Annotated in this window: 56 protein-coding genes (2 of these 56 only partly in view); 21 read left to right on the top strand and 35 right to left on the bottom strand. The window is 55.0% G+C overall.

The window, feature by feature from the left end; translation table 11 throughout:
* Together ACZ5EH_RS21235 and ACZ5EH_RS21230 are read right to left on the bottom strand one after the other, a co-directional pair.
* Positions 1 to 325, bottom strand: the beginning of a protein-coding gene (locus ACZ5EH_RS21235) for an HD domain-containing protein (RefSeq protein WP_464275855.1). 470 nt of this gene lie to the left of the window's left edge; the window shows 325 of its 795 coding nt (coding positions 1-325); its start codon is at positions 323 to 325; the stop codon falls past the left edge of the window.
* A gap of 41 nt (positions 326 to 366) precedes the next feature.
* Entirely contained in the window at positions 367 to 708 is a 342-nt protein-coding gene (locus tag ACZ5EH_RS21230; RefSeq protein WP_464275854.1) for a hypothetical protein, read from the bottom strand.
* A 312-nt stretch (positions 709 to 1,020) separates the two neighbouring features.
* Here ACZ5EH_RS21230 and ACZ5EH_RS21225 point away from each other — a divergent pair, with 312 nt between their 5' ends.
* From ACZ5EH_RS21225 to ACZ5EH_RS21180, 10 genes are all read left to right on the top strand, one after another.
* The gene (locus tag ACZ5EH_RS21225; protein ID WP_464275853.1) at positions 1,021 to 1,428 is read left to right on the top strand and encodes a response regulator; all 408 of its coding nucleotides are present in this window, start codon (positions 1,021 to 1,023) and stop codon (positions 1,426 to 1,428) included.
* 235 nt (positions 1,429 to 1,663) lie between these two features.
* Complete coding sequence (gene gcvH, locus ACZ5EH_RS21220; RefSeq protein ID WP_464275852.1) at positions 1,664 to 2,044, top strand: glycine cleavage system protein GcvH; 381 nt, start codon at positions 1,664 to 1,666, stop codon at positions 2,042 to 2,044.
* A gap of 156 nt (positions 2,045 to 2,200) precedes the next feature.
* Positions 2,201 to 3,538, top strand: a complete 1,338-nt coding sequence (gcvPA, locus tag ACZ5EH_RS21215) for an aminomethyl-transferring glycine dehydrogenase subunit GcvPA (RefSeq protein ID WP_464275851.1) — start codon at positions 2,201 to 2,203, stop codon at positions 3,536 to 3,538.
* Between the two features lie 2 nt (positions 3,539 to 3,540).
* A complete protein-coding gene (gene gcvPB, locus ACZ5EH_RS21210; protein WP_464278341.1) occupies positions 3,541 to 4,986 on the top strand; it encodes an aminomethyl-transferring glycine dehydrogenase subunit GcvPB in 1,446 nt (481 codons plus the stop codon).
* A complete protein-coding gene (locus ACZ5EH_RS21205; RefSeq protein ID WP_464275850.1) occupies positions 4,976 to 6,358 on the top strand; it encodes a dihydrolipoyl dehydrogenase family protein in 1,383 nt (460 codons plus the stop codon). The genes gcvPB and ACZ5EH_RS21205 overlap by 11 nt, the downstream gene beginning before the upstream one ends.
* Before the next feature lie 287 nt (positions 6,359 to 6,645).
* Positions 6,646 to 7,671: an OmpA family protein gene (locus ACZ5EH_RS21200; protein WP_464275849.1), complete on the top strand. Its 1,026-nt coding sequence runs from the start codon at positions 6,646 to 6,648 to the stop codon at positions 7,669 to 7,671.
* An 83-nt stretch (positions 7,672 to 7,754) separates the two neighbouring features.
* Positions 7,755 to 9,110: a hypothetical protein gene (locus ACZ5EH_RS21195; protein ID WP_464275848.1), complete on the top strand. Its 1,356-nt coding sequence runs from the start codon at positions 7,755 to 7,757 to the stop codon at positions 9,108 to 9,110.
* 51 nt (positions 9,111 to 9,161) lie between these two features.
* On the top strand, positions 9,162 to 9,911 hold the full coding sequence (locus ACZ5EH_RS21190; RefSeq protein ID WP_464275847.1) for an FAD/NAD-binding family oxidoreductase: 750 nt from the start codon (positions 9,162 to 9,164) through the stop codon (positions 9,909 to 9,911).
* Between the two features lie 98 nt (positions 9,912 to 10,009).
* Entirely contained in the window at positions 10,010 to 10,417 is a 408-nt protein-coding gene (locus tag ACZ5EH_RS21185; RefSeq protein WP_464275846.1) for an Hsp20/alpha crystallin family protein, read from the top strand.
* A 30-nt stretch (positions 10,418 to 10,447) separates the two neighbouring features.
* Complete coding sequence (locus tag ACZ5EH_RS21180) at positions 10,448 to 10,816, top strand: Hsp20/alpha crystallin family protein (RefSeq protein WP_464275845.1); 369 nt, start codon at positions 10,448 to 10,450, stop codon at positions 10,814 to 10,816.
* A gap of 188 nt (positions 10,817 to 11,004) precedes the next feature.
* Here the strand turns inward: ACZ5EH_RS21180 and ACZ5EH_RS21175 are convergent, their stop codons facing one another.
* The 3 genes from ACZ5EH_RS21175 to ACZ5EH_RS21165 all read right to left on the bottom strand — a co-directional run bounded on the left by ACZ5EH_RS21175 (position 11,005) and on the right by ACZ5EH_RS21165 (position 12,988).
* Entirely contained in the window at positions 11,005 to 11,796 is a 792-nt protein-coding gene (locus ACZ5EH_RS21175) for a hypothetical protein (RefSeq protein ID WP_464275844.1), read from the bottom strand.
* Between the two features lie 60 nt (positions 11,797 to 11,856).
* Positions 11,857 to 12,294, bottom strand: a complete 438-nt coding sequence (locus ACZ5EH_RS21170) for a hypothetical protein (RefSeq protein WP_464275843.1) — start codon at positions 12,292 to 12,294, stop codon at positions 11,857 to 11,859.
* 166 nt (positions 12,295 to 12,460) lie between these two features.
* Entirely contained in the window at positions 12,461 to 12,988 is a 528-nt protein-coding gene (locus ACZ5EH_RS21165) for a glycine zipper family protein (protein ID WP_464275842.1), read from the bottom strand.
* Positions 12,989 to 13,210: 222 nt separating this feature from the next.
* Between ACZ5EH_RS21165 and ACZ5EH_RS21160 the strand changes: the two genes are divergently transcribed.
* From ACZ5EH_RS21160 to ACZ5EH_RS21150, 3 genes are all read left to right on the top strand, one after another.
* Positions 13,211 to 14,251, top strand: coding sequence for a methyltransferase (locus ACZ5EH_RS21160; protein ID WP_464275841.1), 1,041 nt, complete (start codon positions 13,211 to 13,213; stop codon positions 14,249 to 14,251).
* Positions 14,252 to 14,254: 3 nt separating this feature from the next.
* The gene (locus tag ACZ5EH_RS21155) at positions 14,255 to 15,364 is read left to right on the top strand and encodes a two-component system sensor histidine kinase NtrB (protein WP_464275840.1); all 1,110 of its coding nucleotides are present in this window, start codon (positions 14,255 to 14,257) and stop codon (positions 15,362 to 15,364) included.
* Between the two features lie 116 nt (positions 15,365 to 15,480).
* Positions 15,481 to 17,172, top strand: a complete 1,692-nt coding sequence (locus ACZ5EH_RS21150; RefSeq protein ID WP_464275839.1) for an aspartate:alanine exchanger family transporter — start codon at positions 15,481 to 15,483, stop codon at positions 17,170 to 17,172.
* A 143-nt stretch (positions 17,173 to 17,315) separates the two neighbouring features.
* Here the strand turns inward: ACZ5EH_RS21150 and ACZ5EH_RS21145 are convergent, their stop codons facing one another.
* Positions 17,316 to 17,798 carry a rhodanese-like domain-containing protein gene (locus ACZ5EH_RS21145; RefSeq protein WP_464278340.1) on the bottom strand — a complete coding sequence of 161 codons (483 nt, stop codon included), beginning with the start codon at positions 17,796 to 17,798 and terminating at the stop codon, positions 17,316 to 17,318.
* Between the two features lie 41 nt (positions 17,799 to 17,839).
* Positions 17,840 to 18,397 carry a DoxX family protein gene (locus ACZ5EH_RS21140; RefSeq protein WP_464275838.1) on the bottom strand — a complete coding sequence of 186 codons (558 nt, stop codon included), beginning with the start codon at positions 18,395 to 18,397 and terminating at the stop codon, positions 17,840 to 17,842.
* Positions 18,398 to 18,620: 223 nt separating this feature from the next.
* On the opposite strand from ACZ5EH_RS21140, the gene ACZ5EH_RS21135 reads away from it, so the two are divergent.
* From ACZ5EH_RS21135 to ACZ5EH_RS21115, 5 genes are all read left to right on the top strand, one after another.
* Positions 18,621 to 19,307 (top strand): RNA polymerase sigma factor, encoded by a 687-nt coding sequence (locus ACZ5EH_RS21135; protein WP_464275837.1) that lies wholly within the window; start codon positions 18,621 to 18,623, stop codon positions 19,305 to 19,307.
* Positions 19,304 to 19,888: a hypothetical protein gene (locus tag ACZ5EH_RS21130; RefSeq protein ID WP_464275836.1), complete on the top strand. Its 585-nt coding sequence runs from the start codon at positions 19,304 to 19,306 to the stop codon at positions 19,886 to 19,888. The genes ACZ5EH_RS21135 and ACZ5EH_RS21130 overlap by 4 nt, the downstream gene beginning before the upstream one ends.
* A 41-nt stretch (positions 19,889 to 19,929) precedes the next feature.
* The gene (locus ACZ5EH_RS21125) at positions 19,930 to 20,427 is read left to right on the top strand and encodes a hypothetical protein (protein WP_464275835.1); all 498 of its coding nucleotides are present in this window, start codon (positions 19,930 to 19,932) and stop codon (positions 20,425 to 20,427) included.
* A 318-nt stretch (positions 20,428 to 20,745) separates the two neighbouring features.
* Positions 20,746 to 21,333, top strand: a complete 588-nt coding sequence (locus tag ACZ5EH_RS21120; protein WP_464275834.1) for a phosphatase PAP2 family protein — start codon at positions 20,746 to 20,748, stop codon at positions 21,331 to 21,333.
* 47 nt (positions 21,334 to 21,380) lie between these two features.
* On the top strand, positions 21,381 to 23,021 hold the full coding sequence (locus tag ACZ5EH_RS21115; RefSeq protein WP_464275833.1) for an ArnT family glycosyltransferase: 1,641 nt from the start codon (positions 21,381 to 21,383) through the stop codon (positions 23,019 to 23,021).
* A 78-nt stretch (positions 23,022 to 23,099) separates the two neighbouring features.
* On the opposite strand, the gene ACZ5EH_RS21110 is transcribed toward ACZ5EH_RS21115, so the two are convergent.
* The 7 genes from ACZ5EH_RS21110 to ACZ5EH_RS21080 form a co-directional block, all read right to left on the bottom strand.
* Entirely contained in the window at positions 23,100 to 24,278 is a 1,179-nt protein-coding gene (locus ACZ5EH_RS21110) for an NAD(P)H-dependent flavin oxidoreductase (RefSeq protein WP_464275832.1), read from the bottom strand.
* Between the two features lie 467 nt (positions 24,279 to 24,745).
* Positions 24,746 to 26,110, bottom strand: coding sequence for a cell envelope integrity protein CreD (gene creD / locus ACZ5EH_RS21105; protein ID WP_464275831.1), 1,365 nt, complete (start codon positions 26,108 to 26,110; stop codon positions 24,746 to 24,748).
* A gap of 249 nt (positions 26,111 to 26,359) precedes the next feature.
* Complete coding sequence (gene groL / locus ACZ5EH_RS21100; protein ID WP_464275830.1) at positions 26,360 to 28,006, bottom strand: chaperonin GroEL; 1,647 nt, start codon at positions 28,004 to 28,006, stop codon at positions 26,360 to 26,362.
* Between the two features lie 109 nt (positions 28,007 to 28,115).
* Positions 28,116 to 28,406 (bottom strand): co-chaperone GroES, encoded by a 291-nt coding sequence (gene groES, locus ACZ5EH_RS21095; RefSeq protein WP_464275829.1) that lies wholly within the window; start codon positions 28,404 to 28,406, stop codon positions 28,116 to 28,118.
* A gap of 388 nt (positions 28,407 to 28,794) precedes the next feature.
* Positions 28,795 to 30,009 carry a cofactor-independent phosphoglycerate mutase gene (locus ACZ5EH_RS21090; RefSeq protein WP_464275828.1) on the bottom strand — a complete coding sequence of 405 codons (1,215 nt, stop codon included), beginning with the start codon at positions 30,007 to 30,009 and terminating at the stop codon, positions 28,795 to 28,797.
* On the bottom strand, positions 30,009 to 31,307 hold the full coding sequence (locus ACZ5EH_RS21085; protein WP_464275827.1) for a homoserine dehydrogenase: 1,299 nt from the start codon (positions 31,305 to 31,307) through the stop codon (positions 30,009 to 30,011). Before ACZ5EH_RS21085 ends, ACZ5EH_RS21090 begins: the two co-directional genes overlap by 1 nt.
* The gene (locus tag ACZ5EH_RS21080; RefSeq protein ID WP_464275826.1) at positions 31,297 to 32,490 is read right to left on the bottom strand and encodes an aminotransferase class I/II-fold pyridoxal phosphate-dependent enzyme; all 1,194 of its coding nucleotides are present in this window, start codon (positions 32,488 to 32,490) and stop codon (positions 31,297 to 31,299) included. The genes ACZ5EH_RS21085 and ACZ5EH_RS21080 overlap by 11 nt, the downstream gene beginning before the upstream one ends.
* Positions 32,491 to 32,870: 380 nt before the next feature.
* Here ACZ5EH_RS21080 and ACZ5EH_RS21075 point away from each other — a divergent pair, with 380 nt between their 5' ends.
* Positions 32,871 to 33,548: a hypothetical protein gene (locus ACZ5EH_RS21075; protein ID WP_464275825.1), complete on the top strand. Its 678-nt coding sequence runs from the start codon at positions 32,871 to 32,873 to the stop codon at positions 33,546 to 33,548.
* 13 nt (positions 33,549 to 33,561) lie between these two features.
* Here the strand turns inward: ACZ5EH_RS21075 and ACZ5EH_RS21070 are convergent, their stop codons facing one another.
* The 6 genes from ACZ5EH_RS21070 to ACZ5EH_RS21045 form a co-directional block, all read right to left on the bottom strand.
* Positions 33,562 to 34,446: an amino acid ABC transporter permease gene (locus tag ACZ5EH_RS21070; protein ID WP_464275824.1), complete on the bottom strand. Its 885-nt coding sequence runs from the start codon at positions 34,444 to 34,446 to the stop codon at positions 33,562 to 33,564.
* Positions 34,447 to 34,528: 82 nt separating this feature from the next.
* Positions 34,529 to 35,374, bottom strand: coding sequence for a transporter substrate-binding domain-containing protein (locus ACZ5EH_RS21065; protein WP_464275823.1), 846 nt, complete (start codon positions 35,372 to 35,374; stop codon positions 34,529 to 34,531).
* A gap of 127 nt (positions 35,375 to 35,501) precedes the next feature.
* The gene (locus ACZ5EH_RS21060) at positions 35,502 to 36,275 is read right to left on the bottom strand and encodes an amino acid ABC transporter ATP-binding protein (protein ID WP_464275822.1); all 774 of its coding nucleotides are present in this window, start codon (positions 36,273 to 36,275) and stop codon (positions 35,502 to 35,504) included.
* A gap of 17 nt (positions 36,276 to 36,292) precedes the next feature.
* Complete coding sequence (locus tag ACZ5EH_RS21055; RefSeq protein ID WP_464275821.1) at positions 36,293 to 37,090, bottom strand: amino acid ABC transporter permease; 798 nt, start codon at positions 37,088 to 37,090, stop codon at positions 36,293 to 36,295.
* A 118-nt stretch (positions 37,091 to 37,208) separates the two neighbouring features.
* The gene (locus ACZ5EH_RS21050) at positions 37,209 to 38,408 is read right to left on the bottom strand and encodes a BaiN/RdsA family NAD(P)/FAD-dependent oxidoreductase (RefSeq protein ID WP_464275820.1); all 1,200 of its coding nucleotides are present in this window, start codon (positions 38,406 to 38,408) and stop codon (positions 37,209 to 37,211) included.
* Positions 38,409 to 38,447: 39 nt separating this feature from the next.
* Entirely contained in the window at positions 38,448 to 39,476 is a 1,029-nt protein-coding gene (locus ACZ5EH_RS21045) for a GlxA family transcriptional regulator (RefSeq protein WP_464275819.1), read from the bottom strand.
* 45 nt (positions 39,477 to 39,521) lie between these two features.
* Between ACZ5EH_RS21045 and ACZ5EH_RS21040 the strand changes: the two genes are divergently transcribed.
* Entirely contained in the window at positions 39,522 to 40,097 is a 576-nt protein-coding gene (locus ACZ5EH_RS21040; protein WP_464275818.1) for a cysteine hydrolase family protein, read from the top strand.
* A 75-nt stretch (positions 40,098 to 40,172) separates the two neighbouring features.
* Here ACZ5EH_RS21040 and ACZ5EH_RS21035 read toward each other — a convergent pair whose 3' ends face one another.
* The 7 genes from ACZ5EH_RS21035 to ACZ5EH_RS21005 all read right to left on the bottom strand — a co-directional run bounded on the left by ACZ5EH_RS21035 (position 40,173) and on the right by ACZ5EH_RS21005 (position 47,011).
* Positions 40,173 to 40,982 (bottom strand): amidohydrolase family protein, encoded by an 810-nt coding sequence (locus tag ACZ5EH_RS21035; RefSeq protein WP_464275817.1) that lies wholly within the window; start codon positions 40,980 to 40,982, stop codon positions 40,173 to 40,175.
* 95 nt (positions 40,983 to 41,077) lie between these two features.
* Entirely contained in the window at positions 41,078 to 42,361 is a 1,284-nt protein-coding gene (locus tag ACZ5EH_RS21030) for a PP2C family protein-serine/threonine phosphatase (RefSeq protein WP_464275816.1), read from the bottom strand.
* A 79-nt stretch (positions 42,362 to 42,440) separates the two neighbouring features.
* Entirely contained in the window at positions 42,441 to 42,941 is a 501-nt protein-coding gene (locus ACZ5EH_RS21025) for a DinB family protein (RefSeq protein ID WP_464275815.1), read from the bottom strand.
* Positions 42,942 to 43,052: 111 nt separating this feature from the next.
* Positions 43,053 to 44,156: an HprK-related kinase B gene (locus ACZ5EH_RS21020; protein ID WP_464275814.1), complete on the bottom strand. Its 1,104-nt coding sequence runs from the start codon at positions 44,154 to 44,156 to the stop codon at positions 43,053 to 43,055.
* A complete protein-coding gene (locus ACZ5EH_RS21015) occupies positions 44,153 to 45,037 on the bottom strand; it encodes a GAK system ATP-grasp enzyme (RefSeq protein WP_464275813.1) in 885 nt (294 codons plus the stop codon). The genes ACZ5EH_RS21020 and ACZ5EH_RS21015 overlap by 4 nt, the downstream gene beginning before the upstream one ends.
* A gap of 35 nt (positions 45,038 to 45,072) precedes the next feature.
* A complete protein-coding gene (locus tag ACZ5EH_RS21010; protein ID WP_464275812.1) occupies positions 45,073 to 46,737 on the bottom strand; it encodes a phosphate signaling complex PhoU family protein in 1,665 nt (554 codons plus the stop codon).
* A 10-nt stretch (positions 46,738 to 46,747) separates the two neighbouring features.
* Entirely contained in the window at positions 46,748 to 47,011 is a 264-nt protein-coding gene (locus ACZ5EH_RS21005) for an amphi-Trp domain-containing protein (RefSeq protein WP_464275811.1), read from the bottom strand.
* A 501-nt stretch (positions 47,012 to 47,512) separates the two neighbouring features.
* On the opposite strand from ACZ5EH_RS21005, the gene ACZ5EH_RS21000 reads away from it, so the two are divergent.
* Positions 47,513 to 49,027: an MFS transporter gene (locus ACZ5EH_RS21000; RefSeq protein ID WP_464275810.1), complete on the top strand. Its 1,515-nt coding sequence runs from the start codon at positions 47,513 to 47,515 to the stop codon at positions 49,025 to 49,027.
* Between the two features lie 79 nt (positions 49,028 to 49,106).
* On the opposite strand, the gene ACZ5EH_RS20995 is transcribed toward ACZ5EH_RS21000, so the two are convergent.
* The 8 genes from ACZ5EH_RS20995 to ACZ5EH_RS20960 all read right to left on the bottom strand — a co-directional run.
* Positions 49,107 to 49,739 (bottom strand): 2-oxoacid:acceptor oxidoreductase family protein, encoded by a 633-nt coding sequence (locus ACZ5EH_RS20995; protein WP_464275809.1) that lies wholly within the window; start codon positions 49,737 to 49,739, stop codon positions 49,107 to 49,109.
* Entirely contained in the window at positions 49,736 to 50,569 is an 834-nt protein-coding gene (locus ACZ5EH_RS20990) for a 2-oxoacid:ferredoxin oxidoreductase subunit beta (protein WP_464275808.1), read from the bottom strand. Before ACZ5EH_RS20990 ends, ACZ5EH_RS20995 begins: the two co-directional genes overlap by 4 nt.
* Before the next feature lie 13 nt (positions 50,570 to 50,582).
* The gene (locus ACZ5EH_RS20985; RefSeq protein ID WP_464275807.1) at positions 50,583 to 51,737 is read right to left on the bottom strand and encodes a 2-oxoacid:acceptor oxidoreductase subunit alpha; all 1,155 of its coding nucleotides are present in this window, start codon (positions 51,735 to 51,737) and stop codon (positions 50,583 to 50,585) included.
* Positions 51,734 to 52,003, bottom strand: a complete 270-nt coding sequence (locus ACZ5EH_RS20980) for a 4Fe-4S dicluster domain-containing protein (protein WP_464275806.1) — start codon at positions 52,001 to 52,003, stop codon at positions 51,734 to 51,736. Before ACZ5EH_RS20980 ends, ACZ5EH_RS20985 begins: the two co-directional genes overlap by 4 nt.
* A gap of 272 nt (positions 52,004 to 52,275) precedes the next feature.
* Positions 52,276 to 52,623 (bottom strand): cytoplasmic protein, encoded by a 348-nt coding sequence (locus tag ACZ5EH_RS20975; protein WP_464275805.1) that lies wholly within the window; start codon positions 52,621 to 52,623, stop codon positions 52,276 to 52,278.
* Between the two features lie 71 nt (positions 52,624 to 52,694).
* Positions 52,695 to 53,546 carry a thiamine pyrophosphate-dependent enzyme gene (locus ACZ5EH_RS20970; RefSeq protein ID WP_464275804.1) on the bottom strand — a complete coding sequence of 284 codons (852 nt, stop codon included), beginning with the start codon at positions 53,544 to 53,546 and terminating at the stop codon, positions 52,695 to 52,697.
* A gap of 60 nt (positions 53,547 to 53,606) precedes the next feature.
* A complete protein-coding gene (locus tag ACZ5EH_RS20965; protein WP_464275803.1) occupies positions 53,607 to 55,295 on the bottom strand; it encodes a 2-oxoacid:acceptor oxidoreductase subunit alpha in 1,689 nt (562 codons plus the stop codon).
* Positions 55,296 to 55,420: 125 nt separating this feature from the next.
* A protein-coding gene (locus ACZ5EH_RS20960) for a ferritin (RefSeq protein ID WP_464275802.1) crosses the window boundary here: on the bottom strand, positions 55,421 to 55,625 show its 3' end. It continues 314 nt past the right edge of the window; only the last 205 of its 519 coding nucleotides appear in the window; its start codon lies off the right edge, out of view; its stop codon occupies positions 55,421 to 55,423.

The raw sequence follows: 55,625 nt of genomic DNA, 5'->3' as shown, positions 1-55,625 counted from the left end.
GCAGCATCTGTTGTCCCTCTGGGTGGGTGGCAAGGGTTTGGGAGCCCAGGATGCCGTGGTTGGTGGAGTCGGCGTCGCGAAACGTGCCATAGCGTTGGTATTGGGGAAAACGCCCCACATCGTGAAAAAGCGCACCCAATAGGGGCAGCCGTGATTCCTGCGGATCCAAAATGTCAGCATCCCCCTGCAGGCTTGCAACAATATGGGCTGCATTGTCCAGAACCTTCAACGTATGCTCGCGTTTAAGCTTTAGCATGGGGTGCAGGCCTTTGCTTGTGGCGAAGCACGCTGCAAAGGCCTCAAAATTTTTGACGGCTGCATCCATGTTTGTACTGCTGGTTTCGCAACAAAGGGGGGCCGTGTTTGTCATTTTTTGCCCGCTTCGCCGTCCCCACCGTCTTGCGCAGCACCGGCCGTTTTTTCATCTTTTTTGCCCAGGGCGTTTTCGCGCGCTTCGCGTTCTTTGGCTTCCTGGATGGTTTCCCAGCCTTCACCCCTGAATTTTCCGCCAGGGCCGAATAGTTTTCGCAAGAAAAGAGAGATGGCGACTAAAATGAGCAGTAGAAATGCTGCCCTGGCAATGGATGGCCAGATGCCGCCCTCATATCCATACCCGGTAAAAGGCCAGCCGGACCAGCCATCCAGTTTGGCGTCGAAAGAGAGCCAAAGGTGCTGGCTAACAACCTGCCATATATGTGAAACAGACATGCAAGAACTCCTTGATCTTCTGAATGCCGGGCAGTTGTATGCAAAATGCCCATTGGAAGGCAACATGGTCTGGTGGCCACGTACCGCTTTCCACCTTGCTCTGGCAAGGGGGGAGGATGCAGCTTTGCAACGTGTTTCTTGATATGATACCGGATGAATAGTTTTACAGCGTAACCATGCAATGAGATATACAATGCCCCTTTTTGTTAAAAGGCAGAGGTACACGTTGACGTTTGTGCTGAGAGAAGGCTATGATTACAAGCGTTCCCGGTAATCTGTATTAAACTAGCAGTTCCAGAGGGGTCAGGGTAGATGAGATTCCTGATTGTAGATGACGACTTTGATAGTCGGAAATTGTTGCAAAAAATACTGCGCCCTTATGGTGAATGTGAAGTCGCCGTTGACGGCGAGGAAGGCGTGGAGGCCTTCAGGGCTGCATTGAAAGAAGGGGACCCCTTCGATCTGGTAAGTCTTGACATCCTCATGCCCAATCTCGATGGGCAACAGGCCTTGCGTGAGATTCGGGAAATAGAAAAGGAACTGGGTGTAACCCAGGACAGGCTGGCCAAGGTCATTATGATCACCGGCCTGGATGATTCCCAGGAAGTGCATGACGCATTTTTTCTGGGCGACGCTACTTCATTCATCGTCAAGCCCATCCGTAAGGCCATCCTTCTGGAAGAAGTCCGCTCCCTGGGGCTGGACCTCGAAAAAGCCTGAGGATTTCGGCATCCAATCCACTGGCGCGACAGCATCAGGTCGTGTCGGTTTCCTTTTTGACAAGGCCGCCCTGAGGCCGTATTGCTTTGTAGTGCCGGAGTCGTTGCTGTCTTGTCCCGGCATGTGCAACTATCTGTTTATTATGATCTAAAATTCTGCCCCTGACTGCATCCATGAGCGGGTGCCCAGGTCAGGGAAAAATGCTAACGACATCTGTTGCAAAGGAGAGCAGAGAATGATCCCCGATGAACTTTTGTATTCCAAAAGCCATGAATGGGTGCGCCTTGAAGACGGCAAAGCCGTTATCGGCATCACTCATTTCGCCCAGGAGCAGTTGGGTGACCTTACTTTCGTCGAATTACCCGCTGCAGGCGATGCGCTGACTCCGGGCCAGGAGATGGGCACCGTGGAGTCGGTTAAGGCTGCAAGTGAAATATATTCCCCTGTAAAAGGCTCCGTGGAGTCCGTGAATATGGCGCTTGAAGACAATCCGGGCCTGGTCAACGAAGATCCGTATGGCGAAGGCTGGATGATTGTTGTGACTCTCGATGGTCAGCCTGAAGGTTTGCTCACGGCCGCCCAGTACAAGGAAGTCGTGGAAGCCGAAGCCCACTAAGATGAAAATTGTCTGTAAAGGGGGAAGGCTTGAGCTTAAGTTTCCCTCTTTACAGTAATTCCTTTTGTCGCATTCATAGAAGAACATTACCGCCCCTGTCTTATGGGACAGGAATGGCCTGTTCTGCAGCGGGGGCGGCCAGCAAGGAGCAGATACATGCCCTTTGTGCCGCATACTCCGGAGCAGGTGCAGGAGATGCTCGCCCTCATCGGCGTGCAAAGCCTGGAAGAACTCTTTCAGGATATCCCTGCACATATGAGGCCCAAAAGTTTCGACCTTCCTTCCGGCAAATCAGAGCTGGAGGTGCTGCGTCATATCGAACGTCTGGCCGGAAAAAACAAAGTAGACCTGGTCAGTTTTCTTGGCGCCGGCTTTTATGATCACCATATCCCCGCTGCTGTGGACGCGCTGATGTCCCGGGGGGAATTCTACACCGCCTACACGCCGTATCAGCCCGAAGCTTCCCAGGGAACGCTGCAGGCCGTGTTTGAATACCAGACGGCTGTGTGCCGCCTGCTGGAAATGGAATGCGCCAATGCTTCCGTTTATGACGGTGGATCCGCGCTTTTCGAGGCCATGATGATGGCCTTGCGCAAGACCAGGCGCTCCAAGCTCGTCATTGACGAAGCCCTGAGCCCGATCTACCGCATCATGCTCAGTTCCTACACCTCGAATCTGCAGCTTGAACTGGTCACCGTGCCGCAAAAGGACGGTGTCTCCGACATGGACGCGTTGATGGCTGCCGTGGACGAGACCTGCGCCGCTGTTGTGGTGCAGAATCCAAACTTTTTCGGCGTGGTCGCCGATTTTTCAGAGCTGTTTGCCCACGCAAGGGCAAAAGGCGCCATTTCGGTGGCAAGTGTGTACCCGGTGCTGCAGGCGGTCATCAAAACTCCTGGCGAGATGGGCGCGGACATTGCCGTGGCGGAAGGGCAGAGCCTTGGTTTGCCTCTGAGCTTCGGCGGCCCTTACCTGGGCATAATGGCCTGCACCAAAAAACTGGTGCGCCAGATGCCGGGGCGTATCGCCGGCCGTACAACGGAACTGGGCGAAAAGGGGCGCACCGGGTATGTGCTGACCCTGCAGGCCCGTGAACAGCACATCCGCCGCTCCAAAGCAACCTCGAACATCTGCTCCAACCAGGCCCTGTGCGCCTTGCGCGCACTGGTGCATCTCTGTCTGCTGGGGCCGGAAGGACTGGAGCGCGCAGCCGGCAGCGGCATAGAGCGCGCCCACTACGCTGCCGAACGGTTGCAGGAACTCCCAGGGGTTACGCTGTTGAACACGGCGCCTTTTGGCAACGAATTCGCCATAAAACTGCCTGTGAACGCCTACGAGGTGGTGGACCGGCTTACGCCACGCGGCTATGTGCCGGGATTTCCCGTGGGCGGGTATTATAAGGGCATGGAAAACGTACTGCTCATGGCCTTCACTGAGAAGCACTCCTTCGAAGACGTGGGCGTTTTGGCCGAACTGATAGGAGGCATCCTGTGAGCGTGAAAACAGTATTCCAGAAATCGGTGCGCGGTAGAGTCGGCGCTTTGCCGGACGCGCCTAAAAAGACTCCCGATACATTTTTGCCTGCCGGACTGCTGCGTGAAAAACGGGCCGGCTTGCCAGAACTCTCAGAACTCGACGTGGTGCGCCACTTCACTGAACTCTCGCGGCTCAATTTTGGGGTGGATGGCAATTTCTACCCCTTGGGATCCTGCACCATGAAATACAACCCAAAGTTCATGGAGCGCGCGGCCGGCATGCCCGGGTTTCAGGACCTGCACCCGCTCATGGCTCAGCTCAAGGGCGCGGGCCACTACACGCAGGGTGCTCTGGAAGTGATGTACGACATGGAGCAGCTCCTCTCCGAGATTACCGGCATGAGCGCATTTACACTGCACCCTATGGCCGGCGCACATGGCGAGCTTACGGGGGTAATGCTGATTGCCGCCTATCATAAGGATAAGGGCAACAAGAAGACGAAGATCATCTGTCCAGACTCGGCCCACGGCACCAACCCCGCTTCGGCGGCTCTGGGCGGCTTCGAGGTCGTCAATGTCTGCTCCAAGGACGGTATGATCGATCCCGACTGTCTGGCCGAAGTGCTTGACGACGAGGTCGCCGCGCTGATGATGACCTGCCCCAATACCCTTGGGTTGTTCGAGCAGGACCTGGAGCGCATCGTGAACATGCTGCATGAAAAGGATGCACTGCTGTATTACGATGGCGCAAACCTTAACGCCATTATGGGCAAGATGCGCGTGGGCGACGTCGGGTTCGACGTGGTGCACCTGAACCTGCACAAGACCTTTGGCACCCCCCACGGTGGGGGCGGTCCGGGCGCCGGGCCTGTTGGCGTGAGCAAACGTCTTGAACCCTATCTGCCCATTTCGCGCGTGGTCAAACTTCGGGACGGGCAGTTCTTCCTGGATTACGACTACCCGAAATCCATCGGCTACATGGCGCCTTTCTACGGTAACTTCGGGGTGGTGCTGAAAGCCTACTCCTATATTCTCAGGTTGGGGCGCGAGGGGCTTTCCCGCGTTTCTGAAATGGCCGTGCTCAACGCAAACTACATACGCAAGCGCCTGGAAGACCACTTGGAAATCCCGCACAACCGTATTTGCATGCACGAGTTTGTGGCCTCTGCAGTGCAGCAGGCAGAAAAAGGGGTGCGCGCCCTGGATATTGCCAAGGCCATTCTGGACAAAGGACATCATGCTCCCACGGTATACTTCCCGCTTATCGTCAAGGAATGTTTGATGATCGAGCCCACAGAAACCGAGAGCAGAGAAACCCTGGACACGTTTGTGGAGGACCTGATCGCTATTCTGGAACAGGCGGCAAAGGATCCCGAGGCGTTGCTGGAGGCCCCTGTGGCGACACCCATCGGCCGTCTGGATGAAACAAAAGCCGCACGGGATATGGTGCTGACCGATGACTTTTGACGCTCTGATCATTGGAGGAGGCCCGGGCGGACATGCCGCTGCCCTGGAGGCCGCCAGGCTTGGAATGAAAGTGGCACTGGTGGAGGAAACCCAGCTCGGAGGCACCTGTCTTAACCGCGGGTGCATCCCCACTAAGCTCTTTTTGGGCGCAACTGCGGCCATACCCGAGCTAGAGGCCCAGACCCGGCTCAAACTCTTTCCTGCGGAATCCTGGGAAAGGGTGCCACAGGCCTTTGACATGCCGGGATTGCAGGAACGCAAGCGCAGGCTGTTGCAGGGAACCAGGCAGGCGATAGCCAAGCAACTTGGTGCAGCCGGCGTGGAATACAAGGAAGGGCGCGCCCGTCTTGTGAAAGCAGACAAGGTGGAGGTCCAGACAGAAGCTGGCGCGGAAACGCTTGACTCAAGGGGCGTCATTCTGGCCACCGGTTCGCAGCCAGCCTTTTTTCCAGGCATGGAGCCGGACGAAGAGGTGGTGCTCTCCTCCAATGCCCTGCTTGATCTGGAGCAAGCGCCCGAAAGTATCATTATAATAGGCGCGGGCGCCATCGGTCTTGAATGCGGCGATTTTCTGAGCAGGCTCGGTACCAAGGTCGCCCTCGTGGAAGCTGTGGACCGGGTTGCCCCTGCCGAGGATGCAGAGGCCAGCCAGGTGCTCGGGCGTATTTTGAAGCGCTCAGGGTGGGCGCTGCATCTGGGGCGCAAGGTTGCTTCTGTGCAGAATGAAAACTGCCGCGCTGTTTTGCGTTTTGAGGATGGTGACACCCTGGAGGCCGAAAAGGCGCTGGTGGCAGTAGGGCGTAAAGCTGTCACGGCCGGTCTTGATCTGGAAGAGGCCCTGGGGCCGGTGCTGGACCCCAGAGGCTGGGTGCGTACCGATGAAAATCTGCAGGCGGCGCCAGGTGTTCTGGCTGTGGGAGATTGCAACGGCAAAATGCTGCTGGCCCACGCCGCTGCGCATCAGGGGCGCTTTGCAGCGCGTTTTCTGGCCGGTAAAGAAAAGACACCATACTGTCCGGGCCCCATGCCTTCGTGCATATATGGCGCGCATGAGGTTATGCGCACCGGCCCCTCTTTGGAGATGCTCAAAGCAGCGGGGGCAGTGGAACAGTCAAAATCCATGCTCGCGGCCAACCCTATCGCCCAGGCGGCAGGCGCTACCCAGGGTTTTGTAAAGGCGTACTGGCAAGAAGGGCGCGTGGCTTCCATTGTTGCTGTTGGGCACAAGGTCTCGGGTATGAGCACTGCTGCTTCCATGCTAGTTTCTGGGACATGGGACGAAGAGCGCATCCGAGGGTTCGTGTTCGCCCACCCCGCGCTTGATGAAGCGCTTGCGGAATGCCTTTTGGCCAAGCGTTCAGCGGTGGCATGATTTTTCTGCGGAGGAAAGTTAAAAAAGAGTTCACTTTTTTTTAATTTTGTGTAAGGTGAAAAAACCGTCGTGAGAGACTCCAGGCTCTGGAGGAATCTGGATTTTTTTGTCGACGGAACCCGATTGTTGAAGAATTTTCGTTTTACTTTTCTTCACAGCAGGGTTAATATGCCGTTCAAGTGTATTGCATTGGGCAAAAGTGGAAAAGGCATTTGGTCGGATTTCCGGCCGAGGCCGGGGAATTTCCGGTAACTAAAATGTGGAGGTGTATTGGTATGAGAATTGGGATGAAAACTTTTGGCAAGCTGGCCCTTTTGGCTCTGCTGGCGCTGCTGGTAGCGGCTCCTGCTCAAGCCAAAAAAATGAAAATGATCCCCAAAGTGGACAACATCATTTTCTTCCAGGACTACTCTGGTTCCATGGCCATGGGTCATGCAACCTACGCCTCGAAGAAAATCGCCATGTCCAAAAACCTGCTGTACGCGCTGAACGAAAAGCTGCCCGCACTGAGCTACAATGTTGGCGTGTACACCTTTGCTCCTTTCTCCGCGCTGGCTGCTGTTGCTCCTTACGACCAGGCCGCTGTTGAAGCCGGTATCGATCAGATCCGCACCAACTACGGCATCTTCCAGCGCAAGACCCCCATGGGCTACGGCATCATGGATCTGCGTCCTGTTCTGGACACCCTGAGCGGCAAGACCGCCATTGTTCTGCTTTCCGACGGTCGCCACAATGAAGGCATCGATCCCGTTGAGCAGGCCAAGGCCATCTACGCCAGCTACCCCAACGTTTGCTTCCAGGTCATCTCCTTTGCTGATGACGCTTACGGCCAGTCCGTTCTGGATGCCATCGCTTCTCTGAGCGATTGCTCCTGCCCCATGTACGACGGTACCCGTATGCTTGAAAACGGCACCACCATCGACGACTTCATCAAGTGCTTTGCTTACGACCTGGTCGCTGCTTGTGAAGCCGAAATGGTTATGTTCCGCACCATCCACTTTGACCTCGCCAAGTGGAACATCCGCGACGACATGATGCCTCTGCTGGAAGAAGCTGTGCAGATCATCAACGACAACGAGTGCTGCTACCTCATCGAAGGTCACACTTGCTCCTTGGGCTCCATTCCTTACAACCAGCGTCTGTCTGAAAAGCGCGCTCAGTCCGTCTACGACTGGCTGATCGGCCACGGTGCCAACAGCGCTTGTAAGCTGCAGACCATCGGTTACGGCGAACTCCGTCCCAAGCATGACAACTCCACTGAAGAAGGCCGCAAGCTGAACCGCCGCGTTGAAATCCGCGTGGTTGGTGACTAAGCTGCAACTTCTGCAAGACTAGTTTGAAAATTCCCGGCGATGCACCTTGCATCGCCGGGTTTTTTTGCTTTATAAAGGCCCACATGAATAAGACCCCAATCATCTATCTGCTGGCCCTTGTCCTGCTCCTGTCGTCTATCGGAGCATGTTCTTCTTCCGAAGAAGAAAAGGCATCAGATGCCGGATCTGAAGAAACTGTGCAAAGCCAGGAGCAGGCCACTGCACCCGGAGCCGCAGGAGATGCGTCAGTAGCAGATACGCCGTCTGCTGATTCTGCGCCTACTGCTCCGGTTGCTGAAGACGCCTCGGAATCTGCTGCTGCGCCGCCGCAAGAGATTGCTCCTGCCATCCCCGATGTTGCCGGCATTGAGACTGTCGTCAACATAGTGCAGGGCATGACGGTGCCCACGGTGGAAGTCATTGCGGAGATTGAAGTCGCGCCCGTGACTCCTCCCGAAGAAAAGAGCGATGCTACGGCTCCAGAAGCACCTGCTGCTGCGCCGGAAGCAAGTACTGCGGCTGAAGCACCGGTTGTTGCCCCAGAAGAGGCGCCGGCGGCTGCAGTGCCCCCGCCACCAGCTGCAAAGATGACAGCCGGCGAGGTTGCTCTTACGGTCTACGATGTTCCCGAAACTGCAAAATCTCGCAACTACCCGCCTACACCTCAGGTTTCCAATGAAAAGGAAGCTGATGTCACAGCTTCCTTTGGGGTAAGTGTTTCTCAAGAAAAAAAGGCTGAAGCGCCTGCCGAGAACATAGAGTTGGGTGTTCTTGCGCCTGCTCCGGAAGCTCAGGCTCCCCAGGCTCCCGAAGCCGCGGCCCCTGAGGCTGCGCCTGCGCAACAAGCTGAAAAACAGGAGCCAGAGCAACCTGCCCACGACATGAGCGTAGGTTTTGGTGCTCCTGAAGCCCCCAAGCAGGAATCCAAGGCCGCCGAAGCTCCTGCTGCTCCCAAACAGACTGCAGTCGCGACGCCGAAACCTGCGCCAAAACCTGTAGCTGTTCCCAAGCCAAAACCCGCAAAGAAAAAGCCTGAGCCGGTTGTCATAGGCAGCATACCCATACAGCCTTTGGAGGGGAGCACACCTACGCGTCCTGATGCTCCTCAGGTTGCAAAGCAGTTTGAGGATTTTGCGAAATACTGGGTCAAGAAGCTCAATGCAACCTATGTCCATGGTCCGGACAATATTGAGGTTGTTAATGAAGGCGGCACATTTATCGCCCGCTATACTGAGCTGGATCCTAAGTCTGTCTCCCTGCTGATCAAGGAAAAATCCTATGATCACACTCCCTTCGTGGGATTGATGAAGTACAAGGAACTTTCGTATCAGTCTGCAGGCGCAACGCCTGAAGAAGCGCTTAATGGGAAGTTCAAGGTTGCAAAACGTCTCGGTATCACAGAGATATTTCGTTACTCAGAAGGGAAATGGATCGAATAGCAGATGGGTGACGCCTTTATGAACGTCTAGCAGGTCTGGTTGCCGGGAGATATGATGGCGGATGATGAGGAAAAAAAGAATTGGCGGGTAGTCAAAACAATCCCTGAAAGCAAAGATGTCACCTCGGTCATTATTGAACCCCCTGAGGGCGAAGCGGCGCATCATAAGGCAGGGCAGTTTGCTTCCATTCGAATAATGACCCAGGACGGTTGGAGTGAGCCGCACCCGTTTACCATTTCCTGTGACGCCACTAATCCCAACTATCGTTTTACTATTAAAAACGTAGGTGATTTCACCGCCAGTGTTCAGGGGCTTAAGCCAGGCACGCCTGTGCAGTGCTCCAAGCCTTTGGGCGCTTTTTGTGAAGATATAGAGAACCACGAGCATATCGTCATGATTGCCGGTGGTGTGGGGATTACTCCTTTTCTCAGCGTGTTGCGTACTTTCAGATCCAAAAAAGCAGATAATCAGATCAAGCTTTTTTGGGCGAACAAGACTTTGGACGATGCCTTTGCCGTTCAGGAAATCTCCCAAATGACAAAGGATCTGAATCTTCAGGTGATACACGTTCTTTCCCGGCAGAAAGAACTGCCCGGCCCAGCAGACGATGGCAATGTGCATATTCGGCTGGGCCATCTTTCCAAAGAAATGCTGCAAGAGTTCGACATAAGCCCGACCGCTTCCTACTATGTGTGCGGCCCTCCTGCAATGCAGCAAGCCATACTTGGTATGCTGCAAAGCTGCGGGATTGATCCTGGGGACGTGCAACGGGAGGCATTCAGCTTTAACCAGAATCCTTGAACGCTGCATTTTCCCTTCACTTCCATACTGCAAATCGCTTGACGATTGCATCTCCATGCTTATTTTCCTGACAAAACAATCAGGAGGAGGATACAAGCATGGTCATAGATTTCAGTCCTTTTTTCAATTTACCCCGCAACCTGGAAAGCCTGCTCGAGGAGTCTCTTTCCTCCTCGGTCCGCCGTGGAGGCAGAAACTCCTACCCCCCCTTGAATATCAGTTCCGACGAAGAGAATCTGTACGTACGTTGTGAAATCCCTGGTGTGGCCATAGAAGACCTGGAAATCACCCTCGCTGAGTCCAGCCTCTCCATAAAAGGTGAGCGCAAGGCTTTAGAAGGAAAATATTATCGTCAGGAGCGCCCCATGGGTGCTTTCAACAGACTCGTCAACATCAACTCTCCTGTGGATCGCGATAAGGTGAAGGCTGATCTCAAGGATGGTCTGCTTACGGTGACCTTGCCTCGAGCTGCCGAGACCAAACCACGTAAAATAACCATTGGATAATCACCAAAGGTAAAAATAAAGGAGAGAGACATGTCTGAACAAGCAAGCCAAAACATGCCCCAATACCGCCCATGGGCCGATATTGTAGAGCTTGAGGACGGTACCCATATTTTTCTGGATATGCCTGGTGTGAGCAAGGACACTCTGATTGTTGATGTCGAGGACAAGGAGCTGGAAATATCTGCCTCCACGGGCTACCCTGCAGACCCTTTTTCCGGCACCAAGGAGCGCGCAAACCACGTGGAATTTGGCGGAGGCCGCTATCATCAGCGTTTTACACTTGCAGACGATGTGGACAGAGAGCGCATCTCAGCAACCCTGACCGATGGAGTGCTGGACGTGCATTTGCCCCGTTCTGAAAAGATGCAGCCACGCCGCATTGAAATCAACGCCGGCTGATTTCGACTACGTTTCCGTTACAAGAAAAGCACTCATGGGCCACCGTGAGTGCTTTTTTTATTTGGCGAAAGTGTATTACGCCGCCAGCGTGTTTGTTTTGATGGGGAGCTTACCAGATGCGCTGGGAAACAACACATGAGCGTAGTCCCATAAAAAGCGCGATCGGGGCTAGTAAACGAATTGCAGGACTACTCTGTAGTTTTTGTGCCTTGTATGGTAGCGGCAGTTGCCTTTTCCTTTAAGCTGGAAGCAAGGCTTGCCAAGAGTTGGGCAGCAGTATTCTGCACGCCAGGGTAGCTTTCCGGCTCCAGATGGGTGCGCATCCACTGCAGGGCAAAATCACAGTCCTCCTGCGAAATTGCCCCCTCCAGATTGGATTGGGCAGCAATCCCATCTTTGACCTGACATTGGGCCGCAGTAGCCACCCATTCCGCAGCGGCTAGCATGAAATCCTGCTGTTTCTCCTCAGGAATCTGTTCTTCGGCTTGCTGCTGCACAAGTTCCATAAAGCGTTTGGCAAGGAGCATGTACCCCAGCTTCAACATGCCAGGAGAAACCGCGTAGACCATATTAGGGGGCAAGTCTGGCGGAGAATACCGCGCAATGACCTCTTTGAGGTGTAGCGCTATCTTCCCTTTTTCCGCATCAGGTCCAGGCTGGTAGGCAGCCGCCAGCAGCATTGCGGCGTCCTGCATAACAGCCGCGGGACTGGTCAAGTTTTTTGGAGGAGGCAGCGCCCCTTGTTTGGAAGAAGCCTGTGGCGCAGCCTGTTGTTTTTGTGGGAGTGCCGGAACTTCAGGAGCGGCGTTGGTTTCGGGTTCGGCTATCTCAGGTAACGCTGGGGCGTTTTCTTCCAAGTGGAGAGGTTCCTTGGGCGTTTTGCTGACAGGACCAAATAACCAGGACGCAAGCAGCCAGCCACAGCCAAGAAGGGCTATGGCTCCTGCCACAAATCCAATATTGCGATTGATGCCGCGCATTATGCGGCTCCTTCGGGGAGGCTGCTTCCCATATGCTTTTGTTTTTGCATCAAGCAGGCGTTACATGGAATCCTGCTCGGGGGCAATCGGAGATTCAATCAACCCCATGCGATGCAGCGTCAGGAACAGGGCGCTATCATCAAAAGGCTTGCGCAGGAACACTGCAGGCTGCAATCCTTCGAGAATCCTGACTGTTTCCGAGGCGCGGAATGCGGCGAGAATAAGCAGGCGGGCCGCTCCATGCGCCGGGATTCGGGCCTGTTTTTCAAGTGTGCGCATGGCGCATATTGTGGGCATCATGTTTTGTGTGCGCCCGTTCTTGGTGGGGTAAAGGTCGCAAACAATAAGGTCAAAGGGCGCTTTTTTGGAGAGCGCCCCACTGAATTTGTCGAGGGCTTCGTTGGACGAGGTCGCGGCTACGCAGGGGCCAAAGGGTTCGAGCATGGCTGAAACCAGTTCTCGAATCGGAAAATCTTCACCTATGATCATTGATCGCACCTGTTCCCCCTCCTCATGGGAAAAATAACATGCAATATATTTTGGAAGCAAGGCAAGTTAATTCCCTCTAAGAAATAGTATTCTATTGTTCATTGACACTGGGGTATAAAAGAAGGGGAGGCGGAACGCCTCCCCGTATCATTGGATGCGTTAAGAAAATCGCTGCTTAATAAGGGTAATAATTCCGGTGGCCACTCCAGTTTGATCTTCTGGGTGACCTGTGGTGATAGTCCCGATTATACTTGACGCACTGTCTGTTGCCGCGGTGTCCGGATCTATAACAGTCTTGTCTGTAATGATGCTTTGGCTGTTTGTAGACGACGGGTTGCTGGTAAACGACAGGTTGTTGATAAACCACAGGCTGCCGATAGGTTTGTTGCTGGTAGACTGGTTGATTGTAGTAGCCGGTTTGCTGTTGGTTGGCGTATATTGCCTGTTCCGCCACCGTACCTGCCATGGCGCCTATGATTCCGCCGATCACGGCGTTTTGAACGCGATCATCCCTGTCCCCTACATTATATCCGACGGCTGCCCCTGCTGCCGTCAAACCAAGGGTGGGCAAGGCGTAGCTCTGACTGTACGGCCCCCAGGCAGAACCCGGACCTGCCACGCACCCGCCAAGTGAAAGTGCCAGCAGAAGAATAATGGCAAAAACCGGTGTTTTTCGCCGTATGGATGAAGAGTTGTTTATCATGGTTCCACTCCTTGCTTGCGCGGTATGGCGCCCCCCATTGGTGTCTCACGGGCGCAAGTGACAAATGCCTTTGTTATGGCAGACGATCGTCTTTGATCTGAGGTTGACAGAAAAATCAGGCTTCTCCACGATTCTTTTTTCTGGTTGGAAAAGCATCGGTGATTCCGGGCACCTGAATACATAAAAAAGTATGCTCTTGCACAGCATCAGAGGGGATGCTTCATGTCGAAACCAGCATCGCACCAGCTCAAAAGCGCGGAAGAATTGGATGCGCTTGCCGCTTCTTTCAGGCAAAGCCGGATTTTGCTCAGCGCTGTGGAGCTGGATTTTTTCAGCATTCTGGAGCAGGGCAGGATGACGGCCCCTGCTGTTGCAGAGCGCGCAGGCGCGGACCCGAGAGGGGTGGATAGACTTTTGCGTGCCTGCTGCGCAATTGGCCTGCTGCAGATGAAGATGGGTGCGCGTCGGGATGAGGATGTTTTTTTCAATACAGAGGCCGGGGCAAAGCATCTGGTGCGGGGAAAAGAAGAATTTCTCGGAGCTTTGGACCACCAGAACACCTTGTTTCATTCATGGGCGCGGCTTACTGATTCAGTGTACGCGGGGGGCACGGTGTTGCAAGAGCCGGATATGGCCGAACGAGATGCACACTGGTTCGAGCCTTTTATGGCTGCCATGTACGCCAGGGGGCGACATGCGGCGGACGCCCTGATCGCCAGACTGGACTTGGAGCATGTGGATACCGTACTGGATGTGGGCGGCGGACCAGGAGTACATGCGATGGCGTTTGCGCGGGCAAAGTCGGGGGTGCGCGCGACGGTTTTCGACCTGCCCCAGGTCGTACCTATCACTAGGCGCTATATAGAAAAGGATGGCATGGGGCACGCAGTGGACACCATCCCCGGAAATTTTCGCATGGAGCATCTGTCCACGCCGGGGAGCAGGCAGTATGACCTGGTCTTCCTCTCCTCCATTGTGCACATGCTGCCGCCGCAAGAATGCCGCGCCCTGCTGCAGAAAGCGTATGAGGCCACCGCCAACGGTGGCAGGACAGTGGTGCTTGATTTTATTATAGATGAAGCGCGACTTGCACCTCCTTCTGCCGTGATGTTTGCCTTGACCATGCTGGTGAGCACCGCCCGTGGCGATTGCTATACGGAGGAAGAGGTGGCCTGTTGGATGCGAGAGGCCGGGTTTCACGCCGTCCACCGCGTAAACGCAATTGCGGGAACGGCGTTTATTATCGGATGCAAGCAGGAGTGATGCATGCTGACACTCATTCAATCTTCATATTTCAGGGATCTGCTGGAAAGTTTTTCCTATGGTGTGGTGATTTTCAACGCCAAGGGCGAGGCCTATGCAGTGAATGCAATTGCAACACAGCTCCTGGAGCGCTCCGCAGAGGAGTGCGCCGGAAAAAGCGCGGCCGAACTGTTTCAGAGATTGGAAAAATCCCAGTCCATTCAGGAGATGTTGCTCGCTTGCAAGGACAATCCGAGCTGCCCGCGTGCTGTGGAGACAGTGCTCGTCACAGCGGAAGGTGATAAATTTCACCTCTCCGTGGCATCATCCCTGCTCATCGAGAACAAGAAAATATTTGGCATACTCGTCTCCCTGCATGACAATACCCATATTTATAAACTTCATGAGCGTGAAAAACTCATCATGGAGCATAATCACCGTTTGCAACGCGAGCGCGCTGAAAGTGTTCTGCACCTTTCACGTGCCATGGCGCACCAGATACGCAATCCCGTCATGAGCATCGGCGGATTTGCCAAGCTTTTGCAAAGGCGGGTGAAAAACGACGAGCTCGAAGAATTTGCAAGCGCCATCCTTGAAGGCTCACAACGGCTGGAAGATATGGTTCGCGCGTTTACAAGTTTTACGGGAATCAAACCAGGAATTGTAGAACCCATTGAAATTGATATGCTCTTGCGTTCTGCTCATGAGAGCGGGCAGGTTCTTGCCGCAGAGCTGGAAAAAGGCGTGACGTGGCATATTGAGAGTAAAAAGGGCAGCGTCATGGCAGACCCGGCGCTCGTGGCGCAAGCATTTGAAATATTGCTGCGCAACAGCCTTGAGGCAATGGAAGCAGGGGGCGAAATCGCCATCGCCGCCATGACGTGCGTTGCCCCCAATGAGGACGCGTGCTGCTTTGAAATACTCGATGCGGGGGGAGGCATTTCGGAAGAAGTGATGGCGTATGTTTTCGACCCGTTCTTTTCCACCAAGGCGGATGGCACGGGCATGGGCTTGTGTACGGCGCGGCGCATTGCTCAGGAGCTTGGCGGAGCCCTCATACTGCAAAACCGTAACGTTTTGGAGCCGCATGCCGTAAAGGGTGTTCGCGCTGTGCTGCAATTACCGCTGGCATAAGTATCTGGTGATGTTCTGACATACGTGGTACCTGCCCCTGGTGATACCGCCTGGGCGTGCGTTTATTAAGCTGTTTCAGTGTACTAGTGCTTTTGGCGGATACTAAAGGGGAGAGAATGGAAATCGATCTGTTCGCACTGTTGTGGAACAATCATACTCTGGTTTTTTTTCTGGTTCTAGGGCTAGGCTATCTGGCCGGGAACATCCGGGTGGGGCAGTTTCAACTGGGGCCCACATCCGGTGTGCTGCTTGCGGGTCTTTTCTTCGGGCATTTCGGGTTCAGTATGAACCCCGCCATTCAGGAAATCGGTTTTATCCTTTTTATCTATTCCGTGGGATTTCAAGCCGGGCCGCGTTTTTTCAACGTCTTTCTCGAGGACGGCATGAAGTACGCGCTTCTCTCCATTGTCGTTGCCCTTACCGCCATTACCCTGGCCGAGTTCTTATCCGGACAGCTTGGCTTCAATCCTGGTCTTGCCGGTGGTTTGCTGGCCGGCGCCCTGACCAGTACGCCAACCCTGGCCGCGGCGCAGGATGTCGTCACCAACGGCCTGGTCGCAAAGGCCCAAGGAGGGGTGGATGCCCTGACGGCAACTCAGATGTTGGAAGATTTGAGCGAAGGCTACGCCATCACCTATTTGTTCGGCACCATGGGGCTCATCGCCTTCATCAGGCTGATGCCCCGACTGCTCCGATTTGATCTTGCATCTGAATCCAAAGCTCTTGCCAAAAAAAAGCGCCTTGATGACGAACCGCACGAGCATAGTGATGACGCATGCAGCAAGCCAATGATTCGGGCTTTTGAAGTGATGGCGGGGGAGATGACTGACCGCCCCTTGAAGGATATCCACCTGAGCCGGCAAACCGGCTGTGTCATCCAGGAAGTGAAGCGAGACGGGGACCTGTTCAAGCCGGACGGTGATACTGTCCTCTCACCAGGAGACAGGGTCAGCGTTGTCGGGCCATTGGATAAGTTGGAAACCTTGAGCGAGCGCCTGGGGCAGGGCATTTTTGACGGTGATCTGCTGAAGGCGCCCATTGATAGCGCAACTGTCATAATTAGTGGCAATGTTGCGCCCGGCAAACGGATCAGCGAATTGCACACTGTGGCGCGATACGGGTGCTTTGTTTCCAGGATCATTCGGGCGCAGATAGAATTGCCCCTGGACATGGATATACTGTTGGAAAAGGGGGATGTGGTCACTCTTTCCGGCGGCAGGGAAAGACTCAAGGAACTGGTGGATATCCTGGGGCACCAGGAGCGCACCATCGTCAAGACAGACCTGGTTACTTTTGCCTTTGGTATTGTCGCCGGTCTTTTCATTGGCGGCTTCACCGTAAAAATCGGCACTGTTTCCTTTGGGCTGGGGAATGCCGGTGGATTGCTGATTTCCGGCATAGTTATTGGTTTTTTGCGCTCCCTGCACCCGACATTTGGCAGAGTACCGCCTGCTGCACGCTGGATTCTCATGGAACTGGGATTGATGTTTTTCATGGCGGGTGTCGGACTCAAGGCGGGGAAAGGCATTGTGGAGGCCTTACTCTCGGTGGGAGCGCCTCTTTTCCTGTCCGGAGTGGTCATAACCCTGGTGCCTGTGTTTGTGGGGTTTGCTTTTGGACGCTGGGTGCTGCGGCTGAATCCTGCCTTGCTCATGGGTGCGCTGACTGGCGCCATGACCAGTACACCAGCGCTTAATGTTGTGACCCAGGACGCCAAAAGTCATTTACCCGCATTGGGATATGCAGGCACCTACACCTTTGCCAATGTCTTTCTGGCCTTGGGCGGAACGCTCATGATGATTTTTTGAAAGCGATCAGAGCGCAGTCAGTTGGGCGTTTTAGTTTGATGCTTTCCGGTGTGGCAAAGATTCAATCAGGGGCTTTTGGGAGGGGCAGGTAAAAAAGAAGGCGCCGCCCGTTAAGAGAGCGGCGCCGTATATGGCAGCATGAACTATTCGGATTCTTCAGGATAGCCGGCGCCCTTCCAGGCAAAGATGCCGCCGGGGTAGCGGTAAACATTGGTGTAGCCCATTTTCTTGGCCCAGGCAGCGCCATTGTGACTACGGGTGCACTTCACAAAACCACAGTAAACAACGATCAGCTTGTCCTTGTCTTCGCCAAGCATGGCTTCGTAGTCTTCCTGGCTCTTGCCTGCGGTTTCTTCGCTATTCCAGGTTTCCATATCAGGAATGGGAAACAGGAATTGTTTTGCGCCGGGGACGTGGGCTTTTTTGTAACTGTCTTCATAGGGCATGGTGTCGATGATCAGCATGTCTTTGCCTTCGTCCTTCCACTTTTTGAGCTCTTCAGTGGTGACGACATCGTATCCGCCGCGCTGCACTTCACGAACCAGCTTGACAGCTCCGGTTTCCTTTTCCACTTCCTGCTTGAATTTGTCGTCTCCCTGATTACAACCCGCCAGCAACAGTCCCATGACTGCAATAGCCAGGAAAAGTCTGACTGCCTGGTTGTACCTTACCTTGTGCATCGTGCGCCTCCGTTTTCTGCTTGCGAGCGCTTTTTACCGCGGGGAAAAAAACCGAACGGCATGAGCGTCGCGAGTTTTGGTTTATGCCGCCATCGCCACCAATAACAATAGATACAGAGGACAAGCAGACCGGCGTCGCGAAGCAATGCCTGCCCCAAACCATGATAGGCCTCGGCCTCTGGATCTTCAGGACCATAACAACCGCAATCGATATCCAAACCGAGCCGCATGCCGTGCCAAAGCACAAGCATGAATACGACGGTCAGTCCCGTGAGCACCGCGAGCCCCCCTCTTGTGTCAAAGAGAAGAGCAATGGCTGCAAGCACTTCAAGGAGGGGGAGCGCTACGGCAAGCGGGTACAGAGACCAGACGGGAACAAGCCCGTAGCCGCTAATGACCTGTGCAAACGCAGAGGGATCAAACAACTTTATCCCGCCTGCGTATAAAAATACCGCAGCCAATATAAAGCGGGCAATACGATAACACCACCTTGAATCCAGCAAGGCAATGTTTCGCTGTCCATTGGGTTGGTTCGGCTGCAGCATGATTGCCCTCACTGCCAAAGTTGCCCGTGGAGAAAACACTGGTTCCATTGCTCTTATCAGGTGCTAATGGGGCAAACAAATTGAAATTGTAAATACGGAATCGATAAATGGATAGATAAACGTAGGGGAATGTCCTGCTTTGCATAGCAAATCCCGGTGGGATATGTTGGGCAAAAGTTTTAAGGAAAGTTGTCAACCCCCTGCGGGAGATGTCCGTCTACATATGCAAAAGCCGGAGCTCTCCCGGAACAAGCCGTTTTTCCTGGAAGGGGTGGCACGTAAACCGGAGCAAGGCATGCTGCCGAATGGAACACCTCCGCCAGAAGCGGTGACACAACTGGTTTTGCAAGCACAAGCCGGAGAGAGAAGGGCTTTTGAGGAACTCGTGCAGCTGCACCATGAGCGCATCTTCCGTATGGCCTGGTACAGGCTGCGCTCCAAGGCGGATGCAGAAGACGTGGTGCAGGACGTGTTTCTCAAGGCTTTTCGAAAACTTTCAGGACTGGAAAAACCGGAGCGCTTTGGCAGTTGGCTGTCGAGTATTGCTTTCAACGCCATCCGGGATGAAGGACGCAAACGTAAGTTGAGGACGTTGTTCTTTTTGGAGCGCAAAGAAGACGAACCCTCCCCTGGAGAGGAGGGAGGCAAGGGCGAAAAAGACGCCCACGGCACCATGGAGCAGGTGCTGACAAATGATTTCTGGCGGCATGTAGAACGCTTGAGCGAGGTGCTGGGCGCAAGAGAAAAGGAAATTTTCATGCTTCGTTTTTTGGATGGGCTCGAAATCAAAGAGATAGCAGAGACCATAGGCAGAAGCGAAGGCACCGTGAAGACAAGTTTGCACAGAGCTGTGATGAAGTTCAGAAAAGATGGTACATTACGGGACTTTTTGCATGAGAGGGCATTATGAACGCACGCGAGCATATAAGTGAAACCCGGCAGGCGGAACTGGCGGCAGGGCTGGCAGTTCCCACAGCGCAGGAACTGGCGCACCTGGAAGCCTGCCAGACTTGCGCCCGGGAAGTGCAAAGCTTGAAAGAAGACCTGCGCGCTTTTGGCCGCATGGCTCAGGAAAGAGCGCCAGCTTCTTCGGCTACAGTACACCTGCCCGCAGCTTCGCCCGGACGCTTATCTTCCCCTCTCCGGCGACGCGCCAGGCAGGACCCCGTTATCCGGCGGCAGCGCATGTTTGCCGGTTTTGCGCTGGCGGCGGCCGCCGCCGCCTTCATGCTGACCCTGCTTGGGCGGCCTTACGATACCGAACCGCTGCACATGGCCCATAACAAGCCCGTCACCCAACAGCATCTGCAAGCAGGCCTGGACCAGGACGCCCATTTTATTGCTCAGGTGAAGCAACTGGAGCAGAACCCACTGCCGTCCATGGTGACTGACCTCATCGGGGATGTTGATAATAGCTTGGATGATGAGGAGTTCATATTGTTCATGGATTCCGAAGAAGGTGACGTCTACATGAAAGCCGTGACATCCTGATAACCACGGCGCCATACGTTTATAATTATACGGAGACTAAAATGATCTGGAAGAACATTATTTCGCGTGTAGTGATGATGCTTGTATTACTGGCGACCCTTTTCTTGACTGGGGTGGCCCACGCCGCGGGCGGCGGCGATGATGATCCTTTTGGGCGTTGGTGGCAAAAGCCCAGCATTGCCAACAAAATGGACCTGGACGACAATTTGATAGCAAAATTGGATGCTCTTTACCTTGAGCGGAAAAGTCGGCTTATCGACCTTAAAGCCGCCCTGGAAAAGGAAAAACTGAAACTCAAGACAATGCTGGATACGCAGAACCCCACACGCAAAGAAGCCATGGCGCAATTTGAGCTTATAAATGGCCTGCGGAACCAACTTGGCCATGAGCGGTTCACCTATTTTCTGGACGTGCGTGACATGATAGGGCCGGAACGGTTCAAGGTTCTGGCCGAGTGGTACAAAAAACGCCATGATGCCATGCGTGAGGCCTTTCGGAAAAAGGCAAAAGAGTTGGATAGCGATGAAAACTCGCAATAACGGGAAGTAAAGAGGCGGATTGTACTGCGCTTTGCCCTCAATAAAGGGAGATTGTCCGAAGCGACTACGAGAGCCTTGCGCCGCCAGTACAGATGACGTACATCAAAAGCCGCGTGCCTTCAAAACAGGTATGTGGCTTTTTTGTCATATATCTAAAAAGTTATGAAGTTATTCGTGCTTCATGACATTATGCTGTAATCCTGTGGCATATGCCGCCAACGCGCTGTAGCGAGCGCCAGAACTCTGCCCCTATACATACGACACATGACTTTTACAGCCAAAGCATCATATACCGCCCCTTTATTGCCACGAGCAGGGGTGCAGGCTGTAATAGCCGTGCTGCCAACATGCCTGGTTGTGGGGTATTTGTTTATGCTGTCCAGCCAGGTGCCGGACCTGGCGGCGTATTACAAGGCGCAACGCGCCGCTTCTCCTGACCTGGCATTTCTTCTCAAGATGCTGACAAATTGGGGCAACCCGATTTTCTATGTCGTGTATGCCACCATCCTCTTTGTGGGGTGGAAAAAGCAGGATAAAACCAGGGTGCGTTTTGCCCTCACATATCTCATTGTTCAATTGGTAATCAGTTTTGCCCTAGTCAGAATGTTGAAGATAACCCTCGGGTGCCCCCGCCCTGGTGTTGGTGGACCGTGCATTCCATTCAGTTTTGACGGAGGGCACAATGGTTTGCCTTCCGGGCACACAGTGGAGATTACCGGCGCCACGGTGCCCCTTGCCATGCGATGGGGCAAAGTAATTATTTCGTTTGTTTTGGGGTGCTTTATCGCCTTGCTGGCCTTCAGCAGGGTCTACCTTGGGTGGCATTCCCCTGTGGATGTGGCTTTTGGCCTGGCATTTGGTCTGTTTGCCGCCCTTCTTATTCATAGTTATGGACGGTCATCGTGAAGATTGCTGAACGCACTCGCCCTTTTTTGGAGGGCATTTACAGTCTCATGTCCAAACAGCCTCTGCTGTTCCTGGCTGTCATTTTAGCATTGCAGACAGGGTTTTTACTCGAAAGCAGGGCGCTCTGGTTTTCGGATGAGATCCGTTACGCAAACGTGTTCTACAATTTGCTGGACGGAAAGTGGCTTGTACTCTACCTGAACGGGGAATTTTACCCTGACAAGCCCCCCATTTTCTTTTGGATGCTCTGGCTGGTGCGCCAGGCTACCGGGCTGGAAGGCGCGCCACTCTTTTTTATGGGAGCTGCCATCAGTGGCTTTTTCTATCTGGCGGCAACGCTCTGGCTTACACGGTTGCTGGACCTGAGCAAGGAACTGCGTTTCGGTGTGGGCGCCTTGCTGTTGACGACGTTCTACTTTGTAGGGCTGACGCACTATGTCCGTATGGATTTGCTCTTCGCCTCCTTGATCATTGCCAGCGAGGTTTGTTTTTTCAAAGCCTGGAAACGAGAAGTGGCTTTTGGTTGGACAACCGCGGGATTTTTTCTGGCTGCGGTGGCGGTGATCACCAAGGGGCCGTTGGGCATAGTGTTGCCGCTGGTCGGCAGTGTTGCCTATCTCTGGTGGACGCGGAATCTGCGCAGGCTGCGGCGTATTGATGTCTGGCGAGGGGTGCTCGTCGCTCTGGGGCTTTTGCTTCTCTGGGTTGCCGGCACATTGATTATCGAAGGCCGCCCGTATCTTGATAATATCTTGTACGAACAGGTTTACCGGCGTGCGGTGAACACCTGGCATCACGAGCAACCTTTTTATCATTACTTCCTCACGTTTCCGGCGGCTTTTCTCCCCTGGACTCTTGCGCTTCTTGTTCTGCCGTTGCGTCGGTTGTTTTCCCGGGATTTCTGGCAAAGGGTACGCGTCACCCGCGGCTTGCGCGAGGGGGCTGAAGACGGCCTGGTCTATTGCTGGTGCGTGTTCCTGGCCGGTTTCGCTACGCTTTCCGCAGTAAGCATCAAAATCGTGGTGTATTTGTTGCCTCTTTTCGCTCCCTTGGCGGTGATAACAGCGCATTGGCTGTTGCATGTGGCGGAAAAGCAGAGCGCCAGGCTGTTTGGCGGCATTGCCCTTGTTCTGGGACTGTTGGGCGCAGTGCTGCCTTTTGCCAATCTGCTGCACCCGTGGCCGATCACAATCAAAGGGGTAGTTCTTTGCGGCCTTTTGCTGCTGGCGCTGGCTTTTCTATTGTGGCAGGCGGTGCCCCGCACATCGCCAAAGGCCTCGTTGGTCGCACTGGTTATCGCGGTAATCCTTTGGATACAGCCTGTGGGCTTGATTCTTGCTCCTTCGCTGGATGCTATCATGAGCCCCAAAGCCCAGGCAGAGGTGTTAGCTGCTTACGCTGACAAAGGCTACGACGTGATGGCCTACAAGATGTACTCAGGCACCTACACCTACTACGCAGGGCAGAACATCCATGAAATAGCGGACTGGGATGAAATGCTTGCCGAGTTGGGCTCGCACGACAAGGTCGCTCTGGCCATGCGCCGAAAGTATTGGGACCAGTGGGAGAACCGCCCTGCTGATTTGCAAGTGGTGCACGAACAGTGGATTGCTGACCGCCCCTTTGTGGTTATCGTAAAGGGAGGTGCAGCCGATACATCTGGGGGGGCGCCTGACGCCACCGAATGAGCGGCTGGGCAATGGTAAGAAAAAAGGCCTGTGCGGCAAGAGCTGCACAGGCCTTTTGTATTGGCGTAATGAACGAAATCAGCTGTTGATGGCCATGGCTTGCGTGGATTTGAGCTTGTAATGCGGCTTGGAAATATTTTGGGATTCCACATCCTTAGCAGTAAGGTTGACAGCCCTGTTTCCCTTTTCGCACTGCTCGTATTCACGCACGAGGGTGTCCATCAATTCCTGAACGGAGACTATTTCTTTTACTCGATGCACGTTGGCCCCGGCAAAGGCAAGCGCATGGTTCATTTTGCCGTGTCTGGCGTTTATGAGCGCCCGTGCAATGCAGTAGGGACTTTGTTCATGGTCGCACCCTTTGAGGCAATGATAGGGGCAATTCAAGGGGTGACGCTTGCCCTGATCCACAGATTCTATAAAGGCATTACGGAGGGCGCGCCCCGGCATGCCTACCGGGCTTTTAACAATGACCATGTCCTCTTCAGTAGCATCGATATATGCCTGCTTAAAGTCATCAGAGGCGTCGCATTCGTGGGTGGCGACAAAACGTGTGCCCATCTGTACGCCATCGGCGCCCAGCTTGAGCATGGCGTGGATGTCCGCACCGGACCAGATGCCGCCTGCGGCGATGACGGGGATCGGGCGCCCTGCCATTTCCACATAAGGTTTTACAGCTTCAATGACGTCGCACACCAATGTTTCAAGGCGAAAGTTCTGATCTTCGATCTGCTCGGGTTTGAAGCCAAGATGGCCACCGGCCTTTGGACCTTCAACCACAAAAGCGTCTGGCAGGCGCTTGTGCTTGACCTTCCAGTTTTTACAAAGAAAGGCAGCCGCACGCCCGGATGAGACAATGGGGGCGAGTTTGGGGCCGCCCTCTGCAGGCACGTATTTCGGCAGCGCAGTGGGCAGGCCGGCGCCTGAGAAAATGATGTCGGCGCCTTCATCCACGGAAACGGTTACGATTTCCTTGTAATTGGAGATGGCGGTCATGGCGTTGACGCCAATGACGCCGGAAGTTTTCTCTCTGGCCAGGCGAATGTGGCGCGCCATGGCGCGGGTGTTTGCAGCTACGAAGTCGGATTTGAAATCCTGCTCTTCAAAGCCGATGACGGCTGCGGCAATGACGCCGATACCGCCAGCTTCGGCCACTGCAGCAGCAAGGCCGGAAAGTGAAATGCCCACACCCATGCCTCCCTGGATAATGGGAAGTCTGGGTTGAAGCGCACCAATGCGAAGAGCGGGTAAAGTCATTGTGAGGCCCCTCCTTGCTACCTTGGGGTAGAGGGTCTGGATGAGGTTGCTGCCGTCCCGGAATGCAACTGGCAGTGCATGAAGCGGGGGCAGGGTCCGGTGTTGCATCCGGATCCAGTGCAATAAAGTCCTGTCATGTCTGCGAAGGCCGCGTTCCTTCCGTGGTCTCGCTAGGGACCTGATGCAGGTGCATAAATAGCGGATGACACACGCTTTGTCCGCCTTTGTTAGCACCTCCCGGGAAAATACGAGGAGGGGAGTCCATGACTCGGTACGGGCGAACCGCGCTGATCACGCCGAAACAAAGCTTGTTTCGCTGTCAGCGTCTTTAAGGAGCCCGAACCTAAACTATTTACTTCAAAAGAGCAAAATGGTTTTTTGCCACAAGAATGTAGAAAATCCGGCGGTTCCCGAATTACAGGAACCGCCGGTTCATTACAGTTTTGTCAGGAATGCTCTTCAGCCGATCATTTGGCGGGCTTAAGCGGCTCCTCTGAGAATTCAAAATTCTTTTTGCCAAAAGCTCCGTACCAATCGATTTTTCGTGTCAGGAACATGAGCAGTGCAAGAATTAAAAAGATGCCAAAACTTCCGACCAGCAGTGCATAATCCTCCAATTGCAGTAGAATGTAGTAAAAACCATAAAGTATGAAAAGCGTCAGCGCAATGAGCATGCTCCAGCGGTTGCTGCGTAATACAGCCCGTGTATAGCCGGCAATGCTACTGATGACCGCCAGGGACGCAATGGCGTAGGAAACGTCAAAGGTGACGTGTTCTGAAAGAGCAAGCAGCAACAGATAGAAGACAACAAGGGCAAGGCCGACCAGCAGATAGTTTACTGGGTGCAGGGTGCGCCCTGTAAGTATTTCAGTCAGAAAGACGGCGGTGAACGTGAGCAGAATGAACAACAGGGCGTACTTGGTGGTGCGCATGGATTCCTGGTACTGACTCACAGGGAGCAGCAGGTTGACGCCAAAATGGGCGCTTGAAAGGGCCGCGTTGCTGCCGCTCCATTGCTGTGGGTAACTGCGGTTCAGGTGTAACACCTCCCATTGTGCGCTGAAGTCTGCATCAGTAACTTCCCGGGTATCTGGCAGAAATTCGCCGTCAAAGCTGGGGCCGGGCCAGTTGCCCTGCAAGGATACCGTGGTAGTGCGCCCCGCAGGGGTGAACATCAGTCCGCCTGATCCTTTCAGTTCCAGGGGCAGGGAGAATGCAACGTTTGTATCACCTTCCGGCGCCATAACCCGGGCGTTGACCGCGGACCCTATCTCCGCATCGCTTACCGGGCCCGACTCCACGGGAACCTCTTCTCCGCCCCAATCCAGTGCAAGGGCCGAATCTATGCCACGCATGTCGCTCACTCCCAGGGAAAATACCGCCTGATCCCAATGAACCGCCACTACATCTTCGCCCCGGGTTACATCCGCTATGTCCAACTGGCCGAATTCCCCCTGCACATTCAGGGCGGCGGTGTATACAACCGTTTCAAATATGGAGCGGTAGCGGGTCTCCGCCATTATTTTCCCAGTAATATTCAGACTCTTTGGTAAAAAATAGGCGTTTTTCGTCACCATTCGGGAGCGTTCGACAATACTCTTGCCGGATTTCTCTTCTTCGCGGATGGAAACAGTGTAGGGCACTTGGAGAATGGGTCCCATGAGTGTCTGCGAAAATCCCCACTTACTGCTGATTTCGTCCACAACACCCATGCGACGGTACTCGCGTTCGCTGATGATGTTTTCAATGAGTGTCATAGGCACCAGCAGAATCAGTGTGATGCCAAAAACAACTAAAAGTCTGAGACTTGGAGATGAACGAAGAGAAGGCATGCGTGCGCTCCTTGTTGACGGTTGGGAGAGTCGATGCTTGTCTGATTACTGTACAGGGAAAAATGAAACAAGATATCTACTGAAAATGTATTGTAAAATTGGAGACGTGAATTTTTGCTTCAATTTGGGCTTTGCGGTAAGGGCCTTATTTATGCAGTGTTTTTATTTGGCGTACGCATAAAAAAAGCCCGGGCTCCTTGAGGAACCCGGGCCATACAGACATAAGATGCGACTGAAGGGGATGGTGGCTTAGTACATGCCGCCCATGCCGCCCATACCGCCCATGCCACCGCCGGGCATAGGAGGCAGGTCCTTCTTATCTTCAGGCTTTTCAGCGATGGAGCACTCGGTAGTCAGCAGCAGGGAGGCCACGCTGGCAGCGTTCTGCAGAGCGATGCGGGTCACCTTTTTAGGATCGATGACACCAGCAGCGATCAGGTCTTCGTACTCGCCGGTGGAGGCGTTGAAGCCGTAGCCGTCCTTGCCGTCACGGACTTTGCCGAGGACGATGGCGCCTTCGAAACCAGCGTTCTGAGCGATCATGCGCAGGGGCTCTTCAGCGGCACGGCGCACCAGGCTGATGCCGGCCACTTCGTCGTCGTCGCTGCCCTGGACTTTGTCCAGAACGGTAGCGGCGCGCACGAGGGTAACACCGCCGCCAGGCACGATGCCTTCTTCAACGGCAGCGCGGGTAGCGTTCAGAGCATCTTCAACGCGGGCCTTCTTCTCCTTCATCTCAGTCTCGGTGGCAGCACCGACATTGATGACGGCAACGCCGCCCACGATCTTGGCTAAGCGCTCCTGGAGCTTTTCGCGGTCGTAATCGGAAGTGGTTTCTTCGATCTGAGCGCGGATCTGCTTCACACGGGCCTTGATGTCATCGCTGGAGCCGGCGCCGTCAACGATTGTGGTGTTTTCCTTGTCGATGACCACGCGCTTGGCGCTGCCCAGCTCGTTCACGGTCACGCTCTCGAGCTTGATGCCCAGGTCATCGGAAACAGCAGTGCCGCCGGTCAGGATGGCGATATCCTGCAGCATGGCCTTGCGGCGATCACCAAAGCCGGGAGCCTTCACGGCAACAACCTGCAGGGTGCCGCGCAGCTTGTTGACAACCAGGGTAGCCAGGGCTTCGCCTTCGATGTCTTCGGCGATGATCACCAGGGGGCGACCCATCTTGGCAACCTGCTCGAGTACGGGCAGCAGATCCTTCATGGCGGAGATTTTCTTCTCGTTGATCAGGATCAGGGGCTCGTCCATCTCGCAGACCATCTTCTCAGGATCGGTCACGAAATAAGGGGAGAGGTAGCCGCGGTCGAACTGCATGCCTTCAACCACGTCCAGGGTGGTCTCCAGGCCTTTGGCTTCCTCAACGGTGATAACGCCTTCCTTGCCGACCTTGCTCATGGCTTCGGCAATGATGTTACCGATGGTGGCGTCGCTGTTGGCGGAAATGGTGCCAACCTGTGCGATTTCTTTCTGCTCGCGGGTGGGCTTGGCCAAGCTCTGCAGCTCTTCGTTCATGGCTTCAACAGCCTTGTCGATGCCGCGCTTGATGGCCATGGGGTTACGGCCGGCAGCTACGAGCTTTACACCTTCGTTGAAAATGGCCTGGGCAAGGATGGTGGCAGTGGTGGTGCCGTCACCGGCAACATCGGAAGTCTTGGAAGCAACTTCCTTAACCATCTGAGCGCCCATGTTCTCGAACTTGTCTGCGAGCTCGATTTCCTTGGCAACGGTCACGCCGTCCTTGGTGATGATGGGGGAGCCGAAGGACTTCTCGATGACAACGTTGCGACCACGGGGGCCGAGGGTCACTTTCACTGCATTGGCCAGCTTGTCTACGCCCTTTTTCAGGCGCTCGCGGCCTTTGGCGTCAAAAAGAATCTCTTTAGCCATGTTTCATGCTCCTTCTCTGGTCGAGAGGGTTTGTAATAACTTGGTTTTACTCAATACCTGGGGCACAGCTCTGCAGCACGCGCCCCGCGTTTTGCATTTCCTGCTGCGCTTAGCCTTCGATGATGGCCAGGATATCGTCTTCGCGCAGCACCAGGTGCTCGTCGCTGTCGATCTTGATTTCGGTACCGGCGTACTTGGAGTACAGGACCACGTCGCCTTCCTTGACGGTCAGCGGGGTAACGGCGCCCTGTTCGTTGGACTTGCCGGGGCCAACTGCGACAACAGTGCCTTTGATGGGCTTTTCTTTTGCGCTGTCGGGGATGATGATTCCGCCCTTGGTGACTTCCTCTTCTTCGAGCCTCTTCAGCAGAACACGGTCATGCAAAGGTTTCAGTTTCATGGTTCCTCCCATAAGGGTATTTTTTAGAGAGTTGTTAGCACTCGCTCTTGGAGAGTGCTAGCGATGTCGATGCCGGAAATAAACATACCATCAAGCAAATTGCAAGGGGTTTGCTGTAGAAAAAAACAATTTTTTTGGAAAAATTTTGTTGTTTTACAAGAGGTTATCTGTGTCTGGATAGACTAATCCCACCACAGGACGTTGCTGCCGCCCTGCTAAAACCGGAGCACCTAAGCGCTACAAAAATTTGCTGCACTTCATTCATAAGCACCCGTTACGGCTTGGCAAGGGGGAGAAATGAAAAAATGTATCAAGCGACAGAAATGAACGCCCCTTTTTGTTCATGGTAACAAACAAAAAGGGGCGCGTTCTTTTGGCGTTGCAGCGTCTAGTCTTTATTGAAATCAGGTAAAGGCGTTCCAGAAAGCCGCTCCAGCGCCCAGGGCAGCAACTGGTAGCCCTGCTCGATGGAAAGTCCGGTGTCGCCCGCAGCAGCTTCGTCAAGGGATACTGCACCGTTGGGGGTGCTCCCCGGCCAGGCCAGTGCAAAAGGCACGGGTTCTGGCGTATGCGTTCGCTCCACACAAGGGGTGAAATGGTCGCAGGTCACAAGAAAAGCTTCATCCGGCATGGCTTGCAAAAGAGGCGCTACGATGCGCGCATCAAAGCGCTCAACCGCCTCGCGCTTTTGGGAGGGATCCCCACCGTGGCCACATTCATCCGGAGCTTCGACGTGGACGAACACAAAGTCCCCATGCTCGAGAAAACTGAGCGCCGCTTCCACCTTGCCTTCGTAATTGGTATCCAACAGCCCGGTTGCTCCAGGGACGTCGAGCACCTCCATGCCGGCTGCGCGCCCCAATCCTTTTACCAGGTCGACAGCTGAGACCACTGCGCCCTTGCGGTCGAACGTTTCCAGAAAATTCGGCAAAAGCAGAGGGCGCCCCTGGCCCCAGGGCCAAAGGGCATTTGCGCGGGTGTTGTTGCCGGGCATGGCCAGCTGCTGGGCAGCAGCGCGGAGAAACAGGCTCAGACTTGCGCTTTGGGCATAGCGTTCAAGGTCTGCCGCTATGGGCTGGTCAAGAATATCATGGGGGGGAGAAATTTCGAGCTCGGCTTCTGGCTGCAAGGCCCCGCCGCGCTGCACCAGCAAATGCCGGTATTGCACGCCGGGCACCAGTTCGTAAGGCTCCGTACCAATCTTCTCCCGCAGCATCCGGACCAGTTCATGGGCTGTTTCGGTATCCACGTGTCCGGCGCTGTAATCGAGCATGGCGCCTTTTTCGTCGTACTGGCTCACCGATACCAAGTTGCATCGCCAGACAAGGTCATCCTTGTCGAGCTGCAGCCCTTGCGCTGCGGCTTCGATCGGGCCGCGCCCCGTGTGGTATGCAACAGGGTCGAACCCCATGAGGGACATGTTGGCCACGTCTGAGCCCGGTGGCCACGAGTAGGGCACCGTGCGGCACAAACCCGTGAGTCCCCTGGCGGCAATGGAGTCCATGGCTGGAGTGTTGGCGGCCTGTAAAATGGTCTTGTTGCCGTATTCGGGGATGGGGTAGTCCCCCATACCGTCGCCGACGAGGTAGAGCAGTTTGGTCATCAAAGAATCCGGTAGTGCATGATGGGCGCCGTGGGCAGCCCGGATTCGCGGATATCCCGCATTGCCGCGTGCACGTTGCGCGCGCTTGCCTTGTGGGTCAAAAAGACAATGGGGACGCCTTGCCCTTTGTCTTTGCCCTTTTGCACCACCTGGTACAGGGAGATTTCATATTTGGCCATGATACCGCCCAGGTCCCGCAACATGCCGGGGCTGTCCTGCACATGAACGCGCAGATAATGGCGGGACACGGCGTCCTCCAGGTCAAGGATGTCGGCCACCGGCAGGGGCTGCTTGAAAAATCCCAGGTTGTTTACGCATTTGCAGCGTGCGATATTGGAAACATCAGCCAGCACCGCGCTGGCGGTCGCCAGATCACCCGCACCGTGCCCGTAAAGCATAACAGGGCCGGCATTGCCGTCGATACGGACGGCATTGAAAGCGCCCTGCACCGAAGCCAAAAGGTAGTCGTCAGGGATCAGGCAGGGAAAGACCCCCGCCTCGATGCGGCCTTCCACTTCCTGGGCCTGGGCAATGAGCTTGATCTGGTAGCCAAACTCACGGGCGTAAGCGATGTCCATCGGCGTTACGACGCGGATGCCCACAACCGGAAGCTCTTCGTAGGGGTACCTGCGGCCAAAAGCCAGCTGGATGAGCAACGCCAGCTTGTGCGCAGCATCATGCCCCTCCACATCCAGGGTCGGGTCGGCTTCGGCATAGCCTTTTTCCTGCGCCAGCTTCAGGGCGTGGTCAAAGTCCATGCCCAGGGTGGACATCTGTGTCAGGATGAAGTTCGCCGTCCCGTTCAGAATGCCCATCACTTTGAAGATGCGGTTGGCGGCAAGTCCTTCCTTGATGGTCTGCAGGGTGGGAATACCACCGGCTACGCTGGCCTCAAAACCGACATGCAGTCCTTTCTCCGCTGCAAGGGGGAATATTTCGTCCCCATGTTCAGCCAGCAGCGCCTTGTTGGCAGTGACCACATGCTTACCCTTTTGCAAGGCGCCGATTATGAAATCTTTGGCTTTTGTGGTGCCGCCGATAAGCTCCAGAAAAACATCCACGTCAGGGTCGTCCAGCATTTTCATGGCGTCGTCATAATAACGCGCACCCATGGCCTTGACTTCCTCAACGCGATCCGGCGTTCGCTTGGCAGCGGCCACAAGGACAATATCGCGCCCCGTGCGGGAGCGGATAAGGCCCGCGTTCTCCCGCAACAGTTGCAAAACGCCGCCACCGACAGTGCCGATGCCGGCCAATCCCAGTCGGAGGGGCGCGTTTTGCGAAATGCTATGTTCCACAACCGCCTCCGGAGAGAACTTTTTTAATGCCACGCACGGCCTGGTTTGTACGGTGCGTATTTTCGATCAAGGCAAAACGGACGTGGTCGTCGCCGTAATGGCCGAACCCGAGGCCGGGAGAGACCGCCACGTGCCCTTCTGTGAGGAGCAGCTTGGAAAACTCAACAGACCCCATGTGTTTGAATTCGTCTGGAATTTCCGCCCAGACAAACATGGTGGCCTTTGGTGGCGGTACATTCCAGCCGGAGCGGCAAAGTCCCTCGATGAGAGCATCGCGCCGTTGGCGGTAGGTGTCCACTATTTCGCTTACGCAGTCCTGCGGGCCGTTCAGGGCAACAATGGACGCGATCTGGATCGGCTGGAAAATACCATAGTCCAGGTAGCTTTTTATGCGGGTAAGGGCGTGCACCATTTCCCGGTTGCCGCAGCAGAACCCCATGCGCCATCCGGCCATGGAGTAGCTTTTGGACAGGGAAAAGAATTCAACACCAACATCCTTGGCGCCTTTGGCCTGCAGAAAACTCGGTGGCTCGTACCCGTCAAAGGCCAGGTCCGCATAGGCAAAGTCGTGGATGACGTACATATTGTGCTCTTTGGCGAAATCCACGATGCGCTGGAAAAACTCAAGGTCCACGACTTCCGTCGTTGGGTTGTGCGGATAGGATATTATCAGCAGCTTGGGTTGCGGCCAGGTTTGCTTGGTCGCTATGAGCAGGTCCTGAAAAAAGTCCCGCCCTTTGCCGATGGGAATACGCCGCACGTCTGCACCGGAAATGATCGAAGCGTAAGGATGAATAGGGTATGCGGGGTCGGACGCGAAAACTACGTCGCCAGGCGAAAGCATGACCATCGCCAGGTGGGATAAGCCCTCTTTGGCGCCCATGGTGACGATCGCCTCGGTTTCAGGATCAAGGGATACGTCGAAACGACGGTAATACCAGTCGCAGATGGCCTTGCGCAGGTTGGGAATACCCCTGGATACCGAATAGCGATGGTTCTGCGGCTTTTGCGCCGCTTCGGTGAGCTTATCAACAATATGCTGCGGGGTGGCCAGATCGGGATTGCCCATCCCCAGGTCCACGATATCAATGTTCTGGCGCCGCAGTTTCATTTTCAGGTCGTTGACCGTAGCGAATACATACGGCGGCAAGCGCCTCAGTCTCGCGAAATGCTCCTCGCTCATGCCCTTCTCGCTCCTTCGGGAATGTTGAACGTCACTTGTTATGTGTTGAATAAGGGTTGTCGGATACTACTGTCGGGTGGGCAGGCTGTCAAAGACTTTGCTCCCCTTGCTTTCATGGGAGGTATGAAAGAATTCTACAAAATGTCACCCAAGTGCGTTTTCTTTTTGGAACGTGGACATGGCCCCCCGCATTTGCTAGATATATGTGTGAATACGAACACCAGCAGAAAGGGACAAATGAGGCTGCGGGAGTAGATTTTGAGAGGTATTTTCGACCGTGGCTGCAAGCTTGGGGAAGCTTATTTTGTTCCTCTTGTTCTTCTTTGCAGTAAAATGGTAAATTTTTTGAGTAGTCATTACCTCTCGGGGGGATTTCTGTCGTGCCTAGAAGAAGTCAGAGCAAAGCGTCGCAAGTACAAAATCATGTCGAAGGTCCTGGCCTGCAGCGAGCCAGGAAGTCCACACGTCAGGCCAAGGGGCAAACGTCTGCGCCTGACGCACCGGAGTTGGTGGAGGACAGCGCCCTGCAAGGGGAAGAGGATGATCTGCTTCCTTCCCGCAAGGGGCTGCTGCAAAGCGCCGGGATAGTCTTCATCATCATAACGCATGTGCTTGCCTTCATGGCTGGCTACTATCTGCCGCCGCCCCAACGCGGCGCGAGCGCCGACGCTGTTTCCCAAAAGGAGAGCCAGGGCCTGTCCCTGCCGCAAGCCGTGCACAATATGGGAGAGGTTGCCGTCAGCTATCTGGACGCGCGGCAGGCCAAGGAGATGCTCGCGCTGATGGCACGGCAGCCGGGGCGCAAAATTTACGAGCTGCGGTTTTCCCGTGCAGGAAGAAGGGTTACGGTCACGGCTGACCTGGCGAACCAGATGCTCACCCGTACCAGGGTGCTGCCGGATGGATCGGGCAACACCACTTTTTGGGAAGGCGATATCCTCGAACGTCTGCAAGATGCTGCTGCAAACGGCAGTTTTGATTTTGCGGAAGGAGAGCGCCCCTCTGGAAAAACCACCCAGTTTGCAGCTGGTTTCGTGCCAGGGGGAGGCAAAAACTGATTTTTCGGGGAACTCAATCTTCGCTGCGGCGCAGGTAGACTTCCAACCTTCTGGCGGCCAGGGAGCATGTCAAGGTCATCATCAGGTACAAGACCGCGACAGTGGTCCATATTTCAAACGTCAGATAGGTGGAGGCCATGATTTCCAGCCCTTGGAATGTGAGTTCCTGCACCGAGATTACGGCCACTATGGACGAGTCTTTGATGGTGGCGATGAATTGCCCGGCAAGGGGGGGCATGATGCGCTGCGCTGTGAGCGGCAGAATGACGTGGCGCATGGTCTGGTAAGGACTCAGCCCCAGCGCATAGGCCGCCTCCCACTGTCCTTCTGCTATTGACTGAATGCCCGAGCGTACGATTTCCGTAATGTAGGCGCCCTCGTATACCGCCATGGTCAACACGGCGGCAACAAATGAAGGGAACAGTCTGGGTGGGGCTGCAAACCAGGCCATGGCGGTCTGCCACCCCTCTGGCAGGCCGCGAACGGCGGATTGCAGGTCCAGTGCCGCCATGAGCTGATCGCTTAGAAAAAAATAGAAAATAAAGACGAGTACAAGTGGGGGCAGGTTGCGCACCGTGTTGACGTAGGCGCCGCCAATCAGCCGCGGAAAAAGGGGCCGGGCCGTGCGGCAGATGCCCATGATAAGCCCCGCGCAGGTCGCAAGGATTGTGGCCCAGATACTCAGCTTGATGGTGGTGAAGAGTCCCTGCAACAAGAGGTTGGGCTTCCACGCGCCTGTTTCCGGATCCTGACGCAGGATGAAGTTTCCCAATGCCTGCCAGTTCCACTCGTAATCAAGGCCGGCAAAAAGACGATAGCCGAAAAAGATTGCGCCGCTGGCGAGCAGCAGCAGAAGGACGGCGTCGAGCCGAGTAAAACGCAATGTCTTCTGGGTCATGGATGCTGTATCATGAAATGTACTATGAAAAGCGGTGCGGGCTTCTACCCCCGCACCGCAAGATAATCATTGGCAATGGCCGCTATTGCAGCCTGCTTTCCCAGTCAAGGCTTTCGAACCAGTATTGGTAGCGTTCCTTGATCCATCCTTCGAGTTCCACGGAAAGAATCCAGTTGTCGAAGTAGTTCAGGGTGTCGATGTCACCCTTGCGTACCGCAAAGCCATTGGGCTCCTTGGTGAAGTTTTCTTCCAAGGGCAGGAAGAGTTTGTCGGGATTCTTCAACGCCTGGGTGGCGGGCAATGGTGCCATGCTTACAAAGGCGTGGGCGCGGCCATTGAGAAGTTCTTGCAGCGCCTGTGCTTCTTCGTCAAAAAGCCTGATCTCCGCCTTGGGCAGGTATTTCTTGGCAGCCTTGGCCGCGGTGGTGCCCAGGCGGGCCACTATCACCACGTCAGACTTGTTGAAATCCTGCAACCCAGAGAAACCTTTGGCGAGTTCCTTGTTGGCAACCATGCTCAGCCCGGAATAATAATAAGGGCGCGTAAAGTTGACCTTGGTGTTGCGTTCGGGCGTAATGGTCATGCCGCCGATGATGACGTCGAACTTGCCCGTCAGCAGAGCGGGGATGATGCCGCTCCATTTGGTGGGCACAAATTCTACTTCAACGCCCATGTCCTTTGCCAGGCGAGTTGCGACATCGATTTCAAAACCAATGAAGTCGCCGTTTTTGTCCTTCATTGCCCAAGGAACAAAGGTGGAGAATCCCACCCGTAGGACGCCGCGTTTGAGTACCTGCTCAATGGTGCTTTCCTGAGCGAGTTGCTGGCGAATGTCCTCCGCTTTTGCCTGGCTCGGGGTCAGCAACCAGCCTACAAGGGCAAAGCAGGCAAGTAAGGCGAGCACTGTTGTTCCGGTTTTGCTGAACATGTATCCTCCTTTGGTGTTATGCGGTGTATGACCGCTTCGATATAGTCGGGCCGTGTGACACGGCGCAGCTAGTATAACCGTACGCAGATTTTGCCGCCAACGGAAGAGGGAAGAAGGAAAAAGGTTATTACAATATCTGGCTCAAAAACAACCTTGTCCTATCCTCTTTAGGTCGCTCGAAAAAATGCTCTACAGTTCCCTCTTCCACCAGACGTCCATGCTCCATGAATACGATGCGGTCCCCCGCCTCGCGGGCAAAGCCCATTTCATGGGTGACGACAACCATGGTCATGCCTTCTGCTGCCAGGCTTTTCATTACGTCCAGCACTTCCCCAATCATCTCAGGGTCCAGAGCGCTTGTGGCTTCGTCGAAAAGCATGATCTTGGGCCGCAAGGCCAGGGCGCGGGCTATTGCCACACGCTGTTGCTGGCCGCCGGAAAGGTGGTTCGGGAAAGTGTGCATCTTGTCTGCCATGCCAACCTTTTCCAAAAGCGCCTGGGTTGTTTCTTCGGCTTCAGCCTTTGATTTGCGGCGAACCAGACGTTGGGCCAGGTTGATGTTTTCACATACGGTCAAATGTGGGAAAAGATTGAAACTCTGGAATACCATCCCCACTTCCGTGCGGATGGCCAATCGGTTTTTCTTGTTATTGTTCAGGGGGATGTCGTCAATGACGATACTGCCTGAGTCGATGTGTTCGAGCCCGTTGAGACATCGTAAAAAAGTGGATTTTCCCGAGCCCGAAGGGCCGATAATGACGACCACTTCGCTACGGCATACATCCAGGGTGAAATCGTCAATGGCCAGCACGTCACCAGGAAAGGTCTTGGTCACGTTGCGCGCCTTGATGACAGGCGCGGCAGTCGGGTCAGTTTCTTTTGCGCAGTTCAGTTTGCTCATGAATAGGTCCGGATGACTCAGCGCCCTGACTGGAGCCGGCGCTCCAGCAGTTGCGAGGCGGTTGACAGCACTAGGGTGACGCAGAGGTATATGGCAGCCACCGTGAACCACATTTCAAAGGTAAGAAAAGTATCGGCAATGATTACCTGCCCCTGCATGGTCAGCTCTGCAATGGATATGGTGCTGACGAGGGCCGAGTCCTTGACCAGGTTTACGGCAATGCCCGTTAACGGGGGCAATACCTGGCGCAAGGCCTGGGGCAGAATGACGTGGCGGTATGTTTGTGGTGTGGAGAGCCCAAGACTGTACGCCGCCTCCCATTGCCCCTTGGCGATGGCTATGATGCCGGAGCGGATGATTTCAGAGGCGTACGCGCCTTCAAAAAGGCTCAGGGCCAGCACGGCAGATGTAAAGCGGCCCATATCAATGACAGGGGAAAGCACAAAATAGATGAAGAAGATTTGCACCAACAGGGGCGTGTTTCGGACGGTTTCCAGGTAACCGCGGGCAAGCAGGCGCCCTACATAGGAGTTTGAGAGGCGCAGCATTGCGGCTGTGAGCCCAAAGATAAAGGCCAGGCCAAAGCTTGCGCCGGTGAGTTTGAAGGTCATCCAGAGGCCTTCGAGCAGGGGCGCTCGCCACCAGTCACCACTGGGCGAGGAAAACAGGTATCTGGGCACACGGTACCATTGCCAGTGGTACCCCTGGCTTTCTGCGCCATGCACCACCAGCCAGATCAGCCCGACACAAAGAGCGCCGAAAAGAGTTATGTCCCGGATTTTGGCGGTTTTCGACTGCGGACGGGAACGCATCATCTCCCCTGGAAATGAGGATGTTTATCTAAAATTGTAAAAACCGGAGCACCAGACAGACAATATCTGTATAGCATCCGGCGGGCGATGACAATTGAATGATTAAATAATTACCGTGCCCCTAGGGTCTGGGGACTATAGATTGCGCTGCCGCGCTGGCCGAAGCCCAAGCCCAATGCAGGTTGAAGCCACCCAGGCGGCCCGTGACGTCCAGCAGTTCGCCAATGATGTAGAGGCCAGGTACGGATTGGGCTTCCATGGTCTTTGAGGACATCTGTGCGGTATCCACCCCGCCGAGTGTTACCTCGGCCTTGTCGTATCCCGCCCGGGAGGCAGGGGTGAAGGCGAAATCGTGAATCAGACTTTCCAGCGCGCTCCAGTTCTTCTTGGACAGCGTGGCCACCTGGCCTGCGAGGCCGGCTTTCTGGCAGAGTTCCTTGGCCAGGCGGGTGGGCAACAGCCGGGCCAGGGCATTTTCCAGCTGCATACGTGGATTTTCTTCCAATTGGGACTGCACATCTGTTCCAGGCAGAAAATCCAGGCGCAATGTGTGCCCCTTTTCCCACCAGAGTGAGGCATCCAGTACGGCCGGGCCCGATATGCCGCGGTGGGTTATAAGCAGATCATCCACTATCTGGGGCGCGCCCTCCAGAGTTATGCTTCCAGGCAGTGAAACGCCGGCCAACGTAGCGCAGAACTTTTGCAGCTCTTGCGCTGCCGTCAGTGACGTCAGGGCAGGGCGCTGGGGGCGGAGCTTCAGACCAAAACCTTTGGCCAGTTCATAACCCTGAGCGCTGGCGCCCAACTGTGGCCAGGAGCGTCCACCAAGGGCCAACACCAGGCGAGGCGCGTCAAAACGCTCCCAGTCGGCTTCCACTACAAAGCCGTCTCCCTCTTTACTGGCGCTCTGGATAGGTGCGCCCGTCACAATCCGTGCGCCGGCCTGGGTGGCGGCAGTGAGCAGCGCCTCCGCCAGTGCCTTGCCCCCGCCTTTTTTCTCACTGCAAAAAACTTTTCCCGCGTCTTCTTCCACGGGGGAAAGACCCAGTTCGTACAGTATGCCCATGGCGTCCCATGGCGTGAAGCGCGCAAGGGCGGAGCGCACAAAATGGGGGTTGGCGCTTACGTACATTGCAGCGGCTGCGTTCATATTGGTGGCGTTGCAACGCCCCCCGCCTGCAGCGCGGACTTTGGCCGCCGGCTTTTCGGCATGGTCCAGACAGCAGACCCGCAGCCCTTTTTGCGCGCATTGCATGGCGCAAAACAGGCCGGAAGCGCCAGCTCCCAAAACAAGAACGTCAAAGTCATGTGTATAGCTCATGGACTGGTTGTGTATGGCGCGTGCCGCGCTGTCAATAAATTATGAAGCAGACTCGTTTACCGGTATGCCGAACCGGCTGCGGTATTCACCTGGGGCCAGGCCGGTCAGCGACTTGAAAATGCGATGAAAGGCAGGTGTGTCGTCATACCCTATGGTGTTCGCAACCTGACCAATGGAAAGCGTGCTCGATGCCAGCAGTTGCTTGGCGTGCTCCACGCGAACATCCTGCAGGTAGCGTGAAGGCGTGCGCCCAAGGGCTTTTTTGAATCGGCGCAAAAGCGTTCGCTCCCCCAGGTGGACGGCAGCGGCCAGCTCGCCAAAACGCAGAGGGCGTGTGTGGTGCTCCTCCAGCCATTGCAGCGCTTGATCCACCACGGGGTCGCCATGCCTTTGGGTGTTGGGGGCGCCGAGCAGGTCCTTGTAAGGTGTTTGCCAGACTCGCCCCGGGTCCAAAAGCAGGGTGCGGGCGCAAGTTGCGGCTGTCTCCCTGGATGCAAAGCGCGCCACCAGGTGCAGGGCCAGGTCAAAGTAGGCGGTGAGACCGCCGGCGCAGGCATAATCGCCCCCGTCCAGCAACATGTGTTCCGGCTCCAGCAAGACAGCGGGGTACTGTTTTCGAAATGTTTCCACCAGCCCCCAATGTGTTGTGGCGGGGCGTTGGTCCAATATGCCGGCTGCAGCCAGAAAAAAGACTCCGGCACAAGCGGCGCAGGCCACGCTTCCGCATTCATGCATGTCAGCCACCCAGGCGACAAGGTCTTCAGGAGGTGCAGTCATGCCAAAAGCAGGGGGAATATAGATAACACTCCAACCACAAGACGGGGGGTGATCGATGCTGCTCTCCACCTGCAATAAGGGGCCGGAAAAAGGGCGGACCGGCGCAGCGCCACGGCTTACCGTTACAGGCGCAAACAATGCCTGCTGCGAGGTGTGATTTGCCACGGCCAGAACGTCCATGAATCCACTGACGCTGGAGGCAACGCAGCCGTCATAGGCCAGGATGGCAATGTGTAACGAAGGAATTGTCATTTTCAGCAATATATTTGTCAAATCAGACAATAGTGTCAAGCTGATCTGCTAGTTACTGTGGGGCAAACAAAAAGGAGATACGCCATGGAGAATACGGCAGTGGAGAAAACGGCACTGGTGGTTATCGACATACAGAACGATTATTTTTCGGGGGGGCGGTTCCCCTTGCCAGAGGCGGCAGTAGCCGCTGCGGTGGCGGCAAGGGTGTTGCGGATGTTTCGAGAGGGGAAGCGCCCCATAGTGCATATCCAGCATGAAGCCGCCAATCCGGAACTCGGCTTCTTTTTACCGGGCAGCGAGGGCATGGCCATTCAGACTCTGGCTGCCCCACAACTGGGAGAGCCCCTGGTCATTAAGCACAGGGCCAACGCATTTCACGAAACTGGGTTGGAAAAGGAGCTGCAAACAATCGGGGCTGAGAACTTGGTTGTGTGCGGCATGATGAGCAACAACTGTGTGGACGCCACGGTGCGGGTAGCCATGGATAAAGGATACGGCTGCACCGTGGTGCATGACGCATGTGCAGCGGCTGCCCTTGCTCTGGAAGAGGAGAAGGTCTCTGCGCGCCTAGTTCACGTAGCCTTTATGGGAGCGCTTGGCTTGGCTGGAGCCAGGGTGGTTTCGTTTGCGATGCTGCAGGCGGCAATGGAAAGCAAGTAGCGCTTGCAGTCTTCGGGCAATGCGGTTTGCGCTCCCTTGAGACTCGTGACGTCTCAAGGGAACGCAATGAAGGCATTATACTTTTTCGAGACCAAACGGCTCCAGAAAAAGCTCACCGTTGCAGATGATTTCTTCAAGAGCGTCGTCTGAGAGTTTCATTCTGGTCTTGAGCAGGTCCATCTCTTCGGCAGGGTCGTAAAGAGGGTAGTCGGAGCCGAAAAGAATGCGCTCTCTTGGGTGGCGTGCGAAAATCTCGTGCAGCAGTTGGTCGGGAATGAATTCGAGGCTGCTCGATGTGTCGAAGTATACATTTGTGCCGGCCAGGGCTTCCAGAGCGAACTTCCAATGCATGAAGCCGCCCAAGTGTGCGGCTATCATTTTAGCGTTGGGAAATTGTTTTATGATGGCCGCCATTTTGTATGGGCAGGAAGGGTTCTGCTTCGGGGGGAGCCTGTCGCCCACATGCACGAGAAAGGCAAAATCGTTTTGCGCGGCCTCGATGATGGGCAGTAATCTGGGATCGTCCAGCCAGAATCCCTGGAATTCGGGGTGCAGCTTCAGGCCGAAAATGCCTGCCTGGCGTAGCCTGTCCAGTTCCTTTTCCCAATCTTCAAAGTCGGGATGCAGGGTGCCGAAGGCAATGACTTCTGGATTGTTCTGCTGCAGCTGGATGCTGAAGTTGTTGGCGGGGATGACCTGCCCTCCGGAGGTGGCTGCGCAGAGTACAACCGCCCTTGCCAGGCCGGCGCTGCGTACGCGGGAAAGAAGGTCATCTATTAAGCCATTGCCGACGGGGTGGATCTGATAATGTCCGTCTAGTTGGTCAACGACTTTGTGGGCTATTTTCGGGTGAAATGCATGTGTGTGAATATCAATACCAGTCATTTTTCAATTCCAATTGTGAACAATTACAAGCACGGGGTGTTCCCCTATCACCAATAGGCGGCAATGCAAAGTATGGTTGCATGAAAAAAGTCGGATCAGGCGGTATCACGCCAAAGGCAGAGAAGGGTGATGTCGTCGTTTTGTTCGCCCCCTGCAAACCAGCTTTCCAGCTCGTCGAACAATTTTTCGGCGCATTCTTCTCGGGGGCAGGAGATGAAGAAATGCGTCGCACGGTCCAGGCCAAACATTTCTCCGTCGGGGTTGAAGGCTTCGGTCACCCCGTCGGAATACAGTGCAATCATGGAGCCTGGTTCCAAGGTCATGCTTTCACAGGAATAAACGGTGTCTTCCAAAGTGCCAAGGGGCAGTCCGGTCATTCTGGGAAGCTCGGTGCAAAGGCCTTTATGCAAGAGCAAGGGAGGCGTGTGCCCCCCTGATGCAAACTCCAGACGGCCATTTTCCGGCCAATAGCGCAGCAGGCAAATGGTGGCGAAAAAGAACTCTCCCGAAAGAAATGCAAAGGTAGAGCGGTTGATTTCCGCCAGTAAGGCATCAGCGGCGATGCCTGGTCGGGCGTGGCTGCGGATGGTCGACCAGAGCGCAGCCATCACAAACCCTGCGGCCAGTCCCTTGCCGGAAACATCCGCCAGGTAGAGCAGGTAGCTGCCGTCTTTCAGATTGATGATATCGTAGAGATCGCCCCCTACTTCTTTTGCAGGGAGACTGCGCCCCCATACGTGACTGCCGTGCCCCATGTTTGGAATTTTAGGCCAGCAGTGGCGCTGGAGTTTGGCTGCCACTTGAATCTGGGCCTCCAGCTCCTTCTGCTTCAGCAGTTCCCGCATCTGGCGCGCGCGTACGATAGCAACGGCGCCCAGGCTGGCGAAAATCTCCAGTGCCTGGCTGTCGGTTGCGTCAAAGGTTTCCCTGTTGCGTGGATTAAGCACCTGGATCACCCCAAGGGGCTCATCCAAATGGATGACTGGCACGGTTATCATGCTGCGCGTTGTATAGCAGGTGGCGTCGTCTACACGGGGGGAAAAATCCTGCGCCTCCGCCACATCGTTGACAAGAAAGGTCTTGCGCTCCGCAATGGCGCGGCCGGCGATGCCTTCGCCTGGCTGCAGCGACACCTTGTCCACAAGCTGGTCTGCCAGGTCTGAATCAAGGCCGTTATTACGCACCACGGCAAAGGTCAGTGTTCCGTCTTCAGGGGCGTAGCGCAGAAACGAGGACGCCTCCGCAGCCGCAGCCTCTTCGGCAATTTCCAGGAGCAATGGCAGCAGCTTTTCAATGGAGTCAACCTCGACCATGGCCTGGTTGGCCGATGCGATATAGCTGACTTTGCGGGCGTATTTGTCCTGGCAATCGTGCTGCATGGGGTTCTCCGGATTTTTCCACCCCAGGTATACGACAGCCAGTTGGCACATGCAAGGCGAGGGCTTGCGCGAGAAGCAACTACACCATTGTTTGTTCCTTGAGAAAATAGACGAGGTCGATGTCCCTGAGGGGGGCGCCGAACATGCTTGCAAGGGCATGCACTTGCCCCCTGTGGTGTGTCTGGTGGTTGAAAAAATGGTGCACGAGGGTGGCGAAGTCTGCGGCGCAGGATCGCCCTGCGATGTCTTTATATTCCAGTGTGATGTCAATGTTCTGTCCTGCCAGGGAAGCAGCAAAAGAGAGTATTTTCTCGTCCAGGGCCTGTCTGGCTGCCAGAAAGGAGGGCATGACCGGGTAGGGTATGGCCGCAATGTCGAGGACCATTTGCCCTTGGCCGGAAAAACGGTCCAGCCAAAGTGTGTCGGCTAGCAGCAGGTGGTTCAGTATGCCGATGATGGAACCGAAGTTGACTTCCAGGGGCGTATGCAGTTTTTCGTCTTGCAGGTTTGCCAGGTCTTTATGCAGGCGAGCATTTGCCCAACGATTATAAAGGGCGAAGGTGGTGAACATTTCCGGCATGGCAGCCTCCGGTCAGGGAGCAGGGGATTACGCAAAGACACAGTATACTGCAATCCTTCCATGCCGGGCAAGACGGCTGCCGTTACGGAGCAGCCGTCCACCCTACTAAAATCAGGACCACTTTTTAAGGTATTCGAGGCAGATGTCTGCAGCGCTCTGAAAATCTATGCCGCCCGTAAATTCCAGCACGGGGCACCCCTTGAGCAGTTCGATGTACTGCTCCTGGCTGGCATCGAGTTCGGGCAGGCCGGTTTCGTCATCGCGCTCCGTGTCCAGGTCCACAAAAAGCCCAACGGACTTCATGAACGAAGGCAGCAGGTCAGGTCGTTCGCCCAAGTCCACCAGAGAGTGATCAAGGCCCACTCCGTCGCGTTTCCAGTTGAGGAGTACAAGGCCGGCCATTTCACTTTGCAGGGTGAACTTGTCTTTGCCAAAGCAGGTGTCAATGAACGCATCGTACTTGTGTTCAAGGTCCCAAAGCTCTTCTTGTGGCAGCGCACCAAAGCGGGCGCGGTCTTCTTCGGACATCACAGGCCAGAGCCGCTCATTGTATAGCACTGTGCCCGGGTTGACGCGGGGCATTTTGGCCACACCCGTCATGGCCAGGCCGTCAGCCTTTTTCTGAACCATGAGGCGGTCGTTGCTCACAAAGTCGGTATTCCGGCACATGATTTCCAGAGCAAGGGTGGATTTACCTGCCCCGGAAAAGCCGGCAATGGCCAATCCCTTACCGTCTATTGCTATGCCTGCGGCATGAAAAAGCAAAGCCCCGCGACGCACATGCATCTCTATACAGGTGTTATTGATGAAGTTGACCACCTGGGCGTCGTTTTCAATGCATGGGCCGACGGCGTAACGATCACCGGAGCCGAAGAGAAACACCATGCCGGTTTTGAGCTTGTGGACAATGCGCCCGTCAGGAAAGTCCTTGAATTGCTCTTTGAGCGAGGTCTTGCCGGGTTCAGGCTGCTTGACTTCAAAGTCAATATCCAGGTCCAGACGGGGACTTTCCAGCGCGGTGATGGTAGCGGCGGGCGCCCCTGTATCATCCAGAAAATCTCGATAATATTCCCGCAGACGCTGGACCAGTTCCGAGGAATTGCTCAACAGGTCGATACGGTCATCCACAAAGCGCAGTCCGAGGCGCTGATCCGCGGGGAAGGTGGCTAAAAGAGGGGCCACATGGTCACGGTAGGATTGGGTGCCCTGTGTCATTTTAATTTCTCCAGCACGTAGTCGACGTACAGATCTGCCGCTTCCATGTTTGCGGATTCCAGCAAGCCGCGGAAGCCGCCAAATGCTGAAACTTCATATATTTCTGCGCCGTGGTCGGTTTCCACCACGTCCACACATGTAAAGGCCATTTCAGGAAAAAGGCCCTGGGCCTTGTACGCCAGGTCGATGATTTCCTTTGAAGGTTCATACGGAACGTATTTGCCTCCGGAGCGGGTGGTCGTATCCCAGGAATCGCCGCTGCCTTTCCGGGCGTAGGTAGCCAGGTATTGCCCCCCGAGAAAGGAGACGCCCAAATCAAGGCGTCCAGCCGCATAGGAAACCATTTTTTGGATGTACATGACCTTGTTGCCAGCGCTTTTGAAGTCGTGGACTTCATCCACGGCGTCAGGGCCGCTTTCGATAACGGTCATGCCTTTGGCCTTGGAGCTGTAAAGAGGCTTGAAAACTGCCTTGCCAAAGGTATCCACCGCTGCAACCGCTTCTTCCACATCTTCTGTGATGATGGTCGGGGGCATGGGCATGTTGCCCAGGCGGAGGCGGGTTGTGCAGGAAAGCCTGTCGATGAGGCTGAACATGCTGTCAGGATTGGAGAATACAGGCATGCCGAGGCGATGGAGGAAACGCACCATTTCCATGCGGTCCAAGGCGTCCGGCGAATAGGAGGGCGCAATTTTTTTGACGATGATGGCGTCGAGTTCTGTGAGATCCTGCCCCTTGTACCAGGCTTTGCGAGAATCCAGGTCCAGGCGGACGTTGCCCATATCTATAAGCAGGCTGTAGCCGGTCTTGCGTTGCAAGGACGCCAGAAGCCTCTCGGTTGACCATCCCTTGGGGATGCCGACGACACCTATACGTTTCATGTAAGTCTCCTTGTCAGCTTGGAAAATGAGGTTGGCTAAGGGTAGCGCAGGACACTGTCCGGCACGCGGAAGCCGGTGAAGTCACAGTTATCTTTTGAGGTGTGGCGGGCGATGTGCTCCAGCAAATAGATGCCTCGCAGGAACATGAGCTTTGCGAAACGCCGGTTCAGCTCAAACCGTGTGGAGGTCATGAAGGAGCGGGCAAGGCCCAGATTCAGCCGTGCTTCAAAAGTCGTATCTCCCTGGTCGGCAGCAAAGCGGCGGGCAAAGTCCAGAAACGCAAACGAGACCTGTTCGATACAGTTCCTGCGGATGCTGTCGAAAACGGGAAGCCGGAAGTTGGACAGCAGAAACACCGACACGTCCTGGCAAAAATCAGACTCCTTGGAGCGATGCAGGTCAATATAGTGGATGCGCTCCTCGTGAGCGCGGTAAATGATATTGTTTGAATTGCAATCGCCATGGATGAACACCGAGAAGGGAGCCTGCAGGCCTTCTTCTATGGAGGCTGCGGTGGCCAGCACCTCATCCAACGGCTTGAAAGACGCACCGGCAAGGTTCAGATCGCGCTTGGCAAAATCCGGATGGACTTTGAGCACGCCAGGCAGTCGTTTTTTGATTTGCTTTACGAATCCCGCCTTTATGGAGTCATCCTTTTTACTCCGCAGCCACAATTCGCGCATGGTGGAAGCCATGACATCCATGCAGCATTTTATTTCCTTCATGGATGCGGAAAGGATTACATCCTGCACCGTATTGCCAGGTAGCGCCTCCACAAGCATTGAGGTGCTTTTTTCATGTTCCTGTAAAGCCACGACACGGGGGGGCAACCCCGGCATGAGCTTCTCCCAGCGCTCAATGCTGGCGGCTTCTTCCAGAAGTTTTTTGGGGTCTCCATCCTTGAAGATGACGTCTCCAGCACCCTGACGGTCTTCTTTCTGCCTGACGCGCCCTATGCGGCAGCCTGAGCGCGAACCCCAAATGGAGCTGAACTCAACCTCGTTCATGGGCAGTCTTGCTTCTTTTCGGTCCTCTTCAACCAGGTCGCCAGCAAGAGCGTCATTGAGTGCGTTGAACTGGCGAATCTTGAATTTGTTGCCTGTAATGGCGAAAATTGAAGCCTCGCCGATATTCAGCAGGGCATCCCCCATTCGTTCCAGATACCGGAAGATGAAAATGGCGGTAATGAAGTCACCCGCTTTGGGGCCCGTTCGCAACTGCTTCAAGATATTGTCGAACTCTGTCTTGTACAGACTGTCCAGAGTCAGCTCTGCCCGGCAAATACCCAGGGCCTTGTTCATATCCCGCTTGAACAAGGCGTCGTGCACCATGCGTATCGCAGCCCGCACTTCATCGAACAACGGGCGATACGCGAAATGGTGCATGAAGTCAGGTGCCTGGAAATACTGTGTTTGCCTGGCCACGTTTACGCAATGGTCGCCCAGACGTTCCAGGTTGGATGCAGCCACAACAAGGGCCCGAAGATAGTTGGTTTGCGGACTTTTTGCGTCGTACGTACCGTGGATGTGGGAAAAGGCGGCGTTTTCGATAACGCTCTTGTAGTTATCCAGGTAGTCATCCCGGGCTTCCACCTTTGCCACCGTAGCAGGGGCAGGGTTTTCCACCGCATCCAACGCACCATTGAGTTGCTCTTCCACATCTAGGAGCAAGAGTTTGAAATTATTTTCTATCTCGTGCATGGCTGGCTATTCAGGCTTTTATGCTCAAAGGCGCGTCGTCTTCAGGTTCAGATCCCTCATTCCACTTGATAGTCAGTTTAATCTTGCGCTCAGCACCGCGTGCCTTTCCTTCTACGCTGAAGGAAAGCAGCCCCTGGGGGGTGAACTCGATGCCGGTTTCACCGCGGGAAACGGAGAAAACGCCCTGTTCGAATCCCTTGCTCAGGGCATCGAGGTACTGCCCGATGCTTTGCGTATCCTGGTAACTTTCTGCACGAAAACTTTTTGAAGACATGCCGTGAGACTCCTTGGCTTTTTGTTCTATCCCCGACCAACGTCGCATGGTCGAGGCGAAGAAGTATGACAGATTCAGGTGACGAAAGCGTCACGATGAAGGTGGAATCATGTTTCGCATGGCGCCACTTGAAAAAAAATGTTGTGCATCGATATCTCGGAACACAGGTTTCTTGTAAGCGTTCTGCCCCCGCATCGTAACGAAAACATTGTAGAAGAAAGGTCGTGTACCACAATGTGGATACCCCGGAGGTGTTGCCCGCTATTCTGCGTTACTGGGACTGCATTCCTGCTGTATGGTTACATACTGTAGCAGGTTGTGTATTGTTGACAATATTAAGGTTCCAAGCGCCCAGGGTGCCCCCGGACTTCCAGGAAGGGCGCTGGCAAGACGCAAGGCATGGCGTTTTCCGCACTCTCGCCCCGCGTACCACTATGGTACCTGGCAACACAAGGCAACGGTTCAAATTCTCTTCACTTTTTCTAAGGAACGACATCAGCCATGGCGGACATAACAGGCGACGTTGGAGCGAAAACGGTTCAGCAGTATATTGATGAAAAACCCGTATGGGCGGATGGAACCGGCACGGCTTCCACGCCCATGACCCAGATGCAGTGGCGTATATGGACACTGGCAACAGCCGGGAAATTTTTCGAAGGGCTTGTCGTCTTCATGACCGGCGTTGCCCTGCCGCTTATGGTCAAAGAATTTCAAGTGGGCGCAATGACCAAAGGGGCTCTTGGCGCAGCATCTCTTCTTGGCATCCTGGTAGGGGCCACGGCTTTAGGCAGTCTTTCGGACCGCTATGGTCGCAAGCGGATGTTCATCGTGGAGATGATCATCTTCCTTATCTTTTTGATTGGCCTCGTTGTAAGCCCAAACATCTGGAGCACCTTGTTTTTTCTTTTTGGTATGGGGCTGGCGCTGGGGTGCGACTACCCCACGGCGCATATGGTCCTTTCGGAAAGCATCCCCAGCAGCAACAGAGGGCGTCTAGTGCTCAGCGCTTTCGGCTTTCAAGCCGTTGGCGCCATCGTCGGTACCGGGGTGGGCTTTTTGATACTGTATGAGAATCCTGAAATTTCTGCCTGGCGCTGGATGTACGCCACAGCTATTCTCCCCGCCTTGCTGGTCGTTCTGGGGCGCTTCTACATTCCGGACAGCCCTCACTGGCTGGTGGCCCGGGGCAGGGTGGATGAAGCAGCCCAAGAAACCATGCGCCTGTTGCAGCGCAAGCCTCCTTACCCCTCCAAGATTGTTCTGGCTGCTCCCGATGCCTGTGGAAAGGGTGATACGAGCCCCGAATGCGGGGGCAAAGGTTTGGTAGGGCGTATCAAAGGGCATTTTCTTGAACTGTTTGACAAAAAATACAGACGCGCAACGATTCTGGCTGCCGTCCCCTGGTTTTTGCAGGATTTGGGCACGTATGGAATAGGCATTTTCACCCCCACGATTCTGGCATCCATTTTAGGGAGCGAAGCCCAATACCCCAATAGTGTTGCCGGGATCATACACAAGGATATGCTTGCCGCAGAAGGGGCAGCCATCATCGACGGACTGCTGCTGTTTGGTATTTGCGCCGCCGTGCTGCTCGTAGACAAGGTGGGGCGTATTCGACTGCAGATTGCAGGCTTCATCGGTTGCGCCATCGGGCTTTTTGTAGCGTCGCTTTCCATTGGCGCCAGTCAGCAAAATCAGATCGTTTTCATTTTTACGGGCTTCATGCTTTTCAGTTTCGCCACCAATATGGGGCCCAATGCCATGACCTACCTGCTTGCCGGTGAAGTTTTTCCCACCCGTATTCGCGGCAAAGGCGCGGGATTCGCCGCCTCCTTCGCCAAAATCGGGGCTGTGCTCACCGCTTTTCTTTTTCCCGTGCTTCTGAAGGACCTTGGAACGGAGTTGCTGCTCTACATCCTTGTGGGCACTTCCCTTGCCGGCGCCTGCATAACCTGGCTTTACGGCATAGAGACCAAAGGCGTGAACCTGGAAACAATCGGCGAAAACGGTGATTGATCACTGGCAATAGACAATGAAAAAGCCGGGCCCGCTGCTGTGGGTCCGGCTTTGTATTATTGAAAATGGTACGCTGGCATTACTCGAGGACGTTGCTGTTCTCCTCTTCCTCATGCTCTGCGTATTCCTCTGCCTGACGCCAGATTTCAGGAGATTCCCCCAAGTGTTTTTTGGCTTCCCTGTTACCCAGGTTGAAGGCTTTGACATTGAGGGCGCGGATCTTGGCCGGCAGATTCTCTTCCAGGGCTTTGCGCATAAGCCGTGGATCAGTAAAGGGCAGCAGGTGCGTGACGGCACCGAACACAATGGTGTTCAACGTCATGGGGTTGCCAATGCGCTCTTTGGCCATGGTTGTGAACGGCAGCCCGTGGTACTGGTTCGTGGGGGGCTGTTTGACCATGGAATCGTCGATGAGCAGCACGCCATTGGTTTTAAGGTAGCGGTAATAGTTATTGCATGCTTCCTGACTCAGGGCCACCAGCAGGTCCAGGCTTTCTGTCTTGGGGTAGCTGATGGGGTTGGAACTGATCACCAGATCCGCACGGCTGGAGCCGCCACGGGCTTCTGGTCCGTAGCTTTGGGTCTGGGTTACGTAGTACCCTTGCCCAAGGGCAAGACCATAGCCAAGAATCTTGCCCAGGGTGATAATGCCCTGGCCGCCGAGCCCGGAGAGTCTCAGTTCAAAGCGTTGGAGTTCCATGGGTTTCTTCATTTCTTCTGTCCCTGGAGTTGTGTGGATATTTCCTGATAACACTCTTCCAACCCGGGCGCATCGCGCTCAACAAACACGCCGATGGGAAAGCGGTCAGGCTGTTTGTGTTCAGGAAGCTTGTTGTAGGCTTCCACATCCATGCTCTTTTTTTTCAGCCCGTCGTACATCTCCACGATGTTTTTGTATTTGTTCTTGCGCCCGTACTGGGTGTGGCAGGGGCTGAACACCTCGACCATATTGAAGCCGGGGCGCCCCAGAGCAGTGGTTATCAGCCTGTCCATGAGCTTTGCATGAAAGGACGTGGCGCGGCTAACAAAGTTGGCGCCCGCAGCGCTGGCCAGTTTTACGATGTCGAAGGAGTGCTCCAGTTGTCCAAAGGGGGTGGTCATGGAGAACGCCCCGTGGGGGGTGGTGGAAGAGCACTGCCCTCCGGTCATGCCGTAGATATTGTTGTTCAAAATAATGGTGGTCAGCCCGATATTGCGGCGAGCGGCATGGATGAGATGGTTGCCCCCGATGGATAGAGCGTCGCCGTCGCCCATCAGGACGATGACCTTGAGCTTGGGATTGGCCATCTTGATGCCCGTTGCAAAGGTCAGGGCCCTGCCGTGAGTGGCGTGCACCGTATTGAAGTCAACATATACGGCCATGCGGCCTGAACAGCCGATGCCTGCCACAACGACGACCTCGTCCTTGGACAGACCCAGGTTGTGTACACTGCGGATGAGCGAGCCGAGCACAATTCCGTGCCCGCAGCCCGGGCAGAGCACATGGGGGAATTTCTTGTTATGCCTCAGGTAGTTGTGAATAAGCTGGGTGACTTCAGACATTTCACTCCCCCTCTTATATTTGCGAAATCGATTTGAGGATTTGGGACGGGGTGATGATCTGACCGTCGACCCGGTTAATGGTGCGCACGCGAGTGCGGCCATTGTTCACACGTTTCACTTCGCGCGACATCTGCCCCATGTTCATTTCAGGAACGATGATGCACTTGGCCGAGCGCATGAGTTTATCAATGGGGGGGCGCGGAAAGGGGAAAAGCGTCTTGAGGGTCACCAGGCCTGCCTTGATGTTCTGCTTGCGGGCCTGGACCACGGCCAGATGCGCGGATCGGGCCACGCTGCCGTACGCCACAATGCCGATTTCGGCGTCCTCGGTGTACATCTCTTCCACCAGCATGATGTCTGAAAAATGTGTATCTATCTTGCGGAAATGCCGATGGACAGCGGCTTCCACCTCATCAGGCCGTTGTGTGGGGTAGCCCATCACATCGTGGGTCAGCCCTGTATAGTGCACACGGTACCCGGACCCTATCGGGGGCATGGGCGTCACTCCCCGCACAGTCTCTTCGTAGGGCTTGAACCATTCCGGCGGCACGGAAGGCACGATGCGCGAGTGTACTTCGAATTCCTTTGGGCCGGGGAGGGTTATCTTCTCTCGAGTGTGTGCTGTGACCTCGTCCAACAGCAGCAGTACAGGCGTGCGGTATTTTTCGGCAAAATTAAAGGCTACTATGCTCATCTCCAGGCATTCCTGCACCGTGGAGGCAGAGAGCACGATGATGGGGTGATCCCCATGAGTGCCCCAACGAGCCTGCTGCACATCTCCTTGAGAAGGGCAGGTCGGCAACCCTGTGCTCGGGCCGCCACGCATCACGTTGACAATAACGAGGGGCGCTTCGACCATGCAGGCATAGCCCAGGTGTTCCTGCATGAGCGAAAAGCCAGGGCCAGAAGTCGCGGTCATGGCCTTGCGCCCTGTCAGGGATGCGCCGATGACGGCGCCCATGCTGGCGATCTCGTCTTCCATCTGAATGAAGACACCGTCTTCGGTGCGGGGCAGGCGCTGGGCCATGCACTCCATGATTTCGCTGGAAGGTGTGATGGGGTAGCCGGCAAAGAAACTACATCCTGCGAGGAGGGCTCCCTCCACCACGGCCTCGTTGCCGAGTGCGAACAGCTCTGTCTTTTTTTTGCGTCCGTTGGCTGTGGTCATGATGTTCCGCCGTTGTTATTTTGCGGTTGTGGGGGAACAGGAGGCTGATTTTCTGCATCTTTTGGTTGTACAACGATGGCGAAGTCCGGACAGTGCAGCTCACAGAATCCACAGTTGATGCACTCGGATTCCTTGACCACCACTGATTTGCCCGTTGGGTCCATCTCGAAAACCTTTGACGGGCAGAATGCTACGCAGAGGCCGCACCCCTTGCACCAGTCGGGGTAAATAATAATTCTTGTTTGCCCTTTTGCTCTTTTCGTCATGATGGTTTGGTGGTGTTATACGTGATTGTAAAAAGTTGCCTGTTGGACGTCCGCTTCATTGATTTTATGGGAGTGATTTCCTACGCCAATACTGACGAATAGGCAACCACTGATTGCTATAAACTGCATTGAAAGGCGTTGAAGATTGTTGCATGTGTCTTTCGTGTCTGGTCATACCATCAGAGAAAGAGTCGTAAGGGGGAGAGATAGAGAGGAGCGCCCCGGCGCCATGGTGTAGATGCAACTCCAAACAGGCGTCAGGGCGCAAAAAATCAGAATGAAATAATGGTAAAACCACGAGCCATGAATCCGGCCATGCCAGGATGCCCGTTCATGTCATCCAGCAAGTCAAGGCCTTCCGCCTTGACTGCTTCGAGAACATTGAGCTTGGCAGAGCAGGCCTTGCAAGCGCCGGCGATAAGGCCCAGTTCCTTGGTCTTGGCATACAGCTTGTGCATGGGGTTCTCTTTTCTGGCCAGCTCGGGCACCAGTTGGGTTGCCGCACCTTCTATGACCAGTGCTACTTCGTGCCCCTTCTCGTGCATATCCAGAGCGTTCAACAGTACGTGAATAAAGCACATCATCTCGCCATTAAAGGCAAACAGCGCCGTCTTTTGCATGTATCGTTCTCCTTGTTCACAGCACAAATGACAAGGAGCGCACAGGGTGCCCCCGTGCGCTCCTTATGGCATCAGACATAATCGGCCAAAATCTCTTCAAGAGCATCCAAAGGTACTGGCTCTCTGAACAGGGGGGTATCCTCGACTTGTTCAATCCGGGGGCCGAGCGGGGTGCGCTCTCCTTTCCAGATTACACCGACAGGAATGTTTTCACCAAACTCCAGGGATTTGGCCATGGCTTGGTTCCAGTCCGTGGGATCGTAATCGTCGCCCAGTTCATAGACCCTTTCCTTGTACCATTTGTACGTGTTCACTTTGTTGAAGCTGACACAGGGGTGCAGGATATCCACAAGGGCAAAGCCGGGGTGCTTCACTGCCTGCTGGATCAGGTCTGCCAAATGGTCCTGCATGCCGGAAAATGCCCGCGCCACGAAATTCGCGCGCATGGCCACGGCCACGGCAATGGGATTGAAGGGGGCATTGAGAACGCCATGGGGATTGGCCTTGGTCACTTGCCCCTCCATGGTAGTGGGGGAGGCCTGCCCCTTGGTGAGCCCGTATATCTGGTTGTCGTGCGCCAGGAGCGTCATATCTACATTGCGGCGGATGGCGGCAAGAAAGTGGTTGCCACCTTCGCCGTAGTTGCATCCGTCGCCGCTTTCCGCAATCACCGTCAGTTTCGGGTTCGTAAGTTTTGCCGCCTGGGCAGGGGGCAGTCCCCGTCCATGCAGGCCATTGAAAACATTACACCGTAAATAGTGGGGCGATTTCGCCGCCTGACCAATTCCGGAACACATCAATACCTGGTGCGGTTCCAGATCAAGTCCTGCAAGCGCCTGCTTCAGTGACTTGTTGATTTGGAAGTTGCCGCAACCCGGGCACCACGCGGTTTCAAATTCACCGTAATCTTCGATACTGACCATATTATCTCCCGATGCTCCCTGCCTCTTGTTCGGGCAAGGCTACAGGGTTGTACTTTGCATTCACCCGTCCAACTGCTCAAGGATGTACCGCGCCGTAAACGGCAGACCGTCGTACCGGAGCACTTGTTGATCAAAGGCAAATCCCGTTTCCTGACGGATGAGCGCTGCAAACTGGCCCGTGCTGTTACCTTCTATGCAGACAGTATGCTTTGCCTTTTCCAGACGGGGGATGAACGTATCCGGCGCAAGGGGGTACACCTGGGAGAAATGGATCACCGCAGTGCTTTGCCCCTTTTCATTGCGCCGCTGGGCTGCTTCGAGGGCTGCACCCTGGGTAGAGCCCCAGCAGACCAAAAGCGTCTCGGCGTCATCCTTCCCATAGAACTGGGGCGGTATCAGCTCGTCCATCAAAACCTGCTTTTTGCGCAAACGCTTGTCCTGCATTTGGATACGAACGCCGAGATCCTCGGTGATGTGCCCGTCTTCGTAGTGCTCGTCACTGTCCGTGACCACAAGATACTTGCCGAAACCGGGCGCCAGGCGGGGGGAGACCCCACTGTCCGTGATTGCATAGCGTTTGTAGTTTTCAGGATCGTCGGTCGAGACACCCACCGTTGCCGGCCTTGGCAGGTTCTTCAAATCAAAGGGATTCACTGCCCTGTATGAGTCGGCAAGGTATTGGTCGGTAAGTACGAAAACGGGTCCCTGGGACTTTTCGGCCAGGTCGAACGACTTGTGGGTGAGATGGAAGCATTGCTCCACGTCGCCCGGCGCAAGAATTGCCCGGGGAAACTCACCGTGCCCTGCATAGAGCACCATGTTCAGGTCGCCCTGTTCCGTACGGGTAGGCAGCCCCGTTGCAGGGCCAGGCCGCTGGGCCAGAACCAGAACGATGGGCGTTTCCGTGATGCCGGAGAGGCTGATTCCTTCGATCATCAACGCCAACCCGCCGCCGGATGTAGGCACCAAGGCGGGAGCCCCGGTATAGGACGCGCCAAGAGCCATATTGATCGCGGCTATCTCATCCTCGGCTTGCTCGACAACGATGTTCATCTTTTGTGCAAAGTTGATGAGGTTCATGGCCACGGAGGTGGCAGGCGTCATGGGGTAGAAGGAGCAGAACTTGAGCCCCCCTGCAAGGGCGCCAAGGGCAATGGCTTCGTTACCATTGAGCATCATGCGCCCCTGTTTCCCTTTGGGGGATGCCAATGGCTTGAAGGATTTGTTGTTTTCCTCGGTCCAGTCATAGGCCTTGTTCAAGACCTCGATATTCTGCTGGATGATTTCCTGTCCCTTCTTCTTGAAGGTATCCTCAAGCAAGCCGCGGGGCACATTGCGGTCCAGCCCCAACAGCGAGGCGAGAGCGCCCAAGGCCGCAACGTTTTCGAATATGGTTTTGGGGGCAAGTTCGCCAAAGGGCACGGAAAAGCATTGGAGCTGGCATGCATCGAGCTTTTCATCCAGAAGCACCAGACCGTCTTCTGTCACCTGCTCCTTATGCAACGCAACGGTTTCGTTGTTCATTGCCACAAGAATGTCCACGTGCTCCAACGGCGCGGCCACGTCGTCTTCAACGCCTACTCTGATGGCAAAAGTATTGTGTCCGCCCCTGACGCGAGACATGTAGTCCTGGGTAACAGCAATGTTGTACCCTGCGCGGACCAGGCTCTTGGCCAGGAGCCTGCCCACAGTGGCCAATCCCTGACCGGCCTCGCCGCCTATCAGAATGTTGGTGCCGGTTCTGCTCATCTACTCTGGCTCCTTTGTGTCTTGACCCCGCCCCTGACTCCTCCGGGGAAATTATGACAGGCAATGCCTGCTAAAGAAAAAGGCGGACCGGCTTACGGCCGGTCCGGACAAGTCATGGTGTTTGGTTAGGCAGTCGTGTCTGCGGCAGGGGCAGGCGGCGTGCGCAAAGCCAGTTCCTTGTCCATCATGAACAGGCTGTTGCCGGTGTCGCCGATCAGCTTCAATTTGTTAACGATGTCGCCAACATTGTCTTCCTCTTCCACCTGCTCGGTGACAAACCATTGCAGGAAGATGTTCGTGGCGTGGTCGCGTTCCTCAAGGGCAGTGTCC

It is taken from the genome of Desulfovibrio biadhensis (assembly GCF_055388615.1).
Note: the sequence above shows the minus strand (reverse complement) of the source record. Positions and strands in the feature narration are given on the sequence as shown.

Coding starts and splice junctions, on each gene's coding strand:
- ACZ5EH_RS21230 (WP_464275854.1), bottom strand. CDS start 708: ATGTCTGTTTCACATATATGGCAGGTTGTTAGCCAGCACCTTTGGCTC.
- ACZ5EH_RS21225 (WP_464275853.1), top strand. CDS start 1,021: ATGAGATTCCTGATTGTAGATGACGACTTTGATAGTCGGAAATTGTTG.
- gcvH (WP_464275852.1), top strand. CDS start 1,664: ATGATCCCCGATGAACTTTTGTATTCCAAAAGCCATGAATGGGTGCGC.
- gcvPA (WP_464275851.1), top strand. CDS start 2,201: ATGCCCTTTGTGCCGCATACTCCGGAGCAGGTGCAGGAGATGCTCGCC.
- ACZ5EH_RS21205 (WP_464275850.1), top strand. CDS start 4,976: ATGACTTTTGACGCTCTGATCATTGGAGGAGGCCCGGGCGGACATGCC.
- ACZ5EH_RS21200 (WP_464275849.1), top strand. CDS start 6,646: ATGAAAACTTTTGGCAAGCTGGCCCTTTTGGCTCTGCTGGCGCTGCTG.
- ACZ5EH_RS21195 (WP_464275848.1), top strand. CDS start 7,755: ATGAATAAGACCCCAATCATCTATCTGCTGGCCCTTGTCCTGCTCCTG.
- ACZ5EH_RS21190 (WP_464275847.1), top strand. CDS start 9,162: ATGATGGCGGATGATGAGGAAAAAAAGAATTGGCGGGTAGTCAAAACA.
- ACZ5EH_RS21185 (WP_464275846.1), top strand. CDS start 10,010: ATGGTCATAGATTTCAGTCCTTTTTTCAATTTACCCCGCAACCTGGAA.
- ACZ5EH_RS21180 (WP_464275845.1), top strand. CDS start 10,448: ATGTCTGAACAAGCAAGCCAAAACATGCCCCAATACCGCCCATGGGCC.
- ACZ5EH_RS21175 (WP_464275844.1), bottom strand. CDS start 11,796: ATGCGCGGCATCAATCGCAATATTGGATTTGTGGCAGGAGCCATAGCC.
- ACZ5EH_RS21165 (WP_464275842.1), bottom strand. CDS start 12,988: ATGATAAACAACTCTTCATCCATACGGCGAAAAACACCGGTTTTTGCC.
- ACZ5EH_RS21160 (WP_464275841.1), top strand. CDS start 13,211: ATGTCGAAACCAGCATCGCACCAGCTCAAAAGCGCGGAAGAATTGGAT.
- ACZ5EH_RS21155 (WP_464275840.1), top strand. CDS start 14,255: ATGCTGACACTCATTCAATCTTCATATTTCAGGGATCTGCTGGAAAGT.
- ACZ5EH_RS21150 (WP_464275839.1), top strand. CDS start 15,481: ATGGAAATCGATCTGTTCGCACTGTTGTGGAACAATCATACTCTGGTT.
- ACZ5EH_RS21145 (WP_464278340.1), bottom strand. CDS start 17,798: ATGGGACTGTTGCTGGCGGGTTGTAATCAGGGAGACGACAAATTCAAG.
- ACZ5EH_RS21140 (WP_464275838.1), bottom strand. CDS start 18,397: ATGCTGCAGCCGAACCAACCCAATGGACAGCGAAACATTGCCTTGCTG.
- ACZ5EH_RS21135 (WP_464275837.1), top strand. CDS start 18,621: ATGCAAAAGCCGGAGCTCTCCCGGAACAAGCCGTTTTTCCTGGAAGGG.
- ACZ5EH_RS21130 (WP_464275836.1), top strand. CDS start 19,304: ATGAACGCACGCGAGCATATAAGTGAAACCCGGCAGGCGGAACTGGCG.
- ACZ5EH_RS21125 (WP_464275835.1), top strand. CDS start 19,930: ATGATCTGGAAGAACATTATTTCGCGTGTAGTGATGATGCTTGTATTA.
- ACZ5EH_RS21115 (WP_464275833.1), top strand. CDS start 21,381: ATGTCCAAACAGCCTCTGCTGTTCCTGGCTGTCATTTTAGCATTGCAG.
- ACZ5EH_RS21110 (WP_464275832.1), bottom strand. CDS start 24,278: ATGACTTTACCCGCTCTTCGCATTGGTGCGCTTCAACCCAGACTTCCC.
- creD (WP_464275831.1), bottom strand. CDS start 26,110: ATGCCTTCTCTTCGTTCATCTCCAAGTCTCAGACTTTTAGTTGTTTTT.
- groL (WP_464275830.1), bottom strand. CDS start 28,006: ATGGCTAAAGAGATTCTTTTTGACGCCAAAGGCCGCGAGCGCCTGAAA.
- groES (WP_464275829.1), bottom strand. CDS start 28,406: ATGAAACTGAAACCTTTGCATGACCGTGTTCTGCTGAAGAGGCTCGAA.
- ACZ5EH_RS21090 (WP_464275828.1), bottom strand. CDS start 30,009: ATGACCAAACTGCTCTACCTCGTCGGCGACGGTATGGGGGACTACCCC.
- ACZ5EH_RS21080 (WP_464275826.1), bottom strand. CDS start 32,490: ATGAGCGAGGAGCATTTCGCGAGACTGAGGCGCTTGCCGCCGTATGTA.
- ACZ5EH_RS21070 (WP_464275824.1), bottom strand. CDS start 34,446: ATGACCCAGAAGACATTGCGTTTTACTCGGCTCGACGCCGTCCTTCTG.
- ACZ5EH_RS21065 (WP_464275823.1), bottom strand. CDS start 35,374: ATGTTCAGCAAAACCGGAACAACAGTGCTCGCCTTACTTGCCTGCTTT.
- ACZ5EH_RS21060 (WP_464275822.1), bottom strand. CDS start 36,275: ATGAGCAAACTGAACTGCGCAAAAGAAACTGACCCGACTGCCGCGCCT.
- ACZ5EH_RS21055 (WP_464275821.1), bottom strand. CDS start 37,090: ATGATGCGTTCCCGTCCGCAGTCGAAAACCGCCAAAATCCGGGACATA.
- ACZ5EH_RS21050 (WP_464275820.1), bottom strand. CDS start 38,408: ATGAGCTATACACATGACTTTGACGTTCTTGTTTTGGGAGCTGGCGCT.
- ACZ5EH_RS21040 (WP_464275818.1), top strand. CDS start 39,522: ATGGAGAATACGGCAGTGGAGAAAACGGCACTGGTGGTTATCGACATA.
- ACZ5EH_RS21035 (WP_464275817.1), bottom strand. CDS start 40,982: ATGACTGGTATTGATATTCACACACATGCATTTCACCCGAAAATAGCC.
- ACZ5EH_RS21030 (WP_464275816.1), bottom strand. CDS start 42,361: ATGCAGCACGATTGCCAGGACAAATACGCCCGCAAAGTCAGCTATATC.
- ACZ5EH_RS21025 (WP_464275815.1), bottom strand. CDS start 42,941: ATGCCGGAAATGTTCACCACCTTCGCCCTTTATAATCGTTGGGCAAAT.
- ACZ5EH_RS21020 (WP_464275814.1), bottom strand. CDS start 44,156: ATGACACAGGGCACCCAATCCTACCGTGACCATGTGGCCCCTCTTTTA.
- ACZ5EH_RS21015 (WP_464275813.1), bottom strand. CDS start 45,037: ATGAAACGTATAGGTGTCGTCGGCATCCCCAAGGGATGGTCAACCGAG.
- ACZ5EH_RS21010 (WP_464275812.1), bottom strand. CDS start 46,737: ATGCACGAGATAGAAAATAATTTCAAACTCTTGCTCCTAGATGTGGAA.
- ACZ5EH_RS21005 (WP_464275811.1), bottom strand. CDS start 47,011: ATGTCTTCAAAAAGTTTTCGTGCAGAAAGTTACCAGGATACGCAAAGC.
- ACZ5EH_RS21000 (WP_464275810.1), top strand. CDS start 47,513: ATGGCGGACATAACAGGCGACGTTGGAGCGAAAACGGTTCAGCAGTAT.
- ACZ5EH_RS20995 (WP_464275809.1), bottom strand. CDS start 49,739: ATGAAGAAACCCATGGAACTCCAACGCTTTGAACTGAGACTCTCCGGG.
- ACZ5EH_RS20990 (WP_464275808.1), bottom strand. CDS start 50,569: ATGTCTGAAGTCACCCAGCTTATTCACAACTACCTGAGGCATAACAAG.
- ACZ5EH_RS20985 (WP_464275807.1), bottom strand. CDS start 51,737: ATGACCACAGCCAACGGACGCAAAAAAAAGACAGAGCTGTTCGCACTC.
- ACZ5EH_RS20980 (WP_464275806.1), bottom strand. CDS start 52,003: ATGACGAAAAGAGCAAAAGGGCAAACAAGAATTATTATTTACCCCGAC.
- ACZ5EH_RS20975 (WP_464275805.1), bottom strand. CDS start 52,623: ATGCAAAAGACGGCGCTGTTTGCCTTTAATGGCGAGATGATGTGCTTT.
- ACZ5EH_RS20970 (WP_464275804.1), bottom strand. CDS start 53,546: ATGGTCAGTATCGAAGATTACGGTGAATTTGAAACCGCGTGGTGCCCG.
- ACZ5EH_RS20965 (WP_464275803.1), bottom strand. CDS start 55,295: ATGAGCAGAACCGGCACCAACATTCTGATAGGCGGCGAGGCCGGTCAG.